Source organism: Paenibacillus sp. sg306046, assembly GCF_059821225.1.
In genome coordinates, this window is the sequence record NZ_JCAMRT010000010.1 from 115,344 (window position 1) to 173,014 (window position 57,671).

The 57,671-nt window shown below is 57.9% G+C and carries 45 protein-coding genes (2 of these 45 cut by a window edge); 40 read left to right on the forward strand and 5 right to left on the reverse strand.

Annotated elements, in window-relative coordinates:
- The 5 genes from AC6ROY_RS12470 to AC6ROY_RS12490 all read left to right on the forward strand — a co-directional run.
- Positions 1-1,388, forward strand: the 3' portion of a protein-coding gene (locus tag AC6ROY_RS12470; protein WP_500100779.1) for an ABC transporter substrate-binding protein. Its footprint begins 4 nt before the window's first position; the window shows 1,388 of its 1,392 coding nt (coding positions 5-1,392); the start codon falls outside the window, past its left edge; the stop codon is at positions 1,386-1,388.
- A gap of 99 nt (positions 1,389-1,487) precedes the next feature.
- Positions 1,488-4,805, forward strand: coding sequence for an alpha-mannosidase (locus AC6ROY_RS12475; RefSeq protein WP_500100781.1), 3,318 nt, complete (start codon positions 1,488-1,490; stop codon positions 4,803-4,805).
- A gap of 250 nt (positions 4,806-5,055) precedes the next feature.
- Positions 5,056-5,436 (forward strand): VOC family protein, encoded by a 381-nt coding sequence (locus AC6ROY_RS12480; protein ID WP_500100783.1) that lies wholly within the window; start codon positions 5,056-5,058, stop codon positions 5,434-5,436.
- Between the two features lie 159 nt (positions 5,437-5,595).
- The gene (locus tag AC6ROY_RS12485) at positions 5,596-5,802 is read left to right on the forward strand and encodes a hypothetical protein (protein WP_500100785.1); all 207 of its coding nucleotides are present in this window, start codon (positions 5,596-5,598) and stop codon (positions 5,800-5,802) included.
- A gap of 195 nt (positions 5,803-5,997) precedes the next feature.
- The gene (locus AC6ROY_RS12490; protein ID WP_500100786.1) at positions 5,998-8,616 is read left to right on the forward strand and encodes a TPM domain-containing protein; all 2,619 of its coding nucleotides are present in this window, start codon (positions 5,998-6,000) and stop codon (positions 8,614-8,616) included.
- On the opposite strand, the gene AC6ROY_RS12495 is transcribed toward AC6ROY_RS12490, so the two are convergent.
- On the reverse strand, positions 8,613-10,964 hold the full coding sequence (locus AC6ROY_RS12495) for a beta-galactosidase (RefSeq protein WP_500100787.1): 2,352 nt from the start codon (positions 10,962-10,964) through the stop codon (positions 8,613-8,615). The two genes, AC6ROY_RS12490 and AC6ROY_RS12495, sit on opposite strands and share 4 nt — an antisense overlap.
- 477 nt (positions 10,965-11,441) lie before the next feature.
- Here AC6ROY_RS12495 and AC6ROY_RS12500 point away from each other — a divergent pair, with 477 nt between their 5' ends.
- The 23 genes from AC6ROY_RS12500 (at position 11,442) to deoC (ending at position 41,735) form a co-directional block, all read left to right on the forward strand.
- A complete protein-coding gene (locus AC6ROY_RS12500) occupies positions 11,442-12,767 on the forward strand; it encodes an extracellular solute-binding protein (protein ID WP_500100789.1) in 1,326 nt (441 codons plus the stop codon).
- Between the two features lie 61 nt (positions 12,768-12,828).
- Positions 12,829-13,707, forward strand: a complete 879-nt coding sequence (locus AC6ROY_RS12505) for a carbohydrate ABC transporter permease (protein WP_500100791.1) — start codon at positions 12,829-12,831, stop codon at positions 13,705-13,707.
- A 26-nt stretch (positions 13,708-13,733) separates the two neighbouring features.
- Positions 13,734-14,573 (forward strand): carbohydrate ABC transporter permease, encoded by an 840-nt coding sequence (locus AC6ROY_RS12510; RefSeq protein WP_500100793.1) that lies wholly within the window; start codon positions 13,734-13,736, stop codon positions 14,571-14,573.
- A gap of 71 nt (positions 14,574-14,644) precedes the next feature.
- Positions 14,645-16,411 carry a cache domain-containing sensor histidine kinase gene (locus AC6ROY_RS12515; protein WP_500100795.1) on the forward strand — a complete coding sequence of 589 codons (1,767 nt, stop codon included), beginning with the start codon at positions 14,645-14,647 and terminating at the stop codon, positions 16,409-16,411.
- Positions 16,389-17,972, forward strand: a complete 1,584-nt coding sequence (locus AC6ROY_RS12520; RefSeq protein ID WP_500100796.1) for a response regulator transcription factor — start codon at positions 16,389-16,391, stop codon at positions 17,970-17,972. Before AC6ROY_RS12515 ends, AC6ROY_RS12520 begins: the two co-directional genes overlap by 23 nt.
- A 29-nt stretch (positions 17,973-18,001) precedes the next feature.
- Positions 18,002-20,518, forward strand: a complete 2,517-nt coding sequence (locus AC6ROY_RS12525) for a glycoside hydrolase family 2 protein (RefSeq protein WP_500100799.1) — start codon at positions 18,002-18,004, stop codon at positions 20,516-20,518.
- Positions 20,519-20,892: 374 nt separating this feature from the next.
- Positions 20,893-21,849, forward strand: coding sequence for an ABC transporter permease (locus tag AC6ROY_RS12530; RefSeq protein ID WP_500100800.1), 957 nt, complete (start codon positions 20,893-20,895; stop codon positions 21,847-21,849).
- 38 nt (positions 21,850-21,887) lie between these two features.
- Positions 21,888-22,769, forward strand: coding sequence for a carbohydrate ABC transporter permease (locus AC6ROY_RS12535; protein ID WP_500100801.1), 882 nt, complete (start codon positions 21,888-21,890; stop codon positions 22,767-22,769).
- A 61-nt stretch (positions 22,770-22,830) separates the two neighbouring features.
- Positions 22,831-24,360 carry an extracellular solute-binding protein gene (locus tag AC6ROY_RS12540; protein ID WP_500100802.1) on the forward strand — a complete coding sequence of 510 codons (1,530 nt, stop codon included), beginning with the start codon at positions 22,831-22,833 and terminating at the stop codon, positions 24,358-24,360.
- A gap of 18 nt (positions 24,361-24,378) precedes the next feature.
- Positions 24,379-25,839 (forward strand): aldehyde dehydrogenase family protein, encoded by a 1,461-nt coding sequence (locus AC6ROY_RS12545; RefSeq protein WP_500100803.1) that lies wholly within the window; start codon positions 24,379-24,381, stop codon positions 25,837-25,839.
- Between the two features lie 54 nt (positions 25,840-25,893).
- Positions 25,894-26,802: a dihydrodipicolinate synthase family protein gene (locus tag AC6ROY_RS12550; protein WP_500100804.1), complete on the forward strand. Its 909-nt coding sequence runs from the start codon at positions 25,894-25,896 to the stop codon at positions 26,800-26,802.
- The gene (locus AC6ROY_RS12555; protein ID WP_500100805.1) at positions 26,799-27,848 is read left to right on the forward strand and encodes a glycoside hydrolase family 88/105 protein; all 1,050 of its coding nucleotides are present in this window, start codon (positions 26,799-26,801) and stop codon (positions 27,846-27,848) included. The genes AC6ROY_RS12550 and AC6ROY_RS12555 overlap by 4 nt, the downstream gene beginning before the upstream one ends.
- Positions 27,838-29,013, forward strand: coding sequence for a mandelate racemase/muconate lactonizing enzyme family protein (locus tag AC6ROY_RS12560; protein ID WP_500100806.1), 1,176 nt, complete (start codon positions 27,838-27,840; stop codon positions 29,011-29,013). Before AC6ROY_RS12555 ends, AC6ROY_RS12560 begins: the two co-directional genes overlap by 11 nt.
- Before the next feature lie 266 nt (positions 29,014-29,279).
- Positions 29,280-31,568, forward strand: coding sequence for a helix-turn-helix domain-containing protein (locus AC6ROY_RS12565; RefSeq protein WP_500100807.1), 2,289 nt, complete (start codon positions 29,280-29,282; stop codon positions 31,566-31,568).
- 236 nt (positions 31,569-31,804) lie between these two features.
- Positions 31,805-32,542 carry an SDR family oxidoreductase gene (locus tag AC6ROY_RS12570; RefSeq protein ID WP_500100808.1) on the forward strand — a complete coding sequence of 246 codons (738 nt, stop codon included), beginning with the start codon at positions 31,805-31,807 and terminating at the stop codon, positions 32,540-32,542.
- Between the two features lie 154 nt (positions 32,543-32,696).
- Complete coding sequence (gene uxuA / locus AC6ROY_RS12575) at positions 32,697-33,770, forward strand: mannonate dehydratase (RefSeq protein WP_500100809.1); 1,074 nt, start codon at positions 32,697-32,699, stop codon at positions 33,768-33,770.
- Entirely contained in the window at positions 33,767-34,621 is an 855-nt protein-coding gene (locus tag AC6ROY_RS12580) for an SDR family oxidoreductase (RefSeq protein WP_500100810.1), read from the forward strand. The genes uxuA and AC6ROY_RS12580 overlap by 4 nt, the downstream gene beginning before the upstream one ends.
- Positions 34,622-34,978: 357 nt before the next feature.
- Positions 34,979-36,103: a BMP family lipoprotein gene (locus AC6ROY_RS12585; RefSeq protein ID WP_500100811.1), complete on the forward strand. Its 1,125-nt coding sequence runs from the start codon at positions 34,979-34,981 to the stop codon at positions 36,101-36,103.
- A gap of 109 nt (positions 36,104-36,212) precedes the next feature.
- The gene (locus AC6ROY_RS12590; RefSeq protein ID WP_500100812.1) at positions 36,213-37,736 is read left to right on the forward strand and encodes an ABC transporter ATP-binding protein; all 1,524 of its coding nucleotides are present in this window, start codon (positions 36,213-36,215) and stop codon (positions 37,734-37,736) included.
- The gene (locus tag AC6ROY_RS12595) at positions 37,733-38,806 is read left to right on the forward strand and encodes an ABC transporter permease (protein WP_500100813.1); all 1,074 of its coding nucleotides are present in this window, start codon (positions 37,733-37,735) and stop codon (positions 38,804-38,806) included. Before AC6ROY_RS12590 ends, AC6ROY_RS12595 begins: the two co-directional genes overlap by 4 nt.
- 4 nt (positions 38,807-38,810) lie before the next feature.
- The gene (locus AC6ROY_RS12600; protein WP_500100815.1) at positions 38,811-39,764 is read left to right on the forward strand and encodes an ABC transporter permease; all 954 of its coding nucleotides are present in this window, start codon (positions 38,811-38,813) and stop codon (positions 39,762-39,764) included.
- Positions 39,765-39,791: 27 nt separating this feature from the next.
- Complete coding sequence (gene deoR, locus AC6ROY_RS12605; RefSeq protein WP_500100817.1) at positions 39,792-40,748, forward strand: DNA-binding transcriptional repressor DeoR; 957 nt, start codon at positions 39,792-39,794, stop codon at positions 40,746-40,748.
- A gap of 300 nt (positions 40,749-41,048) precedes the next feature.
- Positions 41,049-41,735: a deoxyribose-phosphate aldolase gene (gene deoC / locus AC6ROY_RS12610; RefSeq protein WP_500100818.1), complete on the forward strand. Its 687-nt coding sequence runs from the start codon at positions 41,049-41,051 to the stop codon at positions 41,733-41,735.
- Between the two features lie 95 nt (positions 41,736-41,830).
- On the opposite strand, the gene AC6ROY_RS12615 is transcribed toward deoC, so the two are convergent.
- A complete protein-coding gene (locus tag AC6ROY_RS12615; RefSeq protein ID WP_500100819.1) occupies positions 41,831-42,511 on the reverse strand; it encodes an LrgB family protein in 681 nt (226 codons plus the stop codon).
- Positions 42,512-42,883, reverse strand: a complete 372-nt coding sequence (locus AC6ROY_RS12620; protein WP_500100820.1) for a CidA/LrgA family holin-like protein — start codon at positions 42,881-42,883, stop codon at positions 42,512-42,514.
- Between the two features lie 114 nt (positions 42,884-42,997).
- On the opposite strand from AC6ROY_RS12620, the gene AC6ROY_RS12625 reads away from it, so the two are divergent.
- From AC6ROY_RS12625 to AC6ROY_RS12665, 9 genes are all read left to right on the forward strand, one after another.
- Positions 42,998-43,906 carry a LysR family transcriptional regulator gene (locus AC6ROY_RS12625; RefSeq protein ID WP_500100821.1) on the forward strand — a complete coding sequence of 303 codons (909 nt, stop codon included), beginning with the start codon at positions 42,998-43,000 and terminating at the stop codon, positions 43,904-43,906.
- A gap of 170 nt (positions 43,907-44,076) precedes the next feature.
- Positions 44,077-45,897: a sensor histidine kinase gene (locus AC6ROY_RS12630; protein WP_500100823.1), complete on the forward strand. Its 1,821-nt coding sequence runs from the start codon at positions 44,077-44,079 to the stop codon at positions 45,895-45,897.
- Entirely contained in the window at positions 45,872-47,488 is a 1,617-nt protein-coding gene (locus AC6ROY_RS12635) for a response regulator (protein WP_500100824.1), read from the forward strand. Before AC6ROY_RS12630 ends, AC6ROY_RS12635 begins: the two co-directional genes overlap by 26 nt.
- 91 nt (positions 47,489-47,579) lie before the next feature.
- On the forward strand, positions 47,580-48,497 hold the full coding sequence (locus AC6ROY_RS12640) for a carbohydrate ABC transporter permease (protein ID WP_500100826.1): 918 nt from the start codon (positions 47,580-47,582) through the stop codon (positions 48,495-48,497).
- A gap of 4 nt (positions 48,498-48,501) precedes the next feature.
- A complete protein-coding gene (locus AC6ROY_RS12645) occupies positions 48,502-49,386 on the forward strand; it encodes a carbohydrate ABC transporter permease (protein ID WP_500100828.1) in 885 nt (294 codons plus the stop codon).
- Between the two features lie 46 nt (positions 49,387-49,432).
- Positions 49,433-50,758, forward strand: coding sequence for an ABC transporter substrate-binding protein (locus AC6ROY_RS12650; protein WP_500100880.1), 1,326 nt, complete (start codon positions 49,433-49,435; stop codon positions 50,756-50,758).
- A gap of 86 nt (positions 50,759-50,844) precedes the next feature.
- Complete coding sequence (locus tag AC6ROY_RS12655; protein ID WP_500100830.1) at positions 50,845-52,500, forward strand: MGH1-like glycoside hydrolase domain-containing protein; 1,656 nt, start codon at positions 50,845-50,847, stop codon at positions 52,498-52,500.
- An 83-nt stretch (positions 52,501-52,583) separates the two neighbouring features.
- The gene (locus AC6ROY_RS12660; RefSeq protein ID WP_500100832.1) at positions 52,584-53,585 is read left to right on the forward strand and encodes a glycoside hydrolase family 43 protein; all 1,002 of its coding nucleotides are present in this window, start codon (positions 52,584-52,586) and stop codon (positions 53,583-53,585) included.
- A gap of 270 nt (positions 53,586-53,855) precedes the next feature.
- Positions 53,856-54,461: a rhomboid family intramembrane serine protease gene (locus tag AC6ROY_RS12665; protein WP_500100833.1), complete on the forward strand. Its 606-nt coding sequence runs from the start codon at positions 53,856-53,858 to the stop codon at positions 54,459-54,461.
- Here AC6ROY_RS12665 and AC6ROY_RS12670 read toward each other — a convergent pair.
- The gene (locus AC6ROY_RS12670; protein ID WP_500100835.1) at positions 54,447-54,959 is read right to left on the reverse strand and encodes a metal-dependent hydrolase; all 513 of its coding nucleotides are present in this window, start codon (positions 54,957-54,959) and stop codon (positions 54,447-54,449) included. The genes AC6ROY_RS12665 and AC6ROY_RS12670 overlap by 15 nt on opposite strands.
- 100 nt (positions 54,960-55,059) lie before the next feature.
- Positions 55,060-55,674, reverse strand: coding sequence for a DedA family protein (locus tag AC6ROY_RS12675; protein ID WP_500100837.1), 615 nt, complete (start codon positions 55,672-55,674; stop codon positions 55,060-55,062).
- Positions 55,675-55,960: 286 nt separating this feature from the next.
- Here AC6ROY_RS12675 and AC6ROY_RS12680 point away from each other — a divergent pair, with 286 nt between their 5' ends.
- The 3 genes from AC6ROY_RS12680 to AC6ROY_RS12690 form a co-directional block, all read left to right on the forward strand.
- Complete coding sequence (locus AC6ROY_RS12680) at positions 55,961-56,560, forward strand: nitroreductase family protein (RefSeq protein WP_500100839.1); 600 nt, start codon at positions 55,961-55,963, stop codon at positions 56,558-56,560.
- Positions 56,561-56,763: 203 nt separating this feature from the next.
- Complete coding sequence (locus AC6ROY_RS12685) at positions 56,764-57,546, forward strand: S16 family serine protease (RefSeq protein ID WP_500100841.1); 783 nt, start codon at positions 56,764-56,766, stop codon at positions 57,544-57,546.
- 23 nt (positions 57,547-57,569) lie between these two features.
- A protein-coding gene (locus tag AC6ROY_RS12690; RefSeq protein WP_500100842.1) for a hypothetical protein crosses the window boundary here: on the forward strand, positions 57,570-57,671 show its beginning. The gene runs 876 nt beyond the window's last position; the window shows 102 of its 978 coding nt (coding positions 1-102); its start codon is at positions 57,570-57,572; its stop codon lies beyond the right edge, outside the window.

Genomic DNA, 57,671 nt, shown 5'->3' on the forward strand with positions numbered 1-57,671 from the left:
ACAAGAAAAAGAGCACAATCGCGTTAAGTTTGGCTACGATCCTATTGCTGGCGGGCTGCTCGTCGGCCCCGGAGCCTCAAGGTCAGGCAGGAGCTGCAGCAGGCGGAGCCGCCGGGAAGACGAAGCTTTCCTATTGGACCAATGACCGCTCCGATGCCGATTATATCAAGCAGGTTATCCAAACGTTCAACGAAACGAACAAGGACAATCTGGAAGTGGAACTGACGGTCATGGCTGATAATTACGATCAGTCCGTCGATATTTCGTTTGCGAGCAAGCAGGCGCCGGACATCCTGCGTGTGGACCATAACAAGATTGTGCCATGGGTGAAAAAAGGCTTTCTGGCTCCGCTGGATACGTATGTAAGCGAAGACATGAAGAAAAAGTTTTCCCCGACGTTCGCCGAGGAGAAAAACATTTATGAAGGCAAGCTGTACAGCCTGCCAAACGTCGGGCAAGTGTGGCGTTTGATTTATAACGTCGATTTGTTCGAAAAAGCAGGCATCAAGTCGCCGCCGACGACGCTGGCGGAGCTGGTTGACACGGCCAAGAAGCTGACCGAAGCCGGCAAAAGCAGCGGCGCTTACGGCTTCGCAGGCAACTTTAAAAACACGTCCGCCTTTGACCGCGTCGCTTACCCGATCGCTACGCTGAGCGGTACAAACGTGGTGGAAGGCTATAACCTCAAGACGGGCCAATACGACTTCGGCGCTTACAAGGAAACGGTTGAGGCGCTGCGCCAGATGCGTTTGGACGGCAGCATGCTGCCAGGCACCGAGGCGCTTGATATCGACCCGTTGCGCGCGCAATTCGCGCAGGGCAAAATCGGGATGTACGTCAACCATTCCTCTGAGCCGGCCGTATACAAATCGCAATTCCCGGCGCAGATCAAATGGGCGACAGCGGTCGTACCGACGATTGACGGCAGCAAGAAGGGCGTTTCGCTCGTGAACGGCGGCGCATACTTGTCCATCAGCTCCGCTTCGGAGAAAAAGGAACAAGCATGGAAATTCCTCGAATACATGTACAGCGATGAAGTGCAAGGGAACTATCAGCAGAAGGGCTACGGCGTTTCGATCCTGCCGTATATCGCAGCACTCGGCAAGAAGCCGGAAATTGCAGGCATGGACGGCTTTACGCCAACAACGTATGACGGCATTTACCCGGCCGCTCCGACGTTCACCGTCGAAGGCAAGGTGGAGGGCGTGAAAAAATCCGACGCCTTCACGAAATATATGATTCAGGGCGGCGACCTGAATCAGGTCATTCAAGACCTGAATACCCGCTACAATGCAGCGCTTGACAAAGTTAAGGCGGCGGGCGATACAAAAGCGACGGCTAATCCGGCTTTCGACTCCGCTAAGCTGCAAGGCACACTCGGCAAGTAAGCTCCATAATCGCGCTTTGACCATCTCAAGCAACAGTCCCCCGCCGCATCCGGCATGGGGGACTGTTGCTTGAACGTTAACAGGAAGGGATGAGGCTTCATGTTGTGGACGAAGGAAAAGCTGGCTGCGCGGCTGAAGGATATCGAAGCGCTGCGCTATCGTGAATTGACGGAAATGACCGGGTTGAGGATGAAGGAAGACCCGGAGGGAGCGATCGGAACATACCCGGAGGAGGACGGCGAATGGCGTCCGCTGCGCGTGGGCGATGCGTGGGTTGGCCGCGATCTGTATGTATGGCTGGCGTTCGAAGCGGACGTTCCGGAAGCATGGAAATCCCGCAAGGTCATCGGCCTGTTTGATTTCGGGGCGACAGGCAACGGGAATAACAGCGGCTTCGAATCGCTGCTGTTTCTGAACGGACGTCCGTATCAGGGCGTCGACTCCAATCACGAGGAAGTTTTTCTCCAGGAAGCGCTGGCCGGCACGCAGGTACAGTTCCGCTTCCGTCTCTGGTCCGGCTTGAACGGCTACGGCAAGGCGGCTCCGATCGAGCACAAATTCAGCAAGGCGCAGCTCGGCTGGCTGGATGAGCCGACCGACGATCTGTACTATACCGGGCGCGCCATGCTGGAAACGGTACAGACGCTCAGCGAGCGGCAGCCGGAGCAGCATGAGCTGCTGGCTGCGCTTGACCGGGCGTTTCTGCGGATCGACTGGTCCGAGCCTGGCTCCGACCTGTTTTACGCCTCGGTGGAGGAAGCGCGGGATGTGCTGAAGCGCGAGCTGGAGCGGATGCCCAAGCATCATCCGGTGCAGGTGCGCTGCATCGGCCATACGCATATCGACGTTGCCTGGCTGTGGCGGCTGAAGCATACCCGGGAGAAGGCCGCCCGCTCGTTTTCGACCGTGCTGCGGCTGATGGAGCAGTACCCGGATTATGTGTTCTTGCAAACGCAGCCGCAGCTTTACGCCTATATCAAAGAGGATTACCCGGACATTTACGAGCAAATCAAGCAGCGGGTAGCGGAGGGGCGCTGGGAGGCCGGCGGCGCGATGTGGCTGGAAGCGGACTGCAATCTCGCTTCAGGCGAGGCGCTGGTGCGCCAGCTGCTGTACGGCACCCGGTTTTTCCGCGAGGAATTCGGCGTAGAATGCCGGTACCTGTGGCTGCCGGATGTATTCGGCTATAGCTGGGCGCTGCCGCAAATTTTGCGGAAATCCGGCATTGATATGTTTATGACGACCAAAATCAGCTGGAATCAGTACAACCGGATGCCGCATGATACGTTCCGCTGGAAGGGCATAGACGGCAGCGAGGTGCTGACGCATTTTATTACGACCCCTGATCCGGGCACAAGCGAAGGCGCCTTTTATTACACGTATAACGGCAGTGTGACGCCGGAGTCGGTGACAGGCATATGGGATGGCTATCGCGACAAGGAAATTAACCGCGAACTGCTGCTCGCATATGGCTACGGCGACGGAGGCGGCGGGGTAAACCGCGAGATGCTGGAGCTGCGGAGGCGGCTGGAGCATATGCCGGGCTTGCCGCAGGTGACCACGGGCCGGGCAGACGAATATTTCGACCAGCTGAAGCAGACGGTGGCCGAGACGGACCGTTATGTACATACGTGGAACGGCGAGCTTTATCTGGAGCTGCATCGCGGTACGTATACAAGCCAGGCGTATAACAAATGGGCGAACCGGAAGCTGGAGCTGCTGTACCGCGAAACGGAATGGATGGCCGTACTCGGCAGCCTGTACAGCGGCAGCTGGGACGCCTATCCGAAGACGGCGCTGGACGCCGGCTGGATCATTATTTTGCGCAACCAGTTCCATGATATTATTCCCGGCTCCTCGATTGGCGAGGTGTATGAGGACTGCCGGATTGAATACGGCGAGGCGTTTGACGCTGCGCGTACGGCTTGGGGACAGGCGGCCCAAGGGCTGCTGGCGCCGGCCGGCCAGATCGCGGAAGCTTCGGCTGGCCGCGACCGGGCAGAGCCTGTGAGCGGCTTGGATGCGGGACCTTCGGATGCGGAGGACGCGGAAGGTCGGAGCGGAGCGGTTGCCGGGCAGCTGACCGATGCGGACAAGACGGCTGACGCGCCCGATGAGCAATGCTTTACGGTGTTCAACAGCAGCTCGTGGAAACGCAGCGATGTGGTTGCCTTGCCAGCCGACGGCGCGCTGAACCATGTGGTGTGGAAGGATGCAGGCGGACGGACGCTGCCCGCCCAGCGCTCCGGCGCAGGCTGGCAGGTACAGGTGGACGATCTGCCTTCGTTGGGCTACGCGGTTATTCGCGCGGTTAGCGCTGATGGAGCCGCAGAGCCGGCGCAGGCGGCTGCCGAGCTGCCGTTCCAGGCGCAGGAAAACGGGCTGACGACGCCGTTTTATGAGCTGGTCTGGAATGAGTCCGGACAATTGACCCGGCTGTACGACCGGATCGCCGGACGCGAGGTGCTCGCGGCAGGCGAAGCGGGCAACGTGCTGCAGGTGTTCGAGGACAAGCCGAAGGGCCGCCATGAGGCTTGGGATATCGACATTTTTTATCAGGAAAAGATGCGGACCGTTGAGACGTGCACGCGGATTGAGCTGGAGGAGCTTGGCAGCGTGCGTGCGGTCGTTCGTTTTGAATGGACGTACCGGAATTCACGGATGGCACAGCAGATGATCGTATACGCCGATCAGCGGCGGATCGACTTCGTGACGGACGTAGACTGGCACGAGCAGCGCCAGCTGCTGAAGGTGGCGTTCCCTGTTCACGTACACGCCAGCGAGGCAACCTACGACATTCAGTTCGGCAACGTCAAGCGTCCGACGCATTGGAACACAAGCTGGGATTACGCCCGCTTCGAAAGCGTTGGCCATCAGTGGGCCGACTTGTCCGAGCGCGATTATGGCGTCAGCCTGCTTAACGATTGCAAGTACGGCTATGATATCAAGGAGCATGTGCTTCGCCTGTCGCTGATCAAGTCGGCGCTGGTGCCTGACCCGCAAGCGGATCAAGGCGAGCATCGGTTTACGTACGCGCTGCTGCCGCATGAGGGAGACTGGGTGCAGGCCGGAACCGTCCAGGCTGCGTGGTCGCTGAACAATCCGCTGACGGCGGCTTCGGGCCGGGCCGCAGAGGAAGCCTTCTCCCTGCTGGCGACGTATGCGGATCATATTATGATTGATGCGGTCAAGCGGGCCGAGGACGGTGACGGATTAATTGTGCGTCTGCATGAATGCATCGGGCGGCGCGGCTCCGTTACGCTGCGCAGCGACGCCGACATTGTCGGCTGGCAGGAAACGGATCTGATGGAGCGGCCGTGCGCGTCGGAGCTGGCTACCGGCCCGGTCACCTTCGCAATCCAGCCGTATGAGATCAAAACATTCAAGCTGCAGCTGGCTGCGCTGCCGCGAGGCTAAATGCAAGGAACGGACTCTGCCAGCAGGGTCCGTTTTGTGTTGTTGTTGCAGGCGCAGCCGCAACACGGCTGTCCGCGCAGGCAGCGATACCAGCCCGGCGCTAAAAAAAGCAAGGGATGAGAAATGCTGCCTTCATCGGTGTGGTATACTAGGAATTGGGCAGCCAAGACAAGCTGTGCTGGCGGGCGTGCTTGCGGCACGGGCGCTGCTGCGAGTCGAGCCAATTCTTTCTCCAGGGAGTGAACCATCCATGATCAGCAAGGTCGGTCAAATTATGCTGTATGTAAACAACCAGGATGCGGCAGTGGAGTTTTGGACAGAAAAAGCAGGATTTCAAGTCATCGCCGAGGAGAACAACGGTCAAGGCATGCGCTGGATTGAAATTGCCCCCACGCAGGAGGCAGAAACGAGCATTATTCTCCACAGCAAGGAATTTGTCGCCAAAATGTCGCCTGAATTAAATCTCGGCACGCCTTCGTTGATGTTTTTCTCGGATCATCTGGATCAGCTGTACAGCGACTTGTCGAATAAACAGGTGAAGGTCGGCGAGCTGGTGTCGATGCCGTTCGGCCGCGTATTTAACTTTGCTGATGATGAAGATAATTACTTTGCTGTGCTGGAAAAGAAATAACGGGTAAGAACCAAAGGCGGCTGACAGCCAGGGTCGGCCGTCTTTTCAGCAGGTTTCAGGTAAAGCGAATAACTTCGCATTTATTTGTGAAAATAATCACATACTATGTTTGAACATCATGGTATGCTTAACGCATAAGAAACGAAGGAGTGAAGCCAGATGAACGCTCATCGAACAGCTCAGGAAATGGAAACGGAAACGGTCGTTACCCGAAACTATTTGCAGTTTTGCTATACGTGCCAGCGGGCGCACACCTGTGTGACCGAGCAGCAATGTGTGGATTGCTGGGCCGCCAACGGCTTGATGCCCGCTGAGCCGGGAGAGGCCGAGGAAACGATCCGGCTGCTTCGGGCATATGCGGAGTAGACGGATCGTGACGAAAGCTGTCGTGTACACGAATGAGGAACGAAAACCGGGATTGTCCTCCTTCCTCGAGGGAGCCAAGTCCCGGTTTTTTGCGCTGGTCTCTGGGCTCTCAGGAGACTTGTGCAGAAAATAGCCGCGAATTCTAGCAATTTTTGCTATAATAGCGGTAAATCTTGCATCATTCGGGAGGACTTGATGAAAAAAATAGTGATGTGGCTGCTTGTCTGCATTCTGCTGCTAGGCGGGGCAGCCGATGTCGTGACGGGCTCGGCCGGCATTGCTCGGGCGGCTGCAGCGATCCCGTCCAAGGGCAGCCAGCATGTGCAGGATACGGCCGGGATGTTTCCGAAAGCCCAGCTTCTGAAGCTAGAAAAGGCGGCGGCGGCCTCGGTGTACCCGTTTTATATCGTGACCGTGAGCAGCTTCGGCGGGCAGCAGGGAGCCGATTTGGCCCGCGCGGCGTATCAATCGTGGGAGCTGCAGGCCGATGATATTTTTGTGCTGATCTCGAAGGGCGAACGCCGGATCGAGATGCACTTCAACAACGCCGACCTGCAGCGGCGGCTGGATGCGCTGCCTGTGAACTATGCGGGGGACAGCTACGCCGGACGATCCATGCTGGATCAGATGATCGGCAAGCATTTCACCCCGCCGGCGAAAAAGGACGACTACGTTCAAGGCTTGATCGCTTTGATTGATGCGATGAACGCCTTGCCGCCGCTGGAAACGAAGGAGGCAGCGCCGCCTGCCGCCGCCCCCGCGCCGACAAGTCCGGAGCAGCCGCAGGCCGAAGCAGGAGCAGAAGAAGAAGCGCCGTCCAACCCGGCGCTTTGGGAGGATGGGCGGCAGCCGGATTCACAGAGTGTTTGGGTTACCCTGGGCATCCTGCTGGGTTTCCTGATCGCCGTGCTGCTGGTTCTGCTGCTGCTGGTGCGCCTGATGATATTTTTGTGGCAGAAGACGGTCCGGCTGCGCAGGCTGAAGCTGTCCCAAGCGTTGTCGGTTGAGCTGCTGCAGGGCAGTGAGCAGTTGGCAACGCTGGCCGGGCTGTACACGTCGATGTTTACGAAAACGATGATTCGCGAGGTGGACGGGGAGCTTGATCGGCTGGGCGCAGATGTCCAGGAGCTGATCACCCAGCTTGAGGAAATCCGGCTGACGTTCTTTGACTTTGCCCGCAGCAGGCGGCAGGAGCTCAAGCAAGCGGCTGTTCGGCTGAAGGAGCTGCAGGCGCGCAAGCAGCCGGTCATGGCCCGCATTAAGGAAATGGTAAGCTGGGATCAGCAAAATCCGCTTGTCATTCAGCAGCTTGAGGCGGAAGCCCGGCAGCTGCAAAGCAAGGCGGCTACGATCGCGGCATCCGGAGAGGAGCTTGGGCGCCTGCTGGCGGACATCGCACGGTTCCAGCAGCAAATTGCTGCGGTGCATGAGCGGCAGCTGATCGAGCTGTTTGACGCCGGGCAAGCGCTGGAGACGGTAAGTGAGAAGCTGAGCTTGTACGGGGAGCTGCTGAACCGGCTGCCTGAGCTGAAGGCGTGGCTGGAGGAAGCTGCCGGTGAAGTAGACGACACTCGCAGCCGGGTCAATGAGCTGATGCGCCAGCAGTCGATGCAGGCGGTGGAAATTGACCCGCTGCAGGACATCGCGGAAGCGGAGGCTGATGTATCTGCGTACAGGACAGCCTTGGCGGCGGGAGATTTGGCGACGGCCGCCGAGCTGAAGACGCACGCGCAGCGGCTGTTGTCCGGGGCGTGGCAGGACCTGCGGCAGCAGGTCAAATTAAAGCAGGCGCTGGAGCCCAGGCTGCGCCGCGTTCAGGAGCAGCTGCGCAGCTTCGCCGCAGATTTCGAATCGCTGCGCGAAATGCGGGCAAGGCTGCAGCGGGAGTTCGACAGCTCGGCCTGGCCGGAGCTGCCGGATGAATACCGGCTGGTGGAGCTGCTGTTCACTGAGCTGGAGCGCAGGTTCCCGGCTGTCCGGCAGCAGTTTGCCGACCAGTCTTACCAGCAAGCGGACGGCGGTCTGGGCGAGGTCCAGCAGATGTATGCCGAGGCAAACAACCAGCTGCAGCAGTCGTTAGGGACTTACGACCGCGTTGTGAAGCAGCTGAACGAGCTGATCGCGGCTGTGCGAAAGGATTGGAGCCGCTACGAGCGCGTCCATTCTAGGGCAGTCAAGGAAAGGCTGCCGCTGCAGTCGTCCGCCTCCGGGGATACAGGCCGGCTGCCAGGCATCATTGAGCCGCAGAAGCGGCTGCTGGATCAGCTGCTGTCCCGTCAGCCGCTGCATGTGTCGCGTATTCAGGAGGCATACAATGTGTTCAGCGGACAGGTGAATGCGTTCGAGCATGGGGTTGACCGGTTGATGCGTGCGAAAAAAGAGGCAGTGCAGCGGATGCGTCAGCTGAACGCAAGCTTCAGATGGACCTATGCGCGGGCCAGCTCACGGAGGAGCACCCGTTCTTATTCGTCAAGCTATAGCAGCTCCATGCAGCAAGCGCAGCATCTGCTGTCGCTGGGGCTGTATGCGGACGCGATGCAGGAGTTGGCGGCAGCGGAGCGGTCGGCTTCCCGGATGCAGTCGATTTATGAAGCCGAGATGCGCGAGGAGCAGCGGGAGCGGGACCGGCAAAGAGCCGAGGAGCAGCGCGAGCGGGAGCGGGCCGAGGAGCAGGAGCGCCAGCTCCGGCAGCAGCAGGAGGAGCAGAGCCGGAGCTGGAGCAGCAGCTCCAGTTCCGGCTCCAGCTCTGGCAGTTCCGGCGGCGACAGCTTCTCCAGCTCGAATTCCGGCTCCAGCGGCGGCGATAATTTTTAGCCGCTGCTGCCCCCCTGAACGCGGCCGTCCTCGTCCGTCCATGCTCTTGACCAGGCTGTCCTGTATACCGGGACGGCCTGTATGCGGTGGAAGCAGGCGATCTCAACGCCGTCGAACCGCTCGACGTACGCCTGATTGACGTAGCGGCGGACGGTGCCTTTGCGCAGCGGGGTAATGGACAAGTGCAGCGGTTGTTCCTCCAGCGCGGCGCGGAACTGCTTCAGCCCGATTCGCCAGACGCTGCCGTCATGAATATGATCGGTCAGCAGCCGATCCCCGATATAGGCGGCGGCGACATCGCCGTCATAGCTGATCTCCAGAATGACATCCTCGACCTCCTCCGGCCAGGCGATGTCAAGGTGCAGCAGCGCCGCCCGTTCCGATACCGGCTGCACGCGCAGCGCGGCCTGGGCTGCATACGCGGGCAAGCCGCACGTATAGACGGCGAAGCCGCCGCTCGTTGCGGCAGTGAGCACGCCTTGCTCATGCCGCAGCATGCAGGCCGGGGCCGGATAAATCGCGGCCTCGACCTGGGCCGAGCCTGGCGCGTCGCAGACGAGCCGCCCGTCGTCGGCCGTCAGCAGCTGCGGGCTGAGCACCAGCCGCTCCTCGCCCCACAGCCGGAAGCGGTACGCCTGCAGCGCTTCCTGCCGCGTCAAGGTCAGCAAACGGACGACGGTACCGTCCGTCCGGCTGACGGTGACCGCCTGCGCCCGGCCCGGCACAGGGCGAATGACCCAATACGCGCCGTGATCCTCCACCGCCGCGCCTTCCCCCTGTACGGCTGGAGCGGTTCCCTTATCCAGCACGAATTCCGGCCGCATCCCGTCATGCGCGTAGAAGACAAGACACGGGCCGTCTGGCGAGGCCAGCCGGGTTAACGGCTGGACGGTTGCGCTGACGAATTTCACGCCGTCCAGCTCCAGATGAAACGGCAGCACCGCGCAAGCGCCGCCAGACAGCGTGATCGTCCCCTCGTACGGGAAGCGGACGTCGCCTTGCGCGGTTGCAAGCTGCAAGCGGAACGTCCGGTCCGGCAAGTCTACATGGTCCTGGAAGTTGTTCAGGAACAGGAAGCCGGATCCGTCCCGCTCGCGGAGGCACCAGCGCAGCGAGCCGGTCTCGGTCGGAGCGATATCGCTTTGACCGTCCGGAATGACGGTGCCCATCGGAGCCAGCAGGCCGCCGTACGCCTCCAGAAACAGCGACAGGCTGCGAATGTGGTGATACGATTCGTTGACAAGCCCGAATTCACCGATCGGAGCCTGGTAATCGTACGAAATTTTCGGCAAAAACTGCTCGTTCAAAAACGTGCGTCCGACCGGATTCGACCCGCCGTGGTACATGTAGTAGCCGAGCAGGTTGCTGCCGCTGGCCAGCTTCACGAGTGTCATCGCCTCCACGCTGGCCGCAGGCACAACCGGCCGCGCGTTGTAGCTTGCCTGCATCCCGCCCGCCATCTCGCAGTAGGCGACAGGGAATTGCAGCGTATCATAGCCGACCGGCTCGGCGGGCTGCACATGCAGGTCGCGGTAGACGTATTCCCGGCTCGGGGGCTGATTCGGCACCCACGGCGTATACGCGTAGGCGGCGAGCATCGGCAGCACGCCATCCTCCGGCACCGCTGCGCCGCCCCACGCCGTTGCAGTGAAAAATAGCGGCCGGATGCCGCAGCCTTCCGCGATCCGCCGCAGCTCCGTCAGATGGGCTGCGCCGTCCCGGCCGGCGCTTATAAATTGGCCATGCTTGTAGCCCCATGCGTCAGCGGGCGCGCCGGCATGCATATATTCATTTTCCAGCTGCACCGCAATAATCGGACCGCCCTCCTGGAACAGCCGCCCCCGCGCCTGCCGCGCTATTTCCCGGTACAGCCGCCGCGCATACGTCAAATACCCCGGATCATTAGAACGAATCTCTACCGGCTTTGCGAACAGCCAGTCCGGAAGCCCGCCGTTGCGCACCTCGCCATGGCAAAACGGGCCGATCCGCAAAATGAGTGGCAGCTTCAGCTTCGCGCACAGGTCGACGAAATGCCGCAGGCTGCGGTCGCCGCTCCAGTCGAACACGCCTTCCTGCTCCTCGTGGTGAATCCAGAAGACGTAGGTGGCGATAATATTCACACCTCCGGCTTTCATCTTCAGCAGCTCTTCCTCCCAATGCAGCGCGGAAAACCGCGAAAAATGAAACTCGCCGACAACCGGAATAAACGGCTGTCCGTTATGGGTCATATAAAAGCTGGTGAAGCCGTAGCGCTCCCCTTGCGGGCTGCAGCCGCCGCAGTCGGACAAGCGGCCGCCGTCTATTCGTTTGGCGGAGCTTGAAAGCGTATACGTAATCGTTTGGCTCATAAACCGCATACCTCCGTAACCTGATCGGAACGTGATCCCGCAAGCGGTCAACGTTCATGCCATATGTGTAATGTGTTCATCGTACTGGAACAGAGCGGACAAGCGGAAGTAACAATTTGGCTGAAAAAAGGATGAATGCTGCTATTCATGGGGCGAAGACGGGTAACACACGCGCGAATACCATACTTCTCCAGTCGGGGAAACAACCATTTCGGGTATGATCCGGTACGATTCGGGAGGAAAAGGGAGCATCGGCCGGGGGGGATGATCTGGGAAGCCCCTGCCTTTTAGGCATACGGCGCAGCTTCAATCCAAGCCTATCCCTTGTTGAGCCGGGGTAAAGCTTGGGTTTTTGCTTTCTGCTTTGATCATGCAATCCGATCATTTTCTACCCTGTTCCTTATGATATTCGCCTTACTAAGATGCCGGGAGATGAGTACAATACGAGTAGGGAAGCACAAAAGGGAGGCAAACGGAATGAAAAATAAAGCGGTTAAAATGGGCGTCAGCTTGCTGGCAACGGCATCCTTGCTGGCTGCATGCGGTAATACAGATCAACCTGCAGAGCAAGGCGCGGGAGGCGGCGCAGGTGAAAAGGTCAGCTTGACCATATGGCACAACTGGACGGGCCAGGATGCGAAAGCGATTGCGATGCGGAAAATTCTCGACGATTTCTCTGCGCAGCATCCGAACATCAAGCTTGAAATCGAAGGCTTGCCGACAGATGGCTTGAAAACCCGTTTGAAAACGGTAGCAGCGGCCAATGATATGCCGGACCTGTTTGTGATGTGGCCGGATGCGATGACCAAGGAGTTTGTCGGCGGCAACCTGCTGCAGCCTGTCGATGAGTTTCTGAACAGCAAGCCGGAATGGAAAAACAACTTCATCGACAAGGCGTTTGACGGCTATACGGTAGACGGCAAAATTTATTCGGTTCCGATGAACTTGTCTCCTTCTTCGTTTATTTACTACAACCAGGCGATTTTCGACAAGTTCGGCGTCAAGGTTCCGCAAACGTGGGCTGAGCTGCAAGCGGCTGTCGAGACGTTCAACAAAAACAACGTCATTCCGGTCGCGCTCGGCAACAAGGCGAACTGGGCCGCGCAATCGACGATCTTCAGCGCAATTGCGGATCGCGTCACCGGCACGGACTGGTTCCTCAAGGCGGCGAAGCAGGACGGAGCGAAGTTTACGGACGCTGAATTTGTAAAATCATTGAAAATTTTGCAGGACATGGGAACTGCGAAGACGTTCCAGGACGGCTTTAACAGCATTGACCAAAACCAGATGCGCCAGCTGTACTTCCAGGGTAAAGCGGCAATGTTTATCGACGGCGGCTGGGCGATGGCTGACGTTGTGAAAAACGCGCCTAAGGAAGTGCTGGATACGACCCATGTGACGATCCTCCCCCCTATCGAGGGCGGCAAGGGCGACGCGAAAACGACGTCCGGTGTCGTGGGTACAGGCCTCGGCGTCAGCCAAAAGCTGTCCGGCGCGAAGAAGGATGCGGCGATGCAGCTGTTCTACGCTTTGTCCGGACCGGACGGCCAGAAAGCAACGCTGGATAGCAGCACGCTGGTCAGCTACAAAATTGATGTGGACAAATCGAAGGCGCACCCGCTGTTCGTCGAGCTGAACGAGCTGATGAAAACGGTGAAAATATCGCCGGTGTATGATTCCAAGCTGAGCTCGGCGGCAGTCGAGGTGATCAACAACGGCTTGCAGGAGCTACTCTCGGGCGGCAGCCCGGAAGCGGTCGCCAAAAAAATTCAGGACGCACAAGCAGGCGCGCTTGGCAAATAAATGAGTTGGCAGACAGCCCTCCGTATGGAGGGCTGACTACATTCGGCAGAAGGAAGTGAGCATGATGAATGTTTCTTATCTACGCAGCTTTATCGTGATGTGCTTAGCCCCTGCGCTCCTTCTCTACGCATTGTTCGTATTTGTGCCGGTCATCTGGTCGGCCTACTACGGATTTTTCGATTGGAAAGGGATCGGAGCGGCCAAGTTTATCGGCCTCGACAACTATATCGAAATTGCCAAAGACCCGATTTTTTGGCGGGCGCTCAAAAATAACTTGATCTTTGTACTGGCCTCGGTGTTCGGTCAACTGCCGATTGCGCTTGTGCTGGGCATTTTGCTGTCCAAAAATAACGGTGTTCAACGGTTTATCCGCTCGGCGGTATTTATGCCGATGGTGCTGTCGTCGGTTGTCATCGGGATGATCTGGCAATATATGTACCACCCGCAAATCGGGATTTTGAACTTCCTGCTCGATAGCTTCGGCTTGTCCGGCTGGAAGCTGCAGTGGCTGTCCGACCCGAAAATCGCGATTTTCTCGCTGACGCCGCCGCTGGTCTGGAGCTTTGTCGGTCTTTACTTGATCTTGTTTATTTCCGCGCTGCAAAATATCCCCGGCGATATTCACGATGCGGCTAAAATCGACGGCGTCCAAGGGCTGCGCAAGCTGATTACGATCACATTGCCGATGATTTGGGGAACACTGCAGGTAGCGATTATTTTATGTATTTCCGGCAGTCTGAAGTCGTTTGATTTGGTGTACGTGATGACGAAGGGCGGCCCGGCGCATGCGACCGAGCTGCTGGCTACGTATATGTATAACTCGACCTTCTCATCCTACCGGTATGGCTTCGGCAGCGCGATTTCCACGTCAATCGTCCTGCTAAGTCTAGTGTTTATCGGCATTAGCCAATGGCTGACCCGCCGCAAAGCGGACGCTTAACGCCGCCATAGAAAGGAGGAGTATGTATGCAATCATCTGTTACCTTGCAAAAATGGAGATCGGGCTTGCTCTGGACGCTGCTCACCTTGTATGCGGCGCTGACGCTGTATCCGCTGTTCTGGCTGTTTATCAGCGCCTTTAAGTCAAATGCCGAGTTTTACAATAAGCCGTTCGGCTTGCCTGTCAAGTGGAGCTTCGACAACTTCGTGCTCGCCTGGCAGTCGTCCAAGATGGGCGTTGCGTTCGGCAACTCCGTGCTCGTTTCGATTGTCAGTCTGGTGCTGACGTTGTTCATTACGGCGCTCGCCGCGTATGCGCTGGCCCGGCTTAAATTCCGCTTCAAAGGCTTGATTCTGACCTTCTTCGTGGTGGGGATGCTTATTCCGATTCACAGCACGCTTGTTCCGCTGTTTATTATGATGAAGCAGCTTTCGCTGCTGAATACGTATTGGGCGCTTATTTTGCCCTACACGGCGTTTGCGCTGCCGACCGCGATTTTCGTGCTGACCGCTTATCTTGCTACGATCCCGAAGGAAATCGAAGAAGCGGCATTTATTGACGGTACAGGCTTGTGGGGTGTTTTCTGGCGCATTATGCTGCCGATTTCGCTGCCTGCGCTGTCCACCGTAACGATTTTGAGCTTCCTGCATTTCTGGAATGATTTCTCGTTTGCGCTCGTGTTTATAAGCAAATCCAGCCTCAAAACGCTGCCGCTCAGCATTGCCAACTTTGCCGACGGCTACCAGACCGACTTCGGCCTGACGCTCGCGGCGATGACGCTGGCGGTGCTGCCGACGATTGCCGTCTACCTGATTTTCCAGGAGCATGTCATGAAAGGCATGACAGCAGGCGCAGTCAAAGGGTAAACTGGGCATAAGCGCTGCCGGGCGGCAGTGAAATTAGCGGAGGCGAAGCCAAGGCAGAACGGAGGATGCGGATGTTGACCTGGATGAACGAATCGCTGCGGCGCAAGCTGTCGCTGTTCATGCTGATTACGACGCTGCTGCCGCTCGTTTCCCTTGGCTGCTTTGCGTACATCATTTCTTCCCGCAGCACCGAGCAAAAAACGAAGCAGTCCGGCATAGACACGCTGGCCCAGATGGGCGCCAAGCTGCAGTTTATTGTGAAGGATGTTGAAAATATTTCGATTTACTTGATCGGCCTGCAGGATATCCAGGAAGGGATGAAGGGGCTGCCGGAGGATAGCGCGCTGCGAACGCGTATTTTGGGCATGATGACCAATCTCGTTTATTCCAAAAACTATATATCCAGCATGACGATTTATCCGTCCAACGGTGCAGAGCCGATCTCTACCGCGGCCAGCTATTATTCGGAGCTGAAGCTTGATTTCAATCAGGTGGTGAGCAAGCAATGGACGGGCCGCTACAAAATTGAAAATTACGCGGGCACGCGGCAGGTCATGTCTTTTGTCCGGCCGCTTCGCGCTGCGGGCACGTACCAGACGCTCGGCTGGCTGGTCATTAGTCTGGATGAGGAGGCTGTGTCGCGCAACTGGACGGAGCCTCAACTGATCGAAGGACAGGGACAAGTCGTGCTGCTGAATGAGCGAGGGGACATTTTATCGGCGACGGACAAGCGGCTGCTTGGCGCCGACGGGAACCGTTTCCCCCGGCAGCTCGTGAATACGATGGGGCCGGGCTCGGGCGCGATGACGGTCGGTGAAGGAAGCGATCGGCAGACGTTCCTGCATTACCGCGATGAGGCGACAGGCTGGACGCTGGTCGGCGTCATTCCGTTTGACCTGTATTGGGCGGAAAACCGCTTTATTCTCGTGCTGACCGGGGCGGCTGTTGTCGTGTCGGTGCTGCTGACCGTCGGGCTGACGCTGTTTGTCGTGCAGAGGGTGACCAACCCGCTCCGGGCGCTTACCCGGCTGCTGACGAAGCTGAATCCGGATGAGCCGCTGCCGATTTATCCGATCGGTTCACCGGACGAAATTGGACGGTTGGCGGCCAGCTACAATAAGCTCGGCACGCATATTGAATCGCTCAAGCTGCGGCTGATTCATCAGGAGTCGCGGAAGAAGGAAGCGGACATGCGGGCGCTGCAGGCGCAAATTAACCCGCATTTTCTTTATAATACGTTATCCTCGATTCACTGGATCGCACTGATGGAGGATCAGCAGCGGATCGCCGAGATGGTCGGGGCGCTTAGCGATTTTCTGCGCTTCAGCTTGAATCGCGGCAAAGAATATTGCCACGTCGCGCAGGAGCTGGCCCATATCCGCAATTATGCGGTCGTGCAGTCGATCCGTTTTCCCGATGAGTTCGATGTGGACTTCACGGTCGACGAAGAGCTGAATCAGGCGTTTATGCTCAAGCTGCTGCTGCAGCCGCTCGTCGAAAATGCGATGATTCACGGCATTCAGCAGAAAGGCGCGAAGGGGCAAATTTCGATTCACATTGAACGCCAGGGCATGCTGATGAGCTTTATGGTGCTGGATGACGGGGTCGGCATGTCGACCGAACGGCTGGAGCAGGTGAGAAGCAGCTTGCATGCGGCGGAAGGGGAGGCGTCCTCCGAGGCCAGCTATGGGCTGCGCAACGTGCATGAGCGGCTGCTGCTCCATTACGGGCTGGAGTCCGGGCTGCACCTGGAAAGCCGGGAGGGCGCAGGCACCCGCATTTCATTCACAATTCCGAGATTGGAGGGGCCGCAGTATGAAAATCATGATCGTCGATGACGAGGTTATTATCCGCACCGGATTGGCGAAGGTGATCAAGTGGCAGGAAATCGGCATCGAGCTGCTTGAGCCTGCGGCCTCGGCCGAGGAAGCGTTGCGGCGGATGGAGGAGGAGCGGCCGCATATTTTGCTGACGGACATCCGGATGAAGGGGAAAACCGGGCTGGAGCTGGCGGCTGAGGCGAAGCTGCTGCTGCCTGATCTGGAGGTGATCGTGCTGTCCGGCTACGATGACTTTGCCTATATGCAGCAGGCGATCCGACAGGAGGTCAGCGATTACTTGCTCAAATCGAGCCGCCCGGATGAAATTATGAAGACGGTCTTGAAGGCGCGGCAGCGCATCGAGGAAAAGTGGCGACATCTGAGCGAGGATTACCATAAAAACAAGGAAGTACGCAACCGGCTGTTCGAGCGCTTGGTCATCGACGGCGAGGCAGACGGTGTGGATGCTCAACTGCTGAGCGCCTATTTGCCCGGATTATTCCAGCGCGGACCGGAGCAAGCGGCTCTGCAAACGCTGATCGTGGCGGCCGACGGCTGGGGCGCTTCGGCGTCTGCCGAGTCGCTGCTGCTGTTTGCCGTGACGAATATGCTGGCCGAGCTGCTGCCGTGTGAAACGCACATTCAAAAGAAGCGGATTATTGTCGTCGTTCGGCTGGAGCAAGGCAGCGCGGGCGGCGGGGCGGCGCATCAGACTGTGCTGAAAAAAATTGAGCGCCAGCTCAAGTGCAGCCTGTTTTTGGCGGCGGGCGACGCGGTTGCCGATCCGGCCAAGCTGCACCACTCCTACGCCACGGCTGACTACGTGTTCGGCTACAAGCCGCTGCTGCCTGTGCATACGCTGGATTACAGCGAAATCGTCAAGCGGCGCGGCGCCAAAACGGTATGCACGCAGGAGGAGGAGCAGCGGCTGTCGTCGATTTTGCTGGAGCATGATCCGGCGGCGCTCAAGTCGTGGGTGAAGCGGTACGTGCAGGAGCAGCTTGATGATCCCGACATGACGCTGGAATCGCTGGAGTCGCTGATCCGTTCGGTGGCGTTGTCGGCGCATCGCTGGCTGGAGCGGGTGCTGACGGCGACTGGGCGTACGGGGGCTGCAGACCGTCAGCGGGAAAATTTGCTGCTGAAGCGCGGCTTTGCTCCGCTGGACGTGCTTTACCAGCATCTGAACGGCATTATGAAGCTGTATCATGAGCAGCTTGGCCAAGGCCAGGCGACACATGCCCAGAAGGCGATTGCGTATATCGAGGAGCAGATGGGCAACGATATCGGGCTGCAGCAGGTAGCGCGGTTCGTGCATCTTCACCCGAACCATCTGAGCGAGGTATTCAAGAAAGAGGTCGGCATGACGTTCGGCGATTACGTGACCCGTCAGAAGATGCGCCGGGCGATGGAGCTGTTGGCCGTCTCTCCGGCCAAGGTCGGCGAAATTGCCGCGCGGGTCGGCTTCGAGGACGTGAAATATTTCAGCCAGGTGTTCAAGAAATTTACGGGCAAGACGCCAAGCGAATATCGCGAGGAGGCGGCGCAGGCCGCAGTTCGCTCCGGGCAGCCGGAGTAGCTTATGCACATATAAGGAGAGAAACGCGCATGGAATTGACAGGCTTGTGGAGAATTCAGCATTACGATGTCGGACAAATGAAGCCGCTGGAGGTGGCGTCGGCCTGGCTGGACGACCGCTTCTGGATAACAGCCCGTGTGCCGGGGGATGTGCACTCCGCCCTGATCGAGCGCAATCTGATTGACCACCCGTACTTCGGCCACAACGATGCGAAAAGCCGCTGGATCGAGCAGAAGGAGTGGTGGTACCGGACGAGCTTCGATTACAGCAAGGAGGACAGCGAGGAGAAGCACGAGCTGATCTTCGAGGGGCTGGATACGTTTGCGACTGTCTTTGTAAATGGACTGGAAATCGGCAAAACGGATAACATGCTGATGGGCCATTCGTTTGACGTGACTCGTGTGCTGCGTCAAGGCAAAAATACGATTGCGGTCCGCTTTGATCCGCTTTATTTGCATAACCGCGACAAGGAGCAGTTCCAATGGTCGTCCTATACGAAGGAGCGTCCGTGGCTGCGCAAGGCGGCGATGAATTTTGGCTGGGACTGGGGTCCGCGTATGGTGACGGTCGGCATCTGGGGCAAGGTACATGTGCGGCGCAGCCGCTCGGCGCGGCTCGACAGCGTGTTCGCCCGGACGACTCTGGCTCATGCGGAGGCCGCCCGCGTGCTGGTCAATGTGGAGCTGACCGCCTACCGCCGCGACCAGCAGCGGACATGCGAGCTGCGTCTTATTTCCCGCGAGGGTGAGACGGTTGCGGAGGCGCAGGGCCAGGTGCAGGGCAAAAATGGGCAATTCGAGCTGAATGTAGCGGAGCCGCGGCTGTGGTGGACGCATGATCTCGGCGAGCCCTATTTGTACCGGCTGGAGGTTGTGCTGCGAGCGGACGGCCAGGAGGTGGACCGCTACAGCAAGCCGTTTGGCATCCGGATGATCGAGCTGCAGCTGACGGACGAGCAGGGCCGACATGCGTTTGCTTTTCTGCTGAACGGCGTGAAGCTGTTCGCCAAGGGGGCGAACTGGATTCCGGCAGACCATTATATCGGGGCGATTCCCGATAGCCGGTACCGCGATCTGATCGAGCTGTCGGTCGAATCACATATGAATATGCTGCGTGTCTGGGGCGGCGGTATTTATGAGAAGGACGTCTTCTATGACGAGTGCGACCGGCTTGGCGTGCTTGTCTGGCAGGATTTTGCCTTCGCTAACGCCTTGTTTCCGGATTTTAACAAAGACTTTATGGACAATGTGCGCCGTGAAGCGGTCTATAATGTCAAGCGGCTGCGCAACTACGCTTCGCTTGCGCTCTGGTGCGGCAACAATGAAATAGATTGGCTGTATGACATGAAATCGGCGGGCGGCGATATTACGTGCCCATTCTACGGCGAAGCGATTTATCACGAGCTGCTGCCGGAGGTGCTGGAGGAGCTGGACGACAGCCGCGCTTACTGGCCGTCCTCGCCTTACGCAAGAGAAAACGGGTTCGATGACAACGATCCGGCGATCGGCGACCGCCATAACTGGCAAGTATGGCATGGCTCCGTTTATCCGCGGCTGTTTGGCGAAGCGCCGCTGCTGGATTACAGCATCGAAGGCGTGACGTTCCGCAATTACAAGAAGGACTTCACGTTGTTCAGCAGTGAATTCGGCATGCATGCGTCCGCGAACCGGTATACGCTGGAGAAAAACTTGCCGCCGGGCGAGTTTTATTGGGGCAGCGTCGAGATGGCGTACCGCAACAAGGATACGAATCATCAGAAGGGTATTTTGCTGATGGAGGGTTATACCGGCATTCCGCAAAACATCGAGGAATATATGAATTTCTCCATGCTGACGCAGGCGGAAGGGCTAAAGTACGGTATTGAGCATTACCGCCGCAACAAGGAGCGCACCAGCGGCACGCTTGTCTGGCAGCATAATGACAGCTGGCCGGGGACAAGCTGGTCGATGATCGACTATGAGCTGCTGCCCAAGGCGTCGTTTTATTACGCCAAGACGTTTTATCATCCGCTGCTGCTCACGCTGGACCATGAGCCGGGCGAGCCGCTGCAGGTGTGGGTCGTCAACGACCGGCCGGAGAGCTACAGCGGCGAGGTGACGCTGAGCGCGTACGACTTCGCGGGCAACCGCTTTTTTACACATGCCTTTGCTGCTGAAATCGGTGCGAACCGGTCGGTACGGCTCGGCAGCTTGACGGAGGCCGAGGTGCTGCAGGGCCGTCAAGCCGAGGAGGTGCTGATCCGTCTGGAGGCACCGGGCTGGGATGCCCCGGTCAATACGTATTACTTGCGCGATCCGAAGCAGCTCCGTCTGCCGCAGACGAAGCTGGAGGTAGCGGTGGATGAGCAGGCGCAAACGATCCGTATAACGGCCGCCGATGCCGTCGCCCGGATGGTCAAGCTGGACCTGCCGATCGGACATGTCCGCTTCAGCGACAACTTCTTCGACCTGCTGCCGGGCGAGCAGCGTACGGTCAGCCTGATCAATCCGCATCAGCTGCCGGTGCCTCTGGGAGCGCTGCAGGTGTCGGCGTTGAATCGCTTATAGCTTCAGCCATTTCCTGAACTTCCTGTTACGGCTTCCGCCGGGCAGGAAGTTTTTGTCGTTCTTTCGGATGGTTTGCTGGGGATGATGGCCGTTATTACGGCGGCGAAAACAGGTTGAATCAGTACGATTCCGCGTAAAAAAGAATGATCCCCAAACGGGAAAGCCGTTGCTGCACAAGGGTTTGTGCCACTGCAAGCAATTGGTTGCCCGAGTACGATTGCCAGTTATAAGAGCGATTCCTATACTTAGAAATGCAAGCGCTTCACGAATCGCGGAGCTTGGCGGACAGACGCAGCAGTAATGGCTTGCATGACCACAACAAGCTGCGAGGCCGGATGACAAGGTTTACGAAATATGAGCCAGGAGGACAATTTATGAAAACTTATCCAAACACGCTGGCCACGAGCCGCCCGGCGGTGCGCAAGCAGCCGCAATGGCTGCGGGATCTGGTCCGGGACAAGCTGCTGTACCTGCTGCTGGCGCCCGGCATCCTCTACTTCATTATATTTAAGTATGTGCCTATGACCGGATTGATCATGGCCTTCCAGGAGTACAAGCCGCACATCGGCATCCTGAACAGTCCGTGGGTCGGACTCGACCACTTCTACCGCTTCTTCAGCGAACCGCAATTCGGGATGCTGTTCCGCAACACGCTGCTGCTGGCCGTCTACAATCTGGTGTTTTTTTTCCCGCTGCCGATTGTGCTGGCGCTGCTGCTGAATGAGGTTCGCCGCGAGGTGTTCAAGCGAGTCGCACAGACGCTGCTGTATTTGCCGCACTTCGTATCATGGGTTGTCGTCGTCGGTATTTTCTACGTGCTGCTGACTACAGAAGGCGGCGTCGTCAATGAAATGATCGCCAGAGCCGGGATGGAGAAAATTCCATTTCTGCTTAGCGAGGAATGGTTCCGCTCGATGATTGTGATTCAGACGATCTGGAAGGAAGCGGGCTGGGGCACCATTATTTTCCTCGCTGCGTTGTCCGGCGTCGATCTGCAGCTGTACGAGGCGGCCCGGATGGACGGGGCAGGCAAGTGGAGACAGCTGTGGCACATTACGCTGCCAGCGATTCGCAGCACGATTGTTATTTTGTTTATTCTTCGTCTGGGAACGTTTCTGGACAGCGGGTTCGAGCATATTTTCCTGATGCTGAATTCGATCAATCGCGAGGTCGGAGAAGTATTTGACACCTACGTGTATATGAAAGGGCTGACACAGGCACAGTACAGCTACAGCGCGGCCGTCGGTATGTTCAAATCGCTGGTTGGGCTGGTGCTGGTCATCGGCGCCAATACATTGGCGAAGAAATTCGGTGAAGAGGGCGTTTACTAGCTCATTTACGAACTGAAACACAGAAGGAGGAGAGCTTCATGAAGCAAGAGGACCGCACATGGACCGGCCGGCTGTTTAACGGAGTCAACACGCTGCTGCTGCTGCTCGTTTCGTTGCTTGCTATTGTCCCGTTTCTGTATATTATTGCTGTATCGTTTGCTTCTCCCGAGGAGGTGGCTCAAGGCGGGCTGCTGCTGTTCCCGAGCACGTTCACACTGGGCGCTTACAAGTATATTTTCTCGACCGATACGATGACGCGCAGCTTGCTGGTGTCCATCTATGTGACGGTGCTCGGCACGCTGATCAATCTGCTGTTTACTTCGCTGATGGCGTATCCGCTGGCGAGAGCGACGCTGCGGGGCCGCCGCCCGATTATGCTGATGGTGCTGGTCACGATGCTGTTCAGCGGTGGTATGATTCCGACGTACTTCGTTGTGAAGTCGCTCGGCATGATCAACTCGTACTGGTCCTTGATGATTCCATCGGCCATCAGCGCCTTCAACCTGATCGTACTGAAAAATTTCTTCCAGCAAATTCCCGACGGGCTGGAGGATTCGGCTAAAATCGACGGCTGCAACGATCTGGGCATCCTGTTCCGCATCGTGCTGCCGCTGTCGATGCCGGCGATGGCAACCTTCGGTCTCTTCTACGCCGTCGGCCACTGGAACACCTTCTTCAATGCGGTTATGTACATCAATGATTCGGAGAAGTGGCCGGTCCAAATTGTGCTTCGCCAAATTATATTGCTGTCGCAAAGCCAGATCGGGGACAGCGTCTCCCAGCAGGACCCGACGGATTACATGCCGCAGACGATCCGAATGGCATCCATTGTCGTTGCGACCGTGCCGATTGTGCTCATTTATCCGTTCCTGCAGAAGCATTTTGCCAAAGGCGTCATGCTTGGCTCCGTCAAGGGCTGATTTTGCAGGCTTCCTCATAAAAGATAAAAAAGCTGGACTATTCCAAGGAGGGTTTGATCTTATGAACAAACAACGCAAGGTGTTCGCGGTTATGGCTTGTCTGCTCGCGGCGGGAAGCTTGGCGGGCTGCTCGCAGGGCAGCTCTGAGACAAGCAGCGGTTCGTCCGATGGCGCAGCTGCGGCCAAAACGCCGCTCAAGGTGACGATTGCGACGCCGCAGGTCGGGGAAGCTCCCAAGAAGGACAGCGAAATTATTCGCGCCATCGAAGCCTACACCCATTCGACGCTTGATATTCAGTGGATTCCGGCGGCCGCCTTCGAGGACAAGAAAAATATTATGATCGCATCCAACGAAATGCCCAGGGCTTTCAAGCTCACGTATAATGCAACAACGCTGAATGCGATTGAATCCGGCCTGTTCTGGGACATTACGCCGCTGCTCAGCCAGTTCAAAAATTTGTCAGCTGTCAATGCTATGCATTATGATAATATCAAGGTCGACGGCAAGCTGTACGGGCTGCCGCTGTACCGGGACATCGGCCGTGCGGCCATCGTCTATCGCAAGGACTGGTTTGACGCGCTTGGCATTAAGAAACCGGTTACATTGGATGACTGGTATACAGCGATGAAGGATATTGCACTCAAGGACCCGGATAAAAACGGGCAAAACGACACCTATGGATTCTTCATGGACCGCTCGTTTAACGATCCGGCTTCCAGCGCTGCGTTCATGACCCGCCTGGCCGTATCCCAGGGGGCGCCGAACAAGTGGGGGGTGGAGAACGGAAAAGTGATACCGGAGTTCATGTCCGCTCCTTATGTGGACACGATGAAGCTGATCCGCAAGCTGTACCAGGATAAGCTCGTCAATCAGGATTTCTCGGTCGTACAGGCCGCAGATGCGGACAACAAGTGGAATGCGGGCAAGGTCGGCATCCGGGTCAATACGGTCGCTTCGGCGGCAGCTACCTCGTACACAAATGTAGTCAAGGCTGTGCCGAACGTAGTTGTAGATGTGGAAGCGTTTGCGGGACCGCAGGGCTTGCGTGTGCCTGCTGAGCCGGGCAACAACGGATTTTTCGTCTTCCCGAAATCGAGCGTGAAGGATGAGGCCGAGCTGAAGCAAATCCTCGGATTTTTCGACAAGCTGCTTGACCCGGAGATGTCCACGCTGCTGACCCGCGGCATCGAAGGCAAGCACTTCCAGAAGACGGCCGACGGCAAAGCGGAAATCAAGGATCTCGCCTTGTTTAACCTGGAGGTCAAGCCGTTCCGCGACAGCCTGCCGTCCTTCGAGGTAACGGGCAACGGGCTGCCGCTCAAGCTGAACGAGCTTCAGGACAAAGGCTGGAAGGTTGTCGCCGAAAATCTGAAGCATGTCGTGCCGAATGTGGCGCTGACGCTGAATTCAAAAACTTACAGCGCGAAGGGCGGAGAGCTGGACAATCAGATCCGCGACGCCCAGACGAAATTTATGGTTGGCAAAATTGATGAAGCAGGCTGGAACGCCGAAGTAGACAGATGGCTCAAGGCGGGTGGAAGCGCTGTTATTGAGGAATATACCGCCGCGTACAACAAATTAAAGAAATAAAAGCGAGGAGCAGTGGAGATGGAGAAGACATGGACCGAACAAACCGCTTATATCAACGGGAGCTGGCTGCCGCAAGGCAGCCGGAACACCAGGGATCACTATAGCCCGATTCACGGGGAACGGCTGATCGGCCGCAGCCTTGATCTGACGCTGGAGGATGTGGACGCGGCGGTGGAAGGCGCAGCGCAGGCGCTGCCGATCTGGTCGGCGCTGCCGTCCGTTCAGCGCGGCGCGTTTCTGTACAAGGCGGCTCAGCTGCTGGAGGAGCAGGTTGACGAGATCGCCCGTCTGGCGACCATCGAGATGGGCAAGCCGATCCGCGAGGCGCGGGGCGAGGTGCTGCGCGGGGTTGCCCTGCTCCGCTACTACGCCGGCGAAGGCTCGCGCAGCGTCGGCGAGGTGCTGCCGGCATCGGACGGCGTCTCCCATCTGTACACGACCCGTGTGCCGCTTGGCGTCACCGGGCTGATTACCCCCTGGAATTTCCCGGTAGCCATTCCGATCTGGAAAATGGCGCCTGCGCTGATCTACGGCAACACGGTCGTCTGGAAGCCTGCCGAGCAGGCGACGCTGACGGCTGCAGCGATCACACGTCTGCTGCATGAGGCGGGTTTCCCGCCGGGCGTCGTTCAGCTCGTCAGCGGTCCCGGCTCGCTGATCGGCCAGCGGTTGGCCGATCATCCGGGCATTACCGGCATCTCCTTCACCGGCTCGGATACGGTCGGACGGCGTATCGCCCAGTCCGCTTCTGCCCGCCATGCGAAGTACCAGCTGGAGATGGGCGGCAAAAACGCGACGGTGGTGCTCGCTGACGCCGATCTGGAGCTGGCGGCCGATACGATTATCAGCGCGGCGATGCGTTCTGCCGGGCAAAAATGCACGGCGACAAGCCGCGTCATCATCCAGCGCTCCATCAAGGAAGAGCTGACGGCCAAGCTGGTAGACCGGGCGCGTTCAATCCGGCTCAGCGACCCGCTGGAGGAGGATTGCTACCTCGGTCCGGTCGTTTCGGCCAAGCAGCGCGATTCGATTGTCGCTGCGGTGCAGCAGGCGGTGCGGGAAGGCGCGCAGCTGCTCGCCGGAGGGCAGGCTCCGGGACAGGCGGAGCTGCAGCATGGCTGGTATGTAGAGCCGACGATTGTGGCCGGGGCTTCCCCGCAGTCGGCGATTGCCCAGGAGGAGCTGTTTGGTCCGGTAGTGGCCATCTTCGAGGTGGACAACCTGGACGAAGCGATTGCGATGGTGAATGAATCTCGCTACGGACTGGCCGCCGCGATTTTCACTCGCGATTCGCGCAGCATCCACAAGTTTGTGCAGCAGGTGGACGCCGGGCTGGTCAAGGCCAACTCCGAGACGGCGGGCGTTGAGCTGCAGGCGCCGTTCGGCGGCATGAAGCTGTCCAGCTCGTATTCCCGCGAGCAGGGCCGCGCGGCGATTGAATTTTTCACGCAGGTCAAAACGGTACTGATTACACCATAACCTACTTATCACCTAATTTATCACCTTACACCTGAAACGAAGGGGAGCGAAGCTGTGTCAACGATTAATTGGAGTGAGAAGCTAAGCGCGGTTTCCGCGATTCATATTACACCGTTCGACGAGGAGACGCGGGCGATTGACTGGAACGGGCTGAAGGAAAATATCGACGGCCTGCTGGCCGTCGGTACTCAGGTGATCGTGACCAGCGGCAATACGGGCGAATTTTACGCGCTGACGCTGGAGGAGGCCAAGGAAGTGACCAGGCGGGTCGTCGAGTGGGTCGGCGGCCGGGCGGTGGTCATCGCGGGCATCGGTTATTCGGTGGAAACGGCGATTGACCTGGGCCGCTACGCGCAGGAGGCCGGCGCGGACGGCGTCATGATCCATCAGCCGATCCATCCGTATATGACGACGCCGGGCGCGCTGGCTTATTATCGCAAGGTCATTGACGCGCTGGACATTCCGTCGACGCTTTATTTGAAAAATGAGCATATTTCCGACGATATTTTGCTGGAGCTTGCTCCGCTGGAAAAATGCGTCGGTGTGAAATACGCGATTAACGATTTGCCGCGTTTCGCGCAAACGGTGCGGAAAATCGGGCCGGAGTATGGAGTAACGTGGATTTGCGGCACTGCGGAGAAGTGGGCTCCGTTTTTCTACCAGGCAGGCGCAACCGGCTTTACATCCGGCTTGATCAATGTGCTGCCGCAGGTGACGCTCGGGATGGAGAAGGCGCTGCGGACAGGCGACTGGCCGACCGTTTGGTCCCTGTGGGAAGCGGCGCTGCCGTTCGAGGACTTGCGTGCGAAGTACCAGGCGGGCAACAACGTTGTCGTCGTGAAGGAAGCGATGGAGCTGTCCGGATTGCGGGCCGGTGTAACTCGCGAGCCGGTCGAGCCGCTGAATGAAGCGGACAAGCAAATTTTGCGCAGCATCGTGGAGAAATGGAGCGTGCTGGGATGAGCTACCAGGACGCGATTCGCCGGGCTGCCGAGCGGACATTGGAGCTGAGCTTTACGCATTCCGAGGAGCCGGGAGGTATTCGCTGGAGACGCTGGGACTGGTCGATCGGCGTAGCGTTTTATGGGGTGTGGCGCGCTTGCGAGGTATTGGGCGATTACAGCTGGGCGGAGCGAGCCGGTGAATGGGTGAACGCAAGGCTCGACAGCATTGAGAAAATTTGCGTCAATAGCAACTCGCCGCTGCTGCCGATGCTCAAGCTGCAGGAGCGCCGGCCGCTGGCTGCCTATGATGCTTTGTTCCGGACGTTCGACGATTACCTGATGACAGGCGGACGAAGGACAGCCTCTGGCGCACTGGAGCATACGGTTCTGGACAACAATTGGGCCGATCAGGTGTGGGCCGATACGTTGTTTATGAGCTTGCTGTACATGGCTCAGCGCGGGCTGCAAACCGGCCGGGAAGCGATGGCAGTGGAAGCGTACCGCCAGCTGGAGCTGCATACGCGTCTGCTGTTTGACGCCGATCAGCAGCTGTTTTACCACGGCTGGAACGATGCGGAGCAGCGCTGGATCGGCGTTCACTGGGGCCGCGGCAATGCGTGGATGACAGCGGGCATCGTCGAGCTGCTGGAGCTGTCGCCGGCGCCGCAGCCGGGCGAAGACGCCGTCAAGGAGGCGCTTCACCGCCAGCTGGAAGCGCTTCAGCCTTTGCAGGACGAATCTGGCTTGTGGCGTACCGTACTGAACGACAGCTCGACGTATCTCGAATCGTCGGCAACGGCTGGCATCGCCTACGGCGTGATGAAGGGAATCCGGCTCGGGTTGATTGATCCGAAGTTCCGCACAATGGGCGAGCGGGGCATGCAAGCCGTGCTGCGGGCGGTGGACGCGCAAGGCAATGTGACAGGCGGCTCCTCGGGAACGCCGGTCAAGGCGGATGCGCAGGCTTACAATCAAATTGCATACGAAGTGACTCCGTTTACGCAAGGGCTTGGCTTGCTGGCGCTTTGCGAAGCGGTACAAGGAGGATTAACCGATGAAGCTTAGCATTACCGATATTCGGCTGACGGTGGTCGGCGTTCCGCGCCACACCGGCTTTGTCAGCAAGCATGTGATGGTGGAGCTGGATACGAACGAAGGCTTGACAGGCATCGGCGAGATGTCCGACTTCTCCCATCTGCCTTATTACTCGCTTGATGTGGGCGATCTGCGCCAAGTGCTTGGCTCGATTCTGAAGGGCCGCAATCCGTTTGATATTTCGCCGATCAATAAGGAGCTGTCGGCGCATTTCCCGGAGACGATGTTTTACTACGAGAAGGGCAACTTTATCCGCAACGGCGTAGACGCGGCGCTGCATGACCTGTGCGCCAAGGCGCTTGGCTTATCCGTCTCCGACTTCATCGGCGGACGGCTGCAGGATCGGATCAAGGTATGCTTCCCGATTTTCCGCCACCGGTTTATGGACGAGGTCGAGGAAAATGTGGCGGTTGTGCGTACCCGTCTGGCCCAAGGCTTCGATACGTTCAGACTGTATGTCGGCAAAAATCCGGATGCGGATGAAGCGTTTATGGACGCCGTCAAACGCGAGTTCGGCTCGCGGGTGACGATCAAGTCGCTTGACTTCAGCCACTTGCTGGACTGGAAGTCGGCGCTGCAGATCGCGAAGCGTCTGACGCCGTATGGCGTGCAGCTGATCGAAAGCCCGGCGCCGCAAAACGATTTCGAAGGCTTGAAGCAGTTCCGGCTCAAGTCGGAGCATCCGATCAGCGAGCATGTGTGGAGCTTCCGCCAGCAGTCCGAGATGCTGCGTCATGATTCGGTCGATATTTTCAACATTTCGCCGATTTTTATCGGCGGGCTGACGGCGGCGCGCAAGGCGGCGGCAGCGGCTGAGGTGGCTGGCCGCGGCGTGCTGATCGGCACGACGCAGGAGCTGTCGGTCGGCACGGCGGCGATGGCCCATCTGGGCGGCGCGCTGGTCAACCTGAACTATACGTCCGATCCGACGGGTCCAGAGCTGTACGTCGGCGATGTCGTGCGCGAATCGGTGCGTTATGAAGACGGATACCTGATGCTGCCGGACCGCAATTTGCCGGGACTCGGCATGGAGCTTGACCCTGCGAAAATCGCCCAATATCGCGTTGACGATTTGAGCTGGGGCACCCAGTCGGTTCACCAGCTGCAGGACCGCACTTCGCAAACTCGCAGCTAGGAGGCGGCTGGCCTCCGCGCCCGCGTGCGGCCTTCGTTCGTTGAACTTGTCGTCAAGCCCCGCTCCCGAGCGGGGCTTCTGTTGTCTGGAGAAGCGAACGTAGGAGGCGAGCTACGCAACAACGACGCTCCGCACCTCTTCGTCCAGGCTGCTTGCTCTGGTGAAAAGATACCCAGCTGTGACGGTCGGTGAGCAATCTGCTATAATGAAAAAGAAAGCGTTGTCAATTCACGGGCATAACCGCTGCCGGGGGGAGGAGCCGCAAGATGCCAAGCTATTTGCACCGGCTGCTTGTATTTACGATGCTGGTGGCTTCTATTCCTGTTATGTTGATCGGGGCTTTCTCCTATCATATCGCAGCACGCGACAGTGAAAATAAAGTCAAGGAAGCGAGTGACCAGCTGCTGCTCCAGAACCGGATGCGGATCGAGCAAATACTCAAAAGCGTGGAAATGGCATCCGTACAATATCTCAGTTCGGCAGCCGCCGAGGAATCGCTGTTTGCTCCGTTGACGGCGGATGATTTCCAGCGCATTCAGGCGCTTGCCAAAGGCTTGTATAACTTGCACTCGCTGCCGGGGGTGACCGATTCGCAGCTGCTGAACGTGGAATGGAGCTGGATGATCAGCAAGCTGGGTTTTACGTCGCTGGCCGAGTTCAAGGAGCCGGGCGTGCTTGGGCAATACGGAGAGCATGCCTCCAACATGTTCTGGATCACGTCCGGCTTGGGCGAACCCGACAGCAGCGAGCCGGAGCCGGCGGCCGCTGGCGTACGGCTGGTGGTCAAGCTGCCGATGATCAAGCCTTCCCAGCAGCCGAAGGCGCTGCTGCTTGTTGATTTGGCGGACGCGGAGCTGGCCTCTGCGCTGGGGCAGGAGGCAGGCTGGGGGAGCCGGTACGTGCTGAACCGTCAAGGGCAGCCGATTTTGAGCAATGCCGGAGCTGACCCGCTGCCGCCCGGTTTGCCGGGCAAGCTGAAGGCGGCCGACGCGGATGCCGAGCCGGGCGCAGGCACAGGTTATCTGGAGCTGAATCAGGCTGCCGTCAGCTACCAGACCTCTCCATATAACGGCTGGACGTATGTATCCGTTGTGCCGCACAGCGAAATTACGCGGGGCTCCACGAAAATTGCGCTGCTGACGACTGGCGTCTGCCTGGTTATTTTGCTGCTGATTTCGGCGTTCGCCTATTACGGCACCAAGCGGATGTACAAGCCAATCGGCAAGCTGGCGGCCTTGCTTGAACGGCTCGCTCCGGAGGCTCCGTCTGCGCGCAAGCAGGACGAATTTGTGGTAATGGAGCAGCGAGCCGAGGGGATGTTCCGCAGCCGCGCCGAGCTGCAGCAGCAGCTGCACGGGCAGCGGCTGCAAATCAAGGAGCATCTGCTGCTCAAGCTGTTTCTGGGCAAGCTGACGGAAAGCGAGTTTGCGTTCAAGTGCGAAGCGTATGGCTTTGCAAAGCTCGGCAAACGCTTCGGCGTGCTGGCGCTGCAAATTGATACGCTCCAGGGGACGCGTTATACGGAAAGCGACAAGGAGCTGCTGCTGTTTGCGATTCACAACATCGTATCCGAGGCCGTGCCTTCGAATCAAATGGTCGGCAATGTGCTGCTGGACCATGCGCAGGTTTCGCTGCTGCACAGCGAGGCGGAGGACCTCGATGAGCTGCGCGAGCAGTTTTACCGCACGGCGGAAACGATCAAATCGCATATTGATCAGCTGCTGCAGCTCAAGGTCAGCATCGGCATCAGCCACCCGTTCGTCCGCTGCACCGATGCGACAGGCGGCTACGCGGAGGCAAGCGAGGCGCTGCAGCACCGGATTCGGCTCGGCTACGACCTCATCATTCATTATGAGGATATCCATACGGCCGGAGACCGTCAGGACGTGCCGATGACGGCGTTTACGCAGCAGGAGGATGCGGTCCTGGCTGCGTTCAAGGAAGGCGATGCGGAGGCGGCGGGCGAGCAGTTGGACCGTTATGTGGCGGCGCTGACAGAACGGGGCGTCGGGTTCAACGACTACCAGATGCTGCTGATTCAGCTCATTACGCGGCTGTATCAGCTTGTCCGTCAGCAGGGCGGGGCGCTGGACCAGCTGCTCGGCGTGCCGTCGGCCACACGCAGCTTTATGAAGCTGACTACGGTGGAGCAGGGAACGGCGTGGTTCAAGCGCGAGCTGGTGCCGCCGGTGATGTCCTTTTTGCAGGAGCGGGTGGAAGGGCAATATTTCAACCTGGCTCAGCGGGTGCTGGAAATGATTCATAGCGGGTATGGAGCCGATCTGACCCTGGAATCGTGCGCCCAGCGGCTGAATCACCATCCGGTTTATGTCAGCCGGGTGTTCAAAAAGGAAGTCGGCGTCACCTTCATGGATTATTTGACGGAATACCGGATGAATATGGCCAAGAGCTGGCTGCGCAGCACCAATCTGAAGATTGCGGAAATCGCCCAGCGGCTGCATTATGCCAATGCAACCGGCTTTATTCGCACTTTCCGCAAGCTGGAGGGCATGACGCCGGGACAGTACCGCGAGCAGCATTCGGAGACGCAATAGGGCGGCTGCACGTCTTGTTTGCGTTGCGTGGTCCGGATCGCGAAGGAGCGCTGCCGATCGGCCGGGCTTGCGCAGGCAGCATGTTACGCCCGACTTATGCCCGACTTATGCTCGGCGTTAACCTTTGTTAATGAAACGGGGCGCGCAATCCGCTAAGCTGGCATCAGACGATCAGGCACAGCATGCCGCGCCGCAGCCCGGCGACCGGCGGAGCCGCTTTGAGGAGGACATCATTTATGAAACTTACCGAACAGCATGTGTTAATTACCGGGGGCGGGAGCGGCATCGGATTGGCGCTGGCCCGGCAGCTTGTCGCGCGAGGCAACGAGGTCATTATTGTCGGCCGGGACCGGGAGAAGCTGGCTGCTGTCAAGCAAGCAGAACCGGCGCTGCATGCCTACAGCTGCGATATTAGTCTGGAGCATGAGCGGCTGCAGCTGCTTGAATGGCTGGAGCATGAGCACCCGAAGGTAAACGTGCTGTTTAATAACGCCGGTATCCAGCTTGTCGGCCGCTACGATGCCAAGCCTATGCCGTCGCTGGAGGAGCTGCAGCAAGAGATGGACATAAACTTCACAGCGGCGGTTCGCTTAATCGCGCTGCTGCTGCCTTCCTTCCTCGGCAAGCCGGAGGCGGCGATTATAAATGTAACGTCAGGGCTGGCGCTTGCTCCCAAGGAAAACGCTCCGGTTTACTGCGCCTCCAAGGCGGCTTTGTCCTCCTTTACCCGCACGCTGCGCTACCAGCTGGAGCCGACGCGGGTTCAGGCGATCGAAGCGATGGCGCCGTTGGTTGATACGCCCATGACCGCAGGCAGAGGAAGGGGCAAGCTTGCGCCGGAGGCATTTGCCCGCGAGGTTATCGCCGGGATCGAACGCGGCCGGCCTGTCATTTACGGAGGCAAAGTGAAGTGGCTGCTCTGGCTGCATAGGCTGGCCCCGTTTTTCACCTACCGGTTGCTGCGGCGGGGCTGAGCCGGGCAGCTTATGCCGGCCGGATGGTTGCTGGGGCAGGCGGATATGGAATTTTAATGAAGAAGGCGAAGGAAATCGGCAAGTCTGCGGCGAAGTAGGAAGTCAGGGGATAGAGACTGCGGAGAAACCGCTTACGATCGAAAGGGTGCTTGCGATGAAAATGGTGTTTCGTTGGTACGGGGAAGGGAATGACACCGTAAGCCTGAAGCAGATCAGGCAAATTCCGGGCGTCGAAGGCATCGTGTGGGCGCTGCATGATGTGCCGGCCGGTGAAGAATGGCCGATGGATAAAATCATGGCTTACAAGCAGCTGTCCGACGAGTCGGGCTTGCATCTGGAGGTTGTCGAAAGCGTTAACGTTCACGAGGACATCAAGCTCGGCTTGCCCTCGCGGGATTTATACATCGACAACTACAAGCGGACGATTGCGAAGCTGGCCCAGGTCGGCGTCAAAACGATCTGCTACAACTTTATGCCGGTGTTCGACTGGATTCGCACCGATTTGTTCAAAGAGCTGGAGGACGGCTCGACGGCGTTGTTTTATGAGAAGGCGAAGGTTGACGGGATGAACCCCGAGGAGCTGGTCCGCCAGATCGCCGATACGCCGGACTTTACGATGCCGGGCTGGGAGCCGGAGCGGCTCAAGCGGCTGTCACCGCTGTTCGAGGCGTACAAGCGTGTCAGCGAAGAAGATTTGTGGAGCAATCTGCACTATTTTCTGGAGCAAATTATTCCGACAGCCGCCGAGCACGACATTAAAATGGCCATTCACCCGGATGATCCGCCCTGGTCGATTTTCGGCCTGCCGCGTATCATGACGGGCCGCGATTCCATCCGTCGGCTGTTGTCGCTGGTGGACAGCCCGTATAACGGCGTGACGTTGTGCAGCGGCTCGCTCGGCGCGAATCCGGCCAATGACATTCCGGCGATGGTGCGGGAGTTCGCCGACCGGATTCCGTTCGCCCATATTCGCAATGTCCGTGTGTACCCGAACGGTGACTTCATTGAAACGTCGCACCGGGCGCAGGACGGGACGGTGGATATGTGCGATATTGTGAAGGCGTATCATGAACGCGCGTTCACTGGCTATGCGCGGCCTGATCACGGCCGCCATATTTGGGATGAAAAATGCCGGCCGGGCTATGGACTGTATGACCGGGCGCTTGGCATTATGTATTTGTGGGGCATATGGGATTCGCTGGAGCGGACGAAGGGAGCGGTTGTGTGATGCAATTACCGATTCATGAGCAATTAAAGGGCCGGGTCGCTGTGATTACCGGCGGCAGCGGCGTCTTGTGCGCAGCGATGGCGCGCGAGCTGGGACGGCAAGGCGTGCGGGTCGCGATTTTGAACCGGACTGCGGAGAAGGGAGAGCAGATCGCGGCGGAGATCCGCGAGGCGGGCGGTACGGCGATTGCGGTCGCCTGCGACGTGCTGCATGCGGACAACGTCCGCGCTGCAGCGGCGGTCGTGGAGTCGGAGCTTGGCCCATGTGATATTTTGATCAACGGGGCGGGCGGCAATCATCCGCAGGGCAGTACAACGAAGGAGACGTTTGCTCCAGAGGATTTGCTGAACCCGGAGTTACGCACGTTTTTTGATCTGACCGAGGAGGGCTTCGGCTTCGTCTTCAATCTGAACTTTCTGGGCACGCTCATTCCGACGCAGGTATTTGCCAAGCAGATGATTAACAAGCCGGGCGCGGTTGTCATCAATATGTCGTCGATGAGCGCGCCGAGTCCGATGACCAAGGTTCCGGCCTACAGCGCGGCCAAAGCGGCGATCGACAATTTCACCCAATGGCTGGCCGTCCATATGGCCGACGTCGGCATCCGGGTGAATGCGATCGCGCCGGGCTTCTTTCTGACGGAGCAAAACCGCCGCCTGCTGACGAACGAGGACGGCAGCCTGACGGAGCGCTCGCATAAGATTATGACGCATACCCCGATGCGTCGCTTCGGCGAACCGGGCGATCTGCTGGGCACGCTGCTATGGCTGGCCGATGACCGCGCCTCCGGATTCGTAACCGGCATTACGGTGCCGGTGGACGGCGGCTTTATGGCGTATTCCGGCGTATAAGGGCCGGAGCTTTTCTTTGAAACCCAATGAAAGTCGCGGACTTGTCACTGCCGTTCCGTCCAGCCGCCTGCTGACCGGGACGGCCTCCGCTGCCTGAACATCCCGTTTGAGGGATGTTTTTTTGCCGTCAGGGCATACTTTTTGTGAACATGGCTTGTCAGGTATAGCCGAAATTGTTTTTTGTTAAGAAAACATGGAGATATTTATTTACAAATGGTCAGTTTCAATTTATATTAAAGTTAAACAAATGGTTCAATTCCATTTTTACAAAATTTCAGCGGACAAGCTCTGCTGGAGCCACCGAAGTGCAGGCAGTATCGCATTCACATGACTAATTCAAAAAAAGGGGTAAGCGGAATGAAAAAAGGATTAATCTCGTTAGCAATTGTAAGTGCCATGATGTCCGTTGTCGTCGGCTGCGGCAACAGCAGTACGGGTGCGGGCGGCACGAAGGATTCTGCGGGCGGAGCAAGCACGCCGGCGCCGGCGGCAGCGAAGTTCCAGATCGGGATGGTTACGGATGCGGGCACGATCGACGACAAATCGTTTAACCAGGGTACTTGGGAAGGGCTGCAAAAGGCGGGCAAGGAATTTGGCCTGACAACGAAATACTTGAAGCCTGCAGGCACAACGGAGCCTGATTATCTGAAGGAAATCGGCAACCTGTACGACGCCGGGTTCAAGTTTATCACAGCGCCGGGCTTCAAATTTGAAACGGCGATCTTCAAAGCGCAGGAAAAATACAAGGATGCGAAGTTTGTCCTGATTGACGGTTCCCCGCATGCAGGCGACAACAAAGCTGCTGTAAAGGAAAACACGGTTTCGATTTTCTTCGCGGAGCATGAGTCCGGCTTTCTGGCTGGCGTAGCTGCAGCCGTTCAATTGAAGGAAGCGGAAGCGGGCTTTATCGGCGGGATGGAAATTCCGGCTGTACAGAAGTTCAACTGGGGCTTCCAGCAAGGCGTGAAATATGCAAACGAAAAGCTCGGAACGAAGCTGACGCTCAAGCCTGAAAACGTTGTGTACCAAGGCAGCTTTGACAACGTAGCGGCTGGCTCTCAATTGGCGGCGCAAATGTATGACAAAGGCGTGAAGGCGATCTTCACCGCAGCCGGCGGCGTAGGCGTAGGCGCGATCAACGAAGCGAAGACGCGGGTCAAAGCCGGTAAAGACGTGTGGGTCATCGGCGTTGACGTCGACCAGTATGCGGACGGCGTATACGCGGACGGCAAGTCCGTCATCCTGACCTCGGCGATGAAGAAGCTGGACCAAGCCGCTTACGATATGGTTAAAGCAGAGAAAGACGGCAAATTCCCAGGCGGCAAAACGCTGACCTTCGACGCGAAAAACGACGGTGTCGGCTTGCCTGAGAAAAACCCGAACCTGACCGACGATACGGTTGCCAAGGTGAAGGATGTTACGACGAAGCTGAAAAGCGGCGAAATTAAAGTTGCAGCCGAAAAAGGCGATCTGATCAAGTAATCTGCGATGGCTGAAGCAATAAACGAATTAACCGAAGAGACGGATGTATGCCGTCTCTTTTTTTGAAGTTCGGCAGGAAGCGGCTTTTACCCGGGGAGGAGTCGAGAGGATGGACTATGTGGTCGAGATGCTGGGAATCCGCAAGGAGTTTACCGGCATCGTGGCAAATGACGATATTACGCTGCAGTTGAAAAAAGGAGAAATTCATGCGCTCCTCGGCGAAAACGGGGCCGGTAAGTCGACGCTGATGAGCATTCTGTTTGGCATGTACCAGCCGGATCGAGGGGTTATCAAGGTGAACGGCCAGGAAACCCGCATTGCCAGCCCCAATGTGGCGAACAAGCTGGGGATCGGGATGGTGCATCAGCATTTCAAGCTGGTTAGCAATTTTACCGTGACGGAAAATATTATGCTCGGCAATGAGCTGCGCAAGGGCGTCGTGCTCGATCTGAAAGGCGCGGCCCGGCGCATCGACGAGCTGTCCAAGCGATACCGGCTTAATGTGGACCCGCACGCCAAAATCGAGGATATTTCCGTCGGCATGCAGCAGCGCGTGGAAATTCTCAAAATGCTGTACCGCGATGCCGAGGTGCTGATTCTGGATGAGCCGACCGCGGTGCTGACGCCGCAGGAAATTCAGGAGCTGATCCGCATCATGCAGCGGTTGATCGCAGAGGGCAAGTCGATCATTATCATTACGCATAAGCTCAAGGAAATCAAGGCGGCTGCGCATCGCTGCACGGTCATCCGCCGCGGCAAAACGATCGGCACGGTCGATGTCGCAGCGACGAGCGAGCAGCAGATGGCCGAGATGATGGTTGGCCGTCAGGTGACGTTTAAGGTGGATAAAAAGCCAAGCCAGCCGGGCGACGTTGTGCTGAAGCTGGATCGGCTGACGGTCAACAAGACCAAAAACGTGCCGGGCTTGAAGGCGTTCTCACTGGAGGTGCGGGCCGGTGAAATCGTCGGGATTGCCGGGGTAGAGGGCAACGGCCAATCCGATCTGGTTGAAGCGATCACAGGCTTGCGCAAAATCGAGTCCGGAACGGTCGACTTCAACGGCTCAAGCATCGCGGAGCTGTCGATCCGCAAACGAATTCAGAGCGGGATCGGCCATATTCCCGAGGACCGGCAGAAGCGCGGACTGGTGCTGGATTATACGCTGGAGGAAAATATGGTGCTGGAAATTTACAACCGGCCGCCCTTTGCGAGCAAAGGTATCCTGAACAAGTCGAAGATTCGTTCCTATGCGGAAGCGATTTTGAAAAGCTACGATGTCCGCTCCGGAGAAGGGGCGACCTCCGTAACGCGCTCCTTGTCCGGGGGCAACCAGCAGAAGGCGATTATCGGCCGCGAAATCGAGCTGAATCCGAAGCTGCTGATTGCGGTCCAGCCTACACGCGGGTTGGATGTCGGCTCCATCGAATATATCCACAAGCGGCTGATCGAGCATCGCGACAAAGGCAACGCTGTGCTGCTCGTCTCCCTGGAGCTGGACGAAATTTTAAACGTATCGGACCGGGTGGCGGTTCTGAACAATGGGGAGCTTGTAGACACCGTGGTGACAGCGGAAACGACGGAAAATGAAATGGGCCTGATGATGGCCGGCGTGAAACGGGGTGAGCACGGATGAGAAACGTCGCCATATCCTTGATGGCTGTTGTGTTCGGCTTGCTTGCAGGCGCCGTGCTGATGGCGGTAACCGGACATAACCCGCTGCTCGGCTACAAGTTTTTGTTTGAGGGCGGCTTGAAAAACATCGAACGCTTCGGCAATACGCTGGCGACCGGAACACCGCTTATTTTTACAGGGCTGTCGGTTGCTTTCGCCTTCCGCACCGGATTGTTTAATATCGGCGCAGCCGGGCAAATGCTGTTTGGCGGCTTCTGCGCTACGGCGGTCGGGCTGAATGTGAGCGCGCCGGGTCCGCTGCTGCTGCTGTTGATGACGCTGGCCGGGATGCTCGGCGGCATGCTGTGGGCGTTTATCCCCGGCTTGCTGAAGGCTAAATACAATGTGCACGAGGTTGTATCGACGATCATGATGAACTGGGTTGCTTACTGGACGATTTATTACGCAGTACCGGCCTACCTCAAGGCGGAGTTTCTGGAAACGGAGTCGAAAACGCTGCCTCCCGAGGCGACGCTCCGGGTGCCGTTTCTGTCGGACATGTTCGGCGGCTCGTATGTCAACCTCGGCCTGTTTCTGGCTGTCATTACGGTGATCGTCATTATGTTTATCATCAATAAAACGACGCTCGGCTATGAGCTGAAGGCTGTCGGCTTCAACAAGCATGCGGCCGAATATGCCGGTATTGCCGTCAACCGCAGCATCGTGCTGTCGATGGTCATCTCCGGCGGGCTTGCCGGACTTGCGGGGGTCGTGCATTATGCGGGCAACGCGTCCAGCATCCAGATCGGCTTGCTGCCGACACAAGGCTATGATGGAATTGCCGTTGCGCTGCTCGGGGCAAATGCGCCGATCGGCGTACTGCTGTCCGCGCTGTTTTTCGGCTTGCTGTATTCCGGCCGCGGCTTCATGAATGCGATGACGGAAATTCCGCCGGAAATTGCGGATTCGATTATTGCGATTATTATTTATTTCGCGGCAACCAGCGTGCTGATGGATCGGCTGCTCCGGCGGCTTATCGCCAAAAAGCGTCGCACCGGACAATCGGCCGCATCCGGCGGGAAGGGGGAATAGTCTCATGTGGACAACGCTGCAACAAATTTTTCCGTATGCGATGATGTTCACGATCCCTCTGCTCATTACGGCGCTGGGCGGATTGTTCAGCGAGCGAAGCGGGATTGTAAATATCGGTCTGGAGGGACTCATGGTCGTCGGGTCCTTCGCGACGGCCTTTGTCGTCGTCAAGCTGAGCGACCTGTATCCGCATCAGCCTGCGGTGCTGTGGATCGGCCTGCTGGCCGGAGTTATCGTCGGCATCCTGTTTTCACTGCTTCATGCGTTTGCCAGCATTAACCTGAGCGCCAATCAGGTCATCAGCGGAACGGCGATTAATATGATTGCCGGCGCGCTGACGATTTTCCTGGCCCGCAACATGACCGGCAGCGGCAATATCCGCATTCAAAGCGGACTGACGCCGTTTGATGTGCCGTTTCTGTCGGACATTCCGATTATCGGCGATCTGCTGTTTACGAAGACGTATATGACGACCTGGATCATTTTGGCGATCGTGGCCATAAGCGCCTTTGTGCTGCGCAAGACAGCCTTCGGGCTGCGGCTGCGCGCGTGCGGCGAATATCCGCAGGCGGCGGAAGCAGCGGGGGTAAACGTGCGGAAGATACGTTACTTCGGCGTGATGATTTCCGGGGCGTTTGCCGCGCTGGGCGGCGGCATTTTGATTCTGACCATCGCCGGCGAATTTACCGGCAATGTGGCGGGTCTCGGCTTCCTGGCTCTGGCCGCGCTTATTTTCGGTCAATGGAGACCGGCTGGCGTATTGGCCGCCACGCTGTTTTTTGGCTTCGCCAGCACGCTCGCCAACGTATCGCAGGTTGTGCCGTCGCTGGCGGTTATTCCGCCGATTGTGCTGAAGGTGTTCCCTTACGTGGTTACCCTGATCGCACTTGTCGTATTCTCCAAGTCCTCGCAGGCGCCGAAGGCAGCCGGGGAAGTATTTGATTCAGGCAAGCGTTAAGCTCCGGCCAGGAAAGAGTTGAGCGTGATGACGGATGAGCGTGCGGAAGACAAACGGGCCAAAATGATTGATGCGGCCCGCATGTATTACCAGCTGGACTACAGCCAGCAGGAGATTGCCGCCAAGCTGGGCGTATCCCGCCCGACGGTCAGCCGGTTTTTGCAGCAGGCCAAGGACGAAGGATACGTCCAGATCAACATTTTCGATCCGTGGGAAAATATCAGCCAGCTGACGGAGCAGCTAGAGCGCAAGTTCGGGCTCAAGCAGGCGGTGATTGCCACGGTGCCCGATTATGAGGACGCCATTGTCAAAAAGTATGTCGGCGGCAAGGCGGCGGCGTATTTGCATGAAACGGTGAAGGACGGCGACATCATCGCTACGACATGGGGGACGACGCTGTACGAGATGGCGCTGCGGCTGAAGGACCGGCATCTGAAGGATGTCAAGGTTGTGCAGCTGAACGGCGGCGTCAGCCATTCGGAGACAAATACGTATGCGTATGAAATTGTGCATTTGTTCGGCAAGGCGCTGCATACGGTACCGTATTTTATCCCGCTGCCGGCGATTGTCGATCATGCCGTCGTTCGCCACGCGATTGAGTCGGACCGCCATATCCGCAACATTTTGGAGCTGGGCAAGCAGTCCAATCTCGCCTTTATTACAGTCGGGGTGCCGACGGAGGATTCCGTGCTGATTAAAGCCAACTATTTCTCGGCCTCCGACCTCCGCACGATCCACGAGAAGGGGGCGGGCGACATCTGCTCCCGTTACTTCGATATCGAAGGAAACATTATCGCGGAGGAGCTGAACGGCCGGACGATCGGGATCGACCTGGAGGAGCTGAAGCGCAAGGAGCGCTCCGTGCTCGTCGCCGGAGGGGCGAAGAAGGTAGAGGGCATCTACGGGGCGCTGCGGGGCGGTTATGCGAATGTGTTAATTACGGATCAGTTTACAGCCAAGTATTTGCTTGAACGCGACGGTTAGGGCGTGTCTGAAACCGCTGAAGGCAGCAGATTTTGCCGAATTTTCGTTCCAAGCGAGGAAGTTTTCCGCAGGCGTGCCGGGGCACGTCAAGGGAAAGTGACGCGGCAGGGGGCGAAAAGGCGGTAAAAGATGCACTTCAGCGAGTTTTGAGACACGTCCTAGAACGGGTGACGGCGCGCAAGCGACGAGAGGNAGTGACGCGGCAGGGGGCGAAAAGGCGGTAAAAGATGCACTTCAGCGAGTTTTGAGACACGTCCTAGAACGGGTGACGGCGCGCAAGCGACGAGAGGGAGAGAAACGATGGAATCTGCAGCTAATCAAGTGAATACGTTGTCCGCTTATTTTGACCATACGTTATTGAAGCCGGAGAGCAGCAGCGAAGCGGTCATCCGCTTGTGCGAGGAAGCCAAGCAATACCGGTTTGCGACGGTTTGCGTGAATCCGTACTGGGTGCCGACGGCAGCCCGCGAGCTGGCAGGCTCAGGCGTCGGCATTACGACGGTTGTCGGCTTTCCGCTGGGCGCAACGAGCACGTTGTCCAAAATGATGGAGGCGCGTGATGCGATTGCCGCCGGCGCGACGGAAATTGATATGGTGCTGAATGTCGGCGCGTTGAAATCCGGCTTCCTGACCGAGGTGGAGCAGGATATCGCGGGTGTTGTCCAGGCGTGCAAGGGCCGCGCCGCAGTCAAGGTCATTCTCGAAACGGGGCTGCTGACCGATGAGGAGAAGGTCAAGGCTTGCGAGCTGAGCAAGTCCGCAGGCGCAGACTTCGTCAAAACGTCTACCGGCTTTGGCCCGGGAGGCGCTACGGTGGAGGACATTGCACTGATGCGCCGGACGGTCGGCCCTGAGATGGGCGTCAAGGCGTCCGGCGGCGTGCGCGATCTGGCGGCCGTGCAGCGGATGATCGAAGCCGGAGCTACGCGGATCGGGGCGAGCGCAAGCGTTGCGATCGTGTCCGGGCTGCAGGGCGACGGGTATTAAGGAAACGGGGAAACCTGGCAAATAAGGTCTTGGGACCCGCTTTGCCAGGTTTTTTGCGTGAGCGAATAGTTGTCGTACTACAAGCGTGGAGGCGGCTAGGGGCCAAGCAGCTGCTGCAGCCAGGGGGCTGCGCCGAAAATGATAAACGCTGTCAGCATCATCGCGATGCTCGAAATGGAGCCGGTCAGCGCATTGTATTCGAACGCCTTGGACGTGCCGGCCGTATGGGCGCTTGTGCCCAGCAGCACGCCGCGGGCGATGTCGTTGCGAATCCGGCATAAGCGAATGACCAGCGGGCCGAGCAACATGCCAAGCAGGCCGGTCAGCAGCACGACCAGCGCGGTCAGCGCGGGCAAGCCGCCGCTCATCCCGGAAACCGCCAGCGCAACTGGCGTTGTCGCCGAGCGGGGAGCGAGGCTGAGCACAAGCGGCTCGCCCAGCTGCAGCACGCGGGCCAGCCAGATGGAGGATACGACCGAAAGGAGCGAGCCGGCGAGCACGCTGACGCTAATGGCAAGCGCGTGCTTTTTGAGCACAGGCCAGTTTTTGTACAAGGGGACGGCCATTGCCACCGTAGCCGGGCCAATCATCCCGCTGATCCCCGAGGTTGCGGCTTCATAAGTTGCATAGGGGATTTTTGCGTACAGCAGGCTGGCTACGATCAGCGCCGGAGCAACCAGCAGCGGAGACAGCAGCGTCATCGGGCGGGCCCGGTACAGCCATTTGACTGCTAGGTAGATAACAAGCGTACCGATCAGGCAGGCTGCAAACAGCATTTAGAACCGCCTTCTTTCCTGTTTGGTAGCGATCCGCTCGGTCAGAAGACCGGCGCAGATCATGACAAGCACCGTGCTGCCGAGGACAACAAGCAAAATACGCAAGCCGCTTTCGAGCAGCAGCGATTGATATTGAATCATCCCGGCCGCAGGCGGAATGAAAAACAGCAGCATTTCCGCAAGCAGCCATTTCGCTCCGAGATCAATCCAGGCCAGCTTGATCAGCTTGAGCTGCAGCAGCAGAAACACAAGCGCCAGACCAAGCAGGCTGCCCGGAATCGGGAGCCGCAGCCAGCCTGCCAGCGCGTTCATCAAGGTGGAGATGAGGATGAAGCCAACGACTTGCAGCCAACCTTTCAGAGCGGTATTCATACCGATGACTTCCTTTCTATCGCAAGTATACAGCGGGGATTGGTATTGGTAAAATGAATCATATTCATCATTTTCATGCCGTTTGTCTATGATAAAAAGGGGCGTTAGGGCCGTATGGAACTTCGCGATTTGCAATATGTGACCGCGCTTGCCCGCTGGCGCAGCTTCACCAAGGCGGCCGAGGCGCTGCATATTACGCAGCCGACCTTGAGCAAGATGATCCGCAAGCTGGAGCAGGAGCTGGGGGTCGATCTGTTCATCCGCATCGGCAAGCAGGTGGAGGTGACGGATGCCGGAGCGCTTGTATGCGAGCAGGGCCGGGTAATTTTGCAAGCGTTCGATAACCTTGACCGGGAGCTGAAGGACTTGACCGGGCTAAGCAAAGGCCTGATTCGGATCGGCCTGCCGCCGATGGCCGGCTCCAGCTTTTTCGCCGGGGTGATGAGCCGTTTCCACCAGCATTATCCCGGTTTGACGATCCGGATGGTTGAAGATGGCGCCCGGAAAATTGAACGCGAGGTAGCGGCAGGCAATCTGGATATGGGCGTCAGCGTGCTGCCGACCGATGAGCAGAAATTTGCCGTTCACCCGATTATTAAACGCAAGCTGAAGCTGATCGTACACCCGCAGCATCGGCTGGCCGGGCGGACCGAGGTGGCGCTGCATGAGCTGGAGCCGGAGCCGTTTATTTTATTCCGCGAAGGATTCGCGCTGCATGATATGATCATCGACGAATGCGAGCGGGTCGGCTTCCGGCCGAATGTGCGGTATGAAAGCTCGCAGTGGGATTTTATCCGGGAGATGGTGGCGTCCGGTCTAGGCGTGTCGCTGCTGCCGGAAACGATGTGTGAAGCGCTTGATCCGGCGCATGCCGCCCAGATTCAGCTTGTGCAGCCGGTCATGCCGTGGCATCTGGCGCTGATCTGGCGGCGCGACGCGTACTTGTCGCATGCGGCCAGGGCGTGGATTCGTTTTGTGCAGGATTCCTTCCCGGACCTGAACCTGGACACCTCCGGTGTCTGAGGCCGCTCGCAGCGCCCTGCTCCTGCCGGAGACAGGGCTTTTTTGCCGTTGTCTCGCTTGACTTGCGGATTGCAGGTTGACAAAGCCGGCCTGTCCGGCGTTAGATGGAGGGGTGTATGTACGCCGTTGCAGCGCATCCTGCGCGAGGGTTACGGAAGGGGGCGGCCTCATTGCTGTATTCGCTGAAAAGGCGGCTGATCGTCTTGTTTGTGACGCTGCTGCTTGTATCGTTTGGCACGATGTCCGTGCTGTTTTTTACGGAATCGCGTTCGATCATTTCGTCTTATATCGAATCGTCCGCGTATGAGAAGATGGAGGAATACGGTTCCTTTGTTCACATGGGGCTGGTGCAAATGTATGATCTATCGTCCATTGTGTTCAACAGCGACATGACCAAGACGTGGGATAATGCGTTGTCCGACCCGGCTTTGCCGGTCGGGGAGAAGACGCTGGCCAACATTCAGCTCAGCCAGTTTCTGACGCGAACGACCAACAGCTATTCAATCGTGTCCTCGGTGGTGCTGTACCGCCAGGACGGGCTGTGGATTACCGGAGATAATCAGATGCGCAGCGACGCTTCCTTCTGGCAATCGTCCTGGTATACGAATTTTTTTGCGGACGGCGTCCAGTGGGTGTCGGCGCATCAGGACCCTGTGGAGCTGCAGCGCTCCAAGCCGTTTGATGTGGTCAGTCTGCTGCTGCCGATCGGGACGTTTGAGCCGTCGCAAGCGCGCAGCCTGATGAAAATTAATGTGCGGGCCGATTTTTTTCTGGAGCCGCTGAACCGGATTCATCTGGGCGAGACAGGGACGATTTTTCTGCTGGATGGGCAAGGGGAGTCCATCCTGAACCAGCCGGAGTTTGCTGCGCACCCGGAAGCGGCCAGGCAGGTGGCGGCGATCCGCAGCCAGCCGCTCCAGCAAGGCGTGCTGTATGTGGCCAATGCAAAAGGCGAGCGGGATGTGCTTGTCTACAAGAAGCTCAAGCAAAGCAATTGGCTGCTGGTCGGTCTCGTGCCGGAGGCGGATTTGTACGGCAAGCTGTACAAGCTGCGGACGACGATGCTGGTCGTAGCCTCCGTGCTGCTGGTCGGGGCCATCGGGATGGCGACCTGGCTGTCCTCGGGCATTTCGCGGCCGCTCTCGCGGCTGGCATCAGCTATGAAGTATGTGCAAATGGGTGATTTCGACGGGGCCGAAAGCCGGATTCCGGCGGAGGCGAAGGTGCGCAACGAGGTCGGGTATGTGACCGCCGCCTTCCGCAATATGGTCAGCCGGCTCAGGCAGCATATCCAGACGGAGTTTGAGCTGAAGCTGCTCCGCCAGCAGGCGGAATACAAGGCGCTGCTGATGCAGATAAATCCCCATTTTCTGTTTAATACGCTGGAGCTGCTCAGCAGCCTGGCGATGCAGAAGCGGACGCAGGATACGGTCAGCGTAGTCGAATCGCTCGGCAAAATGATGCGCTTTTCGCTGCGGAGCAGCGACGATCTCATTTTGCTGGAGGAGGAGCTGGCTTACGTGCGGCATTACGTGTCGATTTTGCGGGTCCGCTTCGCCGGACGGCTCGACATTGCGGTGGAAGCGGAGCCGGGCGTCGGACGGCAGATGATTCCGAAGTTTATTTTGCAGCCGCTGATTGAAAACGCGGTCAAATACAGCTTCCGCGAGCATCCGGAGGCGCAGGTCGGCATCCGGGCCTGGCAAACGCAGGGCCGGCTTCATCTGGCCGTATCCGACCAAGGTCCGGGCATGCCGCCGGAGCTGGCGCAGCAATTGCAGGCGGAGTCGCTGTCGGCGCAATTCGCGCAAATTCTCGATAGCCGCTCCCGGCAAATTGGCCTGCGCAACGTGCTTGCCCGCTGCCAGCTGTATTACGGCGATTTATTCGCTTTCGAGGTTCGCTCGTCGCCGGAGGAAGGAACCTGCATCACGCTTATATTGCCTGCACAAGGAGGACATGCCGATGTATCGCGTACTGATCGTGGATGATGAGCCGGAAATCCGGCAAGGGCTGCGGCTCAAGGCCGACTGGGAGGCGCTTGGCCTGGAAATTGCAGGAGAGGCGGACAACGGCTCCGCCGCCTTGGAATGGCTCGCCCAGCACCCCGCAGAGCTGGTGCTGACGGATATGAATATGCCGGTGATGAACGGCGTGTCGTTTATGGAGCTGTGCCAGGAGCAGCATCCAACGCTGCGGCTGCTTGTCATTACCGGCTATGAGGATTTTCACTACGCGAAGGCGGCGATCCGCCATCAGGCGCGAAATTATTTGCTGAAGCCTGTATCGCGGGACGAGCTGACAGAAGCGCTTGCCGCCGTTGTCCGCGAGCTGGACGAGGAGCGGCGCGAGGTGGACCAGCAGGCGATGCTGCAGTGGCGGCTGTCGGAGTATTACAAGGAGATGCGGGAGCGGTTCCTTGTGCATCTGGTGAAGGAGGAGCTTGGCTCGGAGCGCTCGATTCGCGAGCAGGCCAGACGCTTTCAGCTGGATGGCTGGGCCGAGGAGGAGGTCCGGTTTGTAACGGCCGGTTTTCTGGAGCACCGGTCGCTATCCGCTGCTCATGAGCGGTCGCCCGACAAGCTGCGGCTGCCCTTCGAGCTGGTGTTCCGCGAGCTAGCGGCTGAATTGCCCGGACAGCCGCAGGCGTTCCGCGACGCCAGCTACGCCGGGCTGATGCACGTGCTTGTCCCCGGCTCAGGGCAAGCCGCGGACGTATTTGCGGCCACGCTGAATACAGCCGTGACCGGGCATCTCGGCTTCAGCCCGCTCCTCGGCATCGGCCGCCCGGTAACAGGGCTCAAGCAATGGAAGGACGGCTATAGGTCCGCGCTGCTTGACTGGAACAGGCGGTGCAGCGAGCAGCGGTACGGCGACCAGGCGTCGGCCGGGTCCGGTCCGGACAGTGGGCTGAGCGAGGAGATATCGCGCTTATTGCAGCGCTATTTGGCGCGGGGCGAGCTGGCGGCCTTCGAGCAGACGCTGCGCAAGGAGCTTCTTGAAGCGTTTCACAGCTCGCAGGAACGCTTCGTGAAGCTGATCTTCCAGCTGTATTTGCTGCTGGACGAACGGGCGTATGCCGCCGGCGTCGCGTTGGATAGCCGGGAGCAGCTCTGGCTGCAGCCGGAGCAGGTTTGGGCCTTCGATACGGTGGAGAAGGCGGAGCAGTTTCTGGTCCGGCTTGCTGCCAAAGCCGTGCGCAGCGCGGCTGCGGAATCGGCCGACGCCGACTACAGCCTCATTCAGGCTGCCGAGCAATTTATCCGCGACAACTATATGGCCGACTTGAACCTGACGATGCTCGCGGAACGCTTTAACTACAATTCGTCGTATTTCTCGGAAATTTTCAAGGCAAAGGCCGGAAAAACGTTTATCCAATACCTCACCGATGTACGGATGGCGAAGGCGGTGCAGCTGCTGGAGGAAACGATGCTTGGGCTGTGGGATATCGCGGAGCTGACAGGCTTCTCCAATGCGAGCTACTTCAGCTCCCGGTTCAAGCGGGTATACGGCATTACGCCTTCGGATTACCGGCAGAGCCGCTTACCTGAAAAAATAACAACTGAAGACCCGAAGAAATAGCATTCAAAGCGATGCCCCAAATCCGTATGATGATCTTACAAGCTTACCGTGCCTGCACGGAACGGATCATTAGAGGAGGAGGGGCTTTGTTATGTCTGCATTACGCAAACCTGCCTTAGGGCAGCAAAATCGCACGGCTTATTTGTTTCTACTGCCCTGGCTGCTCGGCTTCTTCGGGCTTACATTAGGTCCGATGCTCGGTTCTCTGTACTTGTCGATGACCAAGTTCAACCTGCTGAACCCGCCTCGCTGGCTAGGTCTGGACAACTACAAGAGTATCTTTACAGAGGACGCATCGTTTTACCATTCGATGGGGCTTACGTTCCAGTTCGCGCTGCTGTCGGTGCCGCTGCGTCTCGTATTCGCCCTGCTTGTGGCGATGGCGCTGAACAAAGGGATTCGCGCGCTCGGCGTCTACCGGACGGTATACTACATCCCGTCTCTGCTCGGCGGCAGCGTGGCGATTGCGATCGTCTGGCGGAAAATTTTCGACGGCGACGGCATTTTCAACCAGTTTCTCGGCTGGTTTGGCATTCAGGGTCCAGCCTGGGTTGCCCATCCCGATTACATCCTGTCCACCATCATTACGTTGGCCGTCTGGCAATTCGGCTCGGCGATGGTTATTTTCCTGGCGGGGTTAAAGCAAGTGCCTGCCGATTTGTACGAAGCGTCGCAGGTGGATGGCGCGGGCAAGGTCAGGCAGTTTTTCAGCATTACGCTGCCGCTGCTGACGCCGGTCCTGTTTTTCAATCTGGTGATGAGCGTGATCAATTCGTTCCAGGTGTTTACGCCCGGCTTCGTGATCGGCGACGGCCGCGGCGGTCCGGTCGATTCGACGATGTTTTACACGCTGTACCTGTATTTGAAAGGCTTCTCCTTCTTCGACATGGGGTATGCGGCGGCGCTCGCCTGGATTATGCTTGTCGTCATCGGCGCGATGACCTCGATCGTTTTCCTGACCTCGAAGTATTGGGTATTTTACGGCGACGGAAAAGATGAAAGGGGGTAACGCTATGAAGGTGCAATCAGGAGCGGCGCTGCGTGCAGCGACCAGTCGGCCGTCTGACAGGCGGCGTGCAGCCGGACTGCTCAAGCATGCCATTATTATCGGGTTCGGACTGCTGATGCTGTACCCGGTGCTGTGGCTGCTCAGCAGCTCGTTCAAGCCAAACCAGCTCATTTTCTCGGATACGAGCCTGTGGCCGAAGCAAATCACGCTGGATAACTATTTGAACGGCTGGAAAGGGCTGCAGGGCACGTCATTCGGGCGGTTTTTCCTGAACTCGGCGCAAATTTCGATCATGTCGGTGCTCGGCAATATTGTGACGTGCTCGCTTGCCGCATTTGCCTTCGCCAGACTGAACTTCCGGTTCAAAAAGCTGTGGTTCAGCCTGATGCTGGTGACGATTATGCTGCCTTACCATGTTACGCTGGTGCCGCAATACGTCATCTTTAACAAATTTGAGTGGATCAACACGTATTTGCCGCTCATTATTCCAAAATGGCTGGCCCATGACTCCTTCTTTATTTTGCTGATGGTGCAGTTTATTCGCGGCATTCCCAAGGAGCTGGACGAAAGCGCAACAATCGACGGCTGCGGCTACGGGCAAATTTATTTCCGCATCATGCTGCCGCTGCTTGTTCCGGCGCTCATTACAACGGCGATCTTTACGTTCATCTGGACGTGGGATGATTTTTTCTCGCAGATGATTTACTTGAATAACATCAAGCTGTTTACGGTGCAGCTCGGGATTCGCTCGCTGTTCGATCCTTCCGGCGAATCCGACTGGGGTGCGCTGCTCGCGATGTCGGTCCTGTCGCTGACGCCGATTATGACCGTGTTCCTGACCTTCCAGAAATATTTCCTTGAAGGCATCGCGACGACCGGCTTGAAGTAAACCATGATTCCAAACCAGGGGGAGATTCACGATGAAACCATTTCGGATGACAAGCAAAGCGATTGCGGGTACGACACTTGCGGTGCTGATGACGGTGACGACGGCTTGCGCCGGCGGCACGGGAACAGGCACAGGCGCCTCTCAGGGGGCAGGCTCCGGCACGAAGGAAGGCGAGAAGGTTGAGCTGCGCATCATGTGGTGGGGCGATCAGAAGCGGGCGGACCGGACGAATGAGGCGCTGCGCAAATTCGAAGAGAAAAACCCGAACATTAAGGTTGTCGGTGAATTTGCGCCAAGCTCGGGATACTTCGACAAGCTGAATACGCAGCTCGCCTCCGGCACGGCTCCGGACGTCTTTTTCCTCGGCGGCAACGTTGTCGATTATGCCAACAAAGGCGTGCTGCTGGAGCTGGACCCTTATGTCGGCAAAGAGCTGAACCTGGCCGATATGGATAAGTCGATGATCCAATACGGCACGCTCAAGAGCAAGCTGCTGCATATTTCGGCCGGCGCGAATGCGCGCGGAATCGTCGTCAATACGGAGCTGTTCAAGAAGGCTGGTTTGCCGGTTCCGCAGGACGGCTGGTCTTGGGAGGATTACGGGCGGATCAGCAAGGAAATAACCGAGAAGCTGGGCAAGGACGTGTTCGGCACTTATAACTTTACGGTCGACGGCATGGATATTTACCTGAAGCAGCGGGGCAAGCAGCTCTATGATATGGAGAACGCCAAGCTGGGCTTCGAGCAGAAGGACGCCGAGGAATGGTTTACGCTGTGGGACAGCATGAGTAAAGCCGGAGGTGTCGTCACCCCTGCGCTTCAGGTGTCCAACCCGCCAACCGATACGAGTAAATCACTGCTGGTGACCGGCAAGGTTGCGATGAGTCTGATTGCCTCCAATCAGCTTGTGGCGCACCAGAATCTGATTCCGGATAAGCTGGCGCTTGTGCAGCTGCCGCGTGGTCCGAAGGGGACGGGCGTCGTATTTGAATCCAGCCAAGGCTTGTCCGGCTACAACAAAACAAAGCATCCGAAGGAAGTCGCCCTGCTGATGAACTACTGGATCAATGATCCGGATGCCGCCAAAATTCTCGGCAATGACCGCGGCGTACCGGTTACATCCAAAATGCGCGAGCTGCTCAAGGAAAGCGCCAACGAGGCGGAAAAGGTTATCTACGATTACACGAGCCGCGTATCGGCCGCGACGAACAAGGAGCCGTTTGCGATCAGCTACAACCCTCCGGGCTACACGGAATATTCCAAGCTGTTTGAAACAACGGTGCAGGAAATCGGCTTCGGTAAAAAAGACGTGAAAAAGGGCGTAGAGGATTTCTATAACGGTACGGTGAAAATATTTAATAACAACAAATAGACGGCGGGTCGGAGGGACGAAGCAGGCTGCGCTGGCAGTCTGCTTCGCGTCGGCCGGAAGCGTATCAAGAGGGAGACGGGATCGGGATGAGAGAGCAATTGCTGGACAAGCTGCGTAATGTGAAGGTCAGCGAGCGGATCGGAGCGCTTCAGAAGGCGTCGGATGGTCCGGTGCTGGAGCAGTGGCTGCATGCAGGTGTGAAATTTGCGGCCTCCTCGGAGCAAATTGAGCAGGTATACGATTCCGCGCTGCGCAAGCTGCTGGATTGTATCGTGCCGACCGGCGGGGAGCGGCCCATTTTGCATGAGGGCGGCGTCTATCCCGGCTGCTGGCTGGAAAGCACCGGCACGATCAATGCCGAGCTGCTGTCGCGGTTTATGCCGGAGGTGTCGAAGGCGACGTATGAGCTGTTTGCGGACTACCAGCTAGCGGACGGGCTGATGCCGTACAAGCTGACCGCAGACGGCCCGGCGTACCGGCAAATTCAGCTGGTGACCCCGCTTGCCCGCAGCGTCTGGAACCACTACAGGCTGAACGGCGAGGACCGCAGCTTTCTCGGTAAAATGTACAGCGCGATGCAGCGGTATGACGACTGGCTGAGCACGTACCGGAATACGCGCGGCACCGGTGGCGTGGAAGCCTTTTGCACCTTCGACACCGGCCATGACTTGTCGCCGCGCTTCTGGCATGTGCCGGATACGCCGCACAAGGGCGACCCGCGGTTATGTTACCCCGACTCGCCGATTTTGCCGTTTGTGGCGCCGGACTTGACGGCCAATGTGTATGTGCAGCGGCTGTACCTGGCCCGGATCGCCGAGGAGCTGGGCGAAGGCGGCGCAGACTGGCGCGAGAAGGCGGCGTCCAGCCTGGATAGCCTGTTCCGCTGCTGCTTCGATGAGGCGGAGCATTTTTTCTACGATCTGGATAAAAACGACGCGCATGTACGCGTACAATCGGATGTGCTGCTGCGGGTGATGGCTTGCGAGGTCGGCGACCGCGCATTTTTCGATGAGGCGCTGCGCCGGTATTTGCTGAATACGCGGAAATTTTTCGCTCGCTTCCCGTTTACGTCGATTGCGATGGACGATCCGCGCTTCGATCCGTTTTCGAGCTATAACACATGGGCCGGAGCGTCGAATTTCTTGAGCCTGATTCGCGCGCCGCATGCGTTCGAGCATCACGGACGGTACGTGGAGCTGACCTGGGTGCTGCAGCCGCTGATGGCGGTGTTCCACATAATGACCCGCTTCGGTCAGTGCATCAGTCCGTGGACGGGTGAGGAAGGCTTTACGGAGTCGTATTCGCCGGCCATTTTGTGCATGCTCGATTACGTGGAACGGCTGTGCGGCATTATGCCGCGCCCCGAAGGCGAGCTGTGGTTCACAGGCTTGCTGCCGTATCCGTTCGACCATGGACAGACGATTGCCGACGGCACAGCCTACAGCCGGACTGTGGACGGGATCACCTATGAGCTGGTGAATACGGAGCTGCTCTCTACCGTGTATCGCAACGGTGAGCTGCATCTGGAGTTTCCGCACGGGCTGCGGGCGGTCACGAGCCGCGAAGGCGAGCTGCTGGCGCTGATCGGCTTGCGGACCGGAACCGTGGAAGGCGCGGTCCGTATGGGCGGACGCGAGCTGGCGGTAGCGGTCAGCGGCAATGAGCGCGTCGAGGTGACGGCTCATTTGGCAGCGGCCAAGTCGGTCAGTCGGATCGGCGTCGTTGCGCCGACCTATAGGTAGACCTGCTTGCTGCTTGCAGCCGCGCTGCGGATCAGGTTTGCAAGCGAGATTACGACAACACGTAGCCTGAAGGAGTGAGGGTCATGAATCATGAGCATACGGCTCCGTCGGAGCCGTTAGCCGGGTCAGGTCAGTCTGTGTCGCATCCCGGGCTGTCTAGTCAGGCGGACCGGAAGGGGCTTGTCGCCAATGCGGACCTGCAAATCCGCGATCCGTTTGTACTGCCGGTCGAAGCCGAAGGCAGCTATTACTTGTTCGGCAGCACGGATGCGAATATTTGGGGGCAGGGTACGGGCTTCGATTTGTATATCGGAACGGATCTGAAGCACTGGGAGGGGCCGTATCCGGCCTTCCGTCCGGGCGCAAATTTTTATGCGGAGCAAAATTTCTGGGCGCCGGAGGTATATGCCTACGGCGGGCGCTACTATATGTTTGCAACGTTTCGGCGCAAGGATAACGGGCTGCTCGGTACCGCCGTGCTTGCTGCGGACCGGCTGACCGGCCCGTTTGAGCCGCATAGCGAGCAGCCGGTAACGCCAGAGGCGTGGAGCTCGCTGGATGGCACCTTATATGTCGACGAGGCTGGCGACCCGTGGATGGTATTTTGCCATGAATGGCAGCAGGTGGGTGACGGGCAAATTTGTGCGGTTCGGCTGTCCGCCGACCTGAGCCGTGCTGAAGGCGAGCCGCAGCTGCTGTTCAGCGCGTCGGAAGCGCCGTGGGCGACCCCGTTTGTGTCGGAGCGCTACAAGGACCAGCTGAACTATGTGACAGATGGACCGTATTTGTTCCACAGCGAAGACGGAACGCTTGTCATGTTATGGGCGAGCTTTATTGACAACCGGTATGCGCTTGGCATGGCCCGCTCGTTAACCGGGAGTGTGCTTGGCCCCTGGGTGCAGGAGCCGGAGGCGCTATTCCGCAATGACGGCGGGCATGCGATGGTATTCCGCGCCTTCGACGGCCTGCTGCTGCTGGCGATTCATTCGCCGAACAAAACGCCGAACGAGCGGCCGCATTTTCTGGAGCTGACGGAAAGCGGCGGCAAGTGGGCGCTGCGGGAAAGCGGACCAGCCGAATACTAGGCCGGCGATCTGACGGAAAGCGGCCCGACGTAATACTAGGCCGGCGATCTGGTTTGTCTGGCGGCGGCTGCACAAGCGACGGGTTGTCCGCCAATGAGTACCTATACAAATAAGACCTGTGAAACGTCGAGCGGTTGGCGGTTTACGGGTCTTTTTGGATTTGGGCTGCTTGGCTGCCCTCCCTGCACAGACCATGCAGCGTGGATTTTGCCGGGCGGCAGCACGTATAATGGAGAGGTAAGCCCGAAGGGGAGCAGAGGGGGGAGCAGCATGTTCGCCAGACGCGAGAGCTTGAAGCAATATGTCACCTTATATCCGATTACAACGACTCTGATCGTCATTCAGCTGCTGGTCTGGGCGGCGATGGAGCTAACCGGCTCCTCGAAGGACAATGGAACGCTGCTGCAGTTTGGCGCGATGTACGGCATTCCCGGCTTCCAGCCGGAGCTGTGGCGTTATGTAACGGCGATGTTTGTCCATATCGGGTTCGAGCATCTGCTGTTTAACAGCTTTGCGATGTATGTATTTGCAGCGCCGCTGGAGCGGCTGCTGGGCCGCTTGCGATACGCGGCTTTGTATTTGTTCAGCGGAATCGGCGGCAATGTCGTCAGCGCCTGGCTGCAGGATGAACCTTATTTGAGCGGCGGAGCGTCCGGTGCGGTGTACGGAGTGTATGCCAGCTATTTGTTTCTGTCCGTATTCCGCAAGGATCTGATCGATAACCGGACGAAGCAGACGGTACGGACGATTGTCATCGTCGGTCTCGTCTACTCGTTAGTTATTCCGCAGGTCGATCTGTACGGGCATGCCGGAGGCTTTGCAGCCGGATTGCTCGGAACTGCCGTCCTGGCAGGTGTGGCGTCAGTTCGGAAATAGGGCAACCAGTCCCGCCTCCTGCAGCGGAAACCAGGCGCAGATCGCGATCAGCAGCCAGCGGAAGATGACCTCGGCCGTCGAGCCGGTGTCGACCGCGAGGAAGCGGGGCAGCAGCCGTACCTTGAGCCTGAACGGCCAGAACAGCTGCACGCCTTGCTCATTCAACAAGTCAATCAACGGATGCGAGGCGTAAGCGGCCAAAAATACCCACGCATACAGCGGGGAAAGCGGGATAAGCAGGAAGCCTAATGCCGCCAGGCATGCAAACGAGTGAGTAACGGTGCGATGCCGGACTTTCATCCAGCGGAGTACGGTTGAGACGGGAAAAAACACTTTCGCCATAATGGAGCCTTGCTTGTCAATATCAGCCAATGGACCTGCCAGACAGCCGATCAGGACGCCCGCAGCCCCTTCCCAAGACAATAACGGAATTTGAAAATGGACGAGGGCAAGCTCCGCAGCAAGCACGCCTGCAGCGCCATGTGTCGGTTGAAGCAATGTTGTCGATACCTCCCGGAATAATGTGGAACATCAGTTCTCATTTTACGGGAATTGCGGCTGTTTTGCAACGTATCTGGTTTATTGACGCCGTAAAGTCTTAAATTTGGCGGCCAAGCCAGCGGGCAATGACGGTTTTATTCCGTTTGACAAGCAGCGCGGCGATCAGCAGGACAACAAGTGCAGCGACGGCAAAGGCGGAATAACGGGAGATCAGGTGCAGCAGCTCGACGATCCTATAGCCAAACAGCTTGCCGAGCATGACATAACCTGCCACCCATACCGCGCCGCCCAGGCCGTTGTACACAAGCAGTGTCGTAAAGCGAATACGCAGCATGCCGGATATGTAGCCGGTAAAATGCCGCAAGCCCGGAGCGAAATAGCTGACCAAAATCAGCTTGTCCCCGTATTTGTCGAACCAGCCGGACAGGTGACGAAGCCGTTCCGGATGCAGCAGCACAAATTTGCCGTATTTCTCGAAAAATGGCGTCCCCAGCTTGTAGCCCAAGCCGTACGTCAAAATCGTACCTGCCAGAGCGCCGGCATAGGAATAAAGCATGACCAGCGTCAGCTGCAGGCTGCCGAGCGCGGCCAGATGGCCGCTGACTGCCATTGCTAATTCCCCGGGAAATGGAAGCGCCAGTGATTCGGCGAATAAACCGAGCACCAAAACGAGGTAGCCGTATTGCTCAGACAGGGTCGTGATCCATTCCATCAGCATTGCTCCTTACCGAACTTAATTGGATGTGTCGTTTACTTGAATAGTGTACCGAAGATCAGGGGATACCATAACCGCCGGTGGTTTAGTTTGGCAGCTGGACCTTGGTCGTGTTGAACCATGTCGGAGCAAATAAAAAGGTAAACCGGATCGGCATTTGTGAACAAATGGTTACAACTTAAGTAAGTTGGTGTTAAAAAATATTTTACTTTATTTTTGTTAGCTGATTAGGTATACTGAACGGGAAAGACGATGACATTGACATTATTGGAGGAATCGGACAATGGCTACGGAATTCTGGACAGCCGTAAAAGGCAGACGCAGCATTTACACGTTGAGCAAGGAATCCACGATTTCAGACGAAAGAATTCAGGAAATCGTCGAAGAAGCGATCAAGCATACGCCATCCTCTTTTAACTCGCAAAGCAGCCGCCTGGTGCTGCTGCTCGGCGAACAGCATGACAAGCTTTGGGATATTACAACCTCGGTGCTGAAAGCCATCGTACCGGCCGATCAGTTCGAATCCACGCAGCAAAGAATGAACGGCTTCCGCGGCGCGTACGGCACGATTTTGTTTTTCGAGGACGAGTCGGTTATTCAAGGATTGCAAGCCGCGTTTGCTACCTATCAGGACCGGTTCCCGGTTTGGGCGCAGCATACAAGCGCGATGCATCAGTTTGTTCTCTGGACAGCGCTGGAAAGCGAAGGGCTGGGCGCCAATCTGCAGCACTACAACCCGCTGATTGATGAGCAGGTCAAGTCGGAGTGGCAGCTGCCGGAAAACTGGTCGCTCGTCGCTCAGCTTGTATTCGGCAAGCCGACGGCGGCTCCTGGAGATAAAGAATTCAAGCCTGTTGATGAGCGCCTGAAGGTGTTCAAGTAAGCTTTGCCTCGATAATTTCGTAGACACGGATCGCCGATTCAGCTTTTACAGCTGGGTGCGGCGATTTTTTTTGTAAAGAAAATCGTTTACGGGTTGCGAAAAACTAGGTAAGATAGAAACATTTGGAGCACAGAACGGGCTTGGGTTAGCCGTAGAGAGGAATCTTTACCAGCTTACAGAAATAGGTCGTCGGGGTGGTCACTATGGCAGCAGAGCTGCGGCTCAGGAAAAATAAGATCAGACCGGAATGGATCATCGGTTTTTTGCTGCTGTTGATTCCATTCGGCATTGCGTTTGCGACGACGGTCCCTGTGTACTACACGTACACAGCAGAGGGAGGCGTTGTACCGGTCAGTCGGCTTGGCATTAAGGGGCATGTATCCTTTGTTTATTTAAAAAGCGGTTACACCGAAACGTGGGTCGAGAAATATAAGCTGTCCCGCGAGTTTGGCGACCGGATTCGGTTCGAGCCGGTAGAGGAATGGGAGCTGGAGCTTGCGGACGAGGAGCTTGAGGAAGAAGCAGACAGCCGTCAGGCGACACTGGAGCACGCTGTTGCGGTCAGCTCGCCGACGGCTCCGCTGGCGGAGACGGAGCAAGCCGAACGGGTCCGCGAGTTGGCCGAGAAAAGTAAGCAATACTACGGTGACTCCTTCGGGCTGATGATCGCGCTTGGCTTGTACGAGGAGCGGGAGCAGGTGGATTTCTCCTCTGACGGCAAGCTGCGCATTGCAGGAACAGGCACGATGGAGGCGGATCGGCGGGTCGGTCCTGTAGGCGGTGTGCGCGAGAAGGTGCTGACGGCTGACAGGCAAGGCGTCGATTATTTTCTCGTGCCGTCCAGCAGCTACCGTTCCGGCGACTCGGGGCTGACGAATCAGGAGGAGGCGCTGCAGACGGTGCAGGCGTACGGGCTGGAGCTGACCGTTCTCCCGATCGGCACGCTGGATGAAGCTGTACAAGCACTTCAAGCTTTGAAGCTGTAGGGAAGCTAGAGGAGGGGGAGACGATGGAAGCAAGTAAATCGCAGTTTGTCGGTCGCATTCTGCTGATGTTTTTGGCGGTGGAGCTTGGTCTGGCTGTTTTGTCCGGAGCGGCAACCTTGATTTAT

What these genes read in the sequence shown, in the direction of transcription:
- AC6ROY_RS12585 (WP_500100811.1), top strand. Translation starts at nt 34,979, where the DNA reads ATGAAAAAAGGATTAATCTCGTTAGCAATTGTAAGTGCCATGATGTCC.
- deoR (WP_500100817.1), top strand. Translation starts at nt 39,792, where the DNA reads ATGACGGATGAGCGTGCGGAAGACAAACGGGCCAAAATGATTGATGCG.
- AC6ROY_RS12485 (WP_500100785.1), top strand. Translation starts at nt 5,596, where the DNA reads ATGAACGCTCATCGAACAGCTCAGGAAATGGAAACGGAAACGGTCGTT.
- AC6ROY_RS12505 (WP_500100791.1), top strand. Translation starts at nt 12,829, where the DNA reads ATGATGAATGTTTCTTATCTACGCAGCTTTATCGTGATGTGCTTAGCC.
- AC6ROY_RS12625 (WP_500100821.1), top strand. Translation starts at nt 42,998, where the DNA reads ATGGAACTTCGCGATTTGCAATATGTGACCGCGCTTGCCCGCTGGCGC.
- AC6ROY_RS12635 (WP_500100824.1), top strand. Translation starts at nt 45,872, where the DNA reads ATGTATCGCGTACTGATCGTGGATGATGAGCCGGAAATCCGGCAAGGG.
- AC6ROY_RS12540 (WP_500100802.1), top strand. Translation starts at nt 22,831, where the DNA reads ATGAACAAACAACGCAAGGTGTTCGCGGTTATGGCTTGTCTGCTCGCG.
- AC6ROY_RS12525 (WP_500100799.1), top strand. Translation starts at nt 18,002, where the DNA reads ATGGAATTGACAGGCTTGTGGAGAATTCAGCATTACGATGTCGGACAA.
- AC6ROY_RS12650 (WP_500100880.1), top strand. Translation starts at nt 49,433, where the DNA reads ATGACAAGCAAAGCGATTGCGGGTACGACACTTGCGGTGCTGATGACG.
- uxuA (WP_500100809.1), top strand. Translation starts at nt 32,697, where the DNA reads ATGAAAATGGTGTTTCGTTGGTACGGGGAAGGGAATGACACCGTAAGC.
- AC6ROY_RS12655 (WP_500100830.1), top strand. Translation starts at nt 50,845, where the DNA reads ATGAGAGAGCAATTGCTGGACAAGCTGCGTAATGTGAAGGTCAGCGAG.
- AC6ROY_RS12565 (WP_500100807.1), top strand. Translation starts at nt 29,280, where the DNA reads ATGCCAAGCTATTTGCACCGGCTGCTTGTATTTACGATGCTGGTGGCT.
- AC6ROY_RS12480 (WP_500100783.1), top strand. Translation starts at nt 5,056, where the DNA reads ATGATCAGCAAGGTCGGTCAAATTATGCTGTATGTAAACAACCAGGAT.
- AC6ROY_RS12560 (WP_500100806.1), top strand. Translation starts at nt 27,838, where the DNA reads ATGAAGCTTAGCATTACCGATATTCGGCTGACGGTGGTCGGCGTTCCG.
- AC6ROY_RS12545 (WP_500100803.1), top strand. Translation starts at nt 24,379, where the DNA reads ATGGAGAAGACATGGACCGAACAAACCGCTTATATCAACGGGAGCTGG.
- AC6ROY_RS12645 (WP_500100828.1), top strand. Translation starts at nt 48,502, where the DNA reads ATGAAGGTGCAATCAGGAGCGGCGCTGCGTGCAGCGACCAGTCGGCCG.
- AC6ROY_RS12520 (WP_500100796.1), top strand. Translation starts at nt 16,389, where the DNA reads ATGAAAATCATGATCGTCGATGACGAGGTTATTATCCGCACCGGATTG.
- AC6ROY_RS12680 (WP_500100839.1), top strand. Translation starts at nt 55,961, where the DNA reads ATGGCTACGGAATTCTGGACAGCCGTAAAAGGCAGACGCAGCATTTAC.
- AC6ROY_RS12535 (WP_500100801.1), top strand. Translation starts at nt 21,888, where the DNA reads ATGAAGCAAGAGGACCGCACATGGACCGGCCGGCTGTTTAACGGAGTC.
- AC6ROY_RS12685 (WP_500100841.1), top strand. Translation starts at nt 56,764, where the DNA reads ATGGCAGCAGAGCTGCGGCTCAGGAAAAATAAGATCAGACCGGAATGG.
- AC6ROY_RS12475 (WP_500100781.1), top strand. Translation starts at nt 1,488, where the DNA reads ATGTTGTGGACGAAGGAAAAGCTGGCTGCGCGGCTGAAGGATATCGAA.
- AC6ROY_RS12510 (WP_500100793.1), top strand. Translation starts at nt 13,734, where the DNA reads ATGCAATCATCTGTTACCTTGCAAAAATGGAGATCGGGCTTGCTCTGG.
- AC6ROY_RS12500 (WP_500100789.1), top strand. Translation starts at nt 11,442, where the DNA reads ATGAAAAATAAAGCGGTTAAAATGGGCGTCAGCTTGCTGGCAACGGCA.
- deoC (WP_500100818.1), top strand. Translation starts at nt 41,049, where the DNA reads ATGGAATCTGCAGCTAATCAAGTGAATACGTTGTCCGCTTATTTTGAC.
- AC6ROY_RS12495 (WP_500100787.1), bottom strand. Translation starts at nt 10,964, where the DNA reads ATGAGCCAAACGATTACGTATACGCTTTCAAGCTCCGCCAAACGAATA.
- AC6ROY_RS12620 (WP_500100820.1), bottom strand. Translation starts at nt 42,883, where the DNA reads ATGAATACCGCTCTGAAAGGTTGGCTGCAAGTCGTTGGCTTCATCCTC.
- AC6ROY_RS12665 (WP_500100833.1), top strand. Translation starts at nt 53,856, where the DNA reads ATGTTCGCCAGACGCGAGAGCTTGAAGCAATATGTCACCTTATATCCG.
- AC6ROY_RS12675 (WP_500100837.1), bottom strand. Translation starts at nt 55,674, where the DNA reads ATGGAATGGATCACGACCCTGTCTGAGCAATACGGCTACCTCGTTTTG.
- AC6ROY_RS12515 (WP_500100795.1), top strand. Translation starts at nt 14,645, where the DNA reads ATGTTGACCTGGATGAACGAATCGCTGCGGCGCAAGCTGTCGCTGTTC.
- AC6ROY_RS12660 (WP_500100832.1), top strand. Translation starts at nt 52,584, where the DNA reads ATGAATCATGAGCATACGGCTCCGTCGGAGCCGTTAGCCGGGTCAGGT.
- AC6ROY_RS12555 (WP_500100805.1), top strand. Translation starts at nt 26,799, where the DNA reads ATGAGCTACCAGGACGCGATTCGCCGGGCTGCCGAGCGGACATTGGAG.
- AC6ROY_RS12595 (WP_500100813.1), top strand. Translation starts at nt 37,733, where the DNA reads ATGAGAAACGTCGCCATATCCTTGATGGCTGTTGTGTTCGGCTTGCTT.
- AC6ROY_RS12615 (WP_500100819.1), bottom strand. Translation starts at nt 42,511, where the DNA reads ATGCTGTTTGCAGCCTGCCTGATCGGTACGCTTGTTATCTACCTAGCA.
- AC6ROY_RS12600 (WP_500100815.1), top strand. Translation starts at nt 38,811, where the DNA reads ATGTGGACAACGCTGCAACAAATTTTTCCGTATGCGATGATGTTCACG.
- AC6ROY_RS12590 (WP_500100812.1), top strand. Translation starts at nt 36,213, where the DNA reads ATGGACTATGTGGTCGAGATGCTGGGAATCCGCAAGGAGTTTACCGGC.
- AC6ROY_RS12490 (WP_500100786.1), top strand. Translation starts at nt 5,998, where the DNA reads ATGAAAAAAATAGTGATGTGGCTGCTTGTCTGCATTCTGCTGCTAGGC.
- AC6ROY_RS12640 (WP_500100826.1), top strand. Translation starts at nt 47,580, where the DNA reads ATGTCTGCATTACGCAAACCTGCCTTAGGGCAGCAAAATCGCACGGCT.
- AC6ROY_RS12570 (WP_500100808.1), top strand. Translation starts at nt 31,805, where the DNA reads ATGAAACTTACCGAACAGCATGTGTTAATTACCGGGGGCGGGAGCGGC.
- AC6ROY_RS12530 (WP_500100800.1), top strand. Translation starts at nt 20,893, where the DNA reads ATGAAAACTTATCCAAACACGCTGGCCACGAGCCGCCCGGCGGTGCGC.